This window comes from Streptomyces sp. bgisy130 (genome assembly GCF_057708345.1).
This window is the reverse complement of record NZ_JBYISA010000004.1, coordinates 1-54911: the sequence shown is the minus strand read 5'-3', so window position 1 is coordinate 54911 and position 54911 is coordinate 1. Positions and strand designations below refer to the sequence as shown.

Genomic DNA, 54911 nt, shown 5'->3' with positions numbered 1-54911 from the left:
TCACCATCGTCACCGCCGCCGCCCCGGCCGCGGCCCCGGCGGCCGCCCCGCTCTGGAGGGCCGCGGTGCCCGCCGAGCTGACACCGGCGAACAGCAGCACCAGCCCGGTGACCTTGCGGGCGGTGCCCGGCGCCGCCTCACGCAGCGCCTCCGCCGGCCGCAGCTTCGCCGCCCCGGCCCCGGCGAGCACCGCCGCGAGCCGCGCCATCAGGACCGTCACCGCCGCGCTGACCAGCGGCGCGGCCCACACCCAGGGCGGCAGCGGGAGTTCGAGCCCGGCGGGCAGCGCACCGCGGGCGTCCAGCACCCCGCGCAGCGCGAGATACGCCGGGACCGCGCCCACGGCCCCCACCAGCGCCCCACCGACCGCGACCCGCCCCACCTCCTTCCCCACCGCCCCGCGCACCTGCCGCGGCGTCGCCCCGACCGCCCGCAACAGCCCCAGCTCACCGGCGCGTTGCCGCAGCGCCTGCACCACCGTCGACGACACCACCAGCAGGGCGGTCAGCACGACGGTGGCGGCCACCGAGCCGAGGAGCTCCAGGAGTCCCGCGCGGGCCGGTCCGGCGTCGAGGAACTCGGCGGCGCCGCGCCCGTTCCCGGTCAGTACGCGCAGGCCGGCCGGGTCCCCGTCGGCCCGTGGCCCGACGCTCCGGGCCCCCGCCGCGTCCAGTGCCGCCCGCACCCGGGCGGCCAGCACCTCCGTCGCCACACCGGGCCGGGCGAGCACCCCGACCGCGTCCAGGGAGCCCGGATGCCCGGCCAGGCGGCGGGCCTCGCCGTCCGTGAAGTAGACGGCGTTCCGCGGCCCGTCGGTGACACCGACGACCGTGTACGCCGTGTCGGCACCGCCCACCCGCAGCACCGTGCGCGCCCCGGCCCGGGCCGCGCCGCCCACCACCACCTCGTGCGCACGCCACGGCGCACGGCCGTCCCGTAGGGCACGGGGCGCCAGCCGCGCGGCCGTCCAGGGCCGTCCGACGGCGGCGTGCCCGGCCCGCCCCACCGGGAACACCGCGTCGGCGACGGCCGCCCGCACCCCGGGCACCGCCCGCACCACATCGAGGGCGGCCGCCGGAACGCGCACCCGCTCGGTGAGCCCGGCCTCGGTGGTCCGGGGACTGCTGCCCCACGGCGTGGCGGTGAAGCGGGTGTACTGGTCCCCGGCCACGACGAGCGGCGCCGCCGCGTAGCGCGCCACCCGCGGATGCCCGAGCCCGGCCGAGGCGAGGGCGAGCGTGAGGGCGCCGAGCAGCAGGGACGTGACGGCGAGCGCGGCGAAGACGGCGGCCCAGGCCCTGCGGTGCGTACGGGCGGCGCGAGCGGCGAGGAACGTAGTCAACCTCATGCGGCCCGGCCTCCGTCCGGCGTCTCGTGCCGCCCGTAGCCGTCTCGCTCGTGTTCCTCGTCCCGCCCGTAGCCCTCTTGCTCGTGTTCCTCGAACCGCCCGCATCCGTCCCGCCTGTGTTCCTCGTACCGGCCGCATCCGTCCCGCGCGTGTCCCTCGTCCGGCTCCGCGCCCGACCCGCGCCCCAAGTCCCGCATGATGCGGCTGACTTGTGCCGCGCCGGGGCGTGTCGCGCTCCCGACGACCCGGCCCCCGGCGAGGAAGACGGCCTCATCCGTCCAGGCCGCGGCGGCCGGGTCGTGCGTGACCATGACGACGGTGTGGCCGTCCCGGTCGACGGCCCGGCGCAGCAGGGTGAGCACGTCCTGTGCGGCGGCCGGATCGAGGGACCCCGTGGGCTCGTCGGCGAAGATGATGTCGGGCCGGGTGACCAGCGCGCGGGCGACCGCGACCCGCTGGCACTGCCCGCCGGACAGCTCCGCCGGCGCGGCCTCCCCCCGCTCCCCCAGCCCGACGTCCGTGAGCCCCTGCCGCACCCGCTCCGTCCCGGGGGTACCGCCGAGCAGCAGCGGCAGCGCGACGTTCTCCGCGACGCTCAGCGACGGCACGAGCTGATGGGCCTGGAACACGAAGCCCACGCGCTCGCGCCGCAGCCGGGTCAGCGCGGCCTCGGAGAGCGAGGACACCTTCGTACCGCCGATGCGCACCGTCCCCGCCGTCGGCCGGTCGAGCCCGGCGGCGCACTGCAACAGGGTCGACTTCCCCGAGCCGGACGGCCCCATGACCGCGAGGAACCGCCCCCGGGGCACCGTGAGATCGACGGGGTGCAGGGCGACCGCCCCGCGCCGGTACTCCCGGCCGACCCCCTCCAGGGTGAGCGCGTCGGACACCCCCTCCGCCCGCTCTGCGGTAACTGTCACCGCACCGCGCCGCCGCCGGAACATACGCACGCCCTCTCAGTGGGTCGGATGGATCACCGGGCCACTGACGACGCTAGAAACGGCGGCGCGCGCGGAGGAGAGAGCACGGTCCCGTCTTCGGGGTGGAGCGCACTCCACCACGGGCACTCCTGTCCGCGGCGTCAGACGGCAGGCGGCAGACGGCAGGCGCCATGTGGCGTGTGGCGTGTGGCATGTGGCGTACGGCGGGCCGGAGTTCAGGTCTCACCCCCGACGGTCCCCTCGGGCTGGCAATCGGGGCACCACACCGTGCCGCGGCCCGCGAGTCGCTTCCGGCACAGGGCCGTGCCACAGCGCGGGCAGCGCGCCCCGGGGTCGTCGCGGTGTCCCGTGAGCCAGGAGCTGCGCGGCGGTACGCGGCCCGCGCGGCCCGCCGACCGCAGGGTGCGGCGCAGCTCCGTGTGCAGCCGGCCGTGTTCGCCGGCGGAGAGCGCACCGGCCCGTCGGGCGGGGTGCAGCCGGGCGCGCCACAGGATCTCGTCGACGAGCAGATTGCCCAGCCCGGCCAGTGCCGACTGGTCCATGAGGACCGACTTGAGGCTGCCGCGCCGCCCGGCGAGCACCGCCGCGAACCCCTTACGGGTCAGCGTCGCCGCATCCGGCCCCTGATCGCGCAGCATCCGGTCCAGCCCGGCCTCGTCGACCAGCCACAGCCCCTGGAGTTTGCGCTGGTCGCGGTAGCGCAGCTGGCGTCCGCCGGTCACGCTTCGACGTCGGGCAGTTCGGGCACGGCGTCACCCGCCGGTCCCCGGGGGCGCGGTGCCGGGCCCGAGGGCGCGCAGGCCCTGGAGGAGCAGCCCCAGCCCGAAGGCGAAGTGGGCCGTGAAATCCGTGCCGGCCACTACGGGCAACGCGGCGTCGAGATGGGGGTATTGCTCAGGGGTCACCGCCGCGCGCAGCCGTTCCGGGTCCGCCGGGCCGGCGTCCGTGCCCTGGCGGGCGGCCTGCTCCTCCAGGGTGTGGCCGAGGGTGAAGTGGACGACCGTGAGGGCGGCCCGGCCCGCGTCGTCGGCGGCGAAGCCCGCCTCCCGCAGGACGCCGATCAGGGCGTCGGCGAAGCCGAGGGTGTGCGCGCCGGTGGCGTGCGTACCGGCGTAGACGCGGGCGCCGTCGCGGTGGCCGAGGAGCGCCGTACGCATCCGGTGGGCCAGTTCGGCCACCCGCTCGCTCCAGTCCGGCGACCGGAGCGGCCGGTCGAGACAGTCGGCCAGCAGCACCTCGGCCATCGCGGTCAGCAGCTCGTGCTTGGTGGCGAAGTAGCGGTAGAGGGCCCCGGCCCGTACGTCCATGGCCTCGGCCAGCCGCCGCATGGTGAGCGCGTCCAGCCCCACCTCGTCCAGCAGCGCCAGGGCGACCTCGACGGTCCGTGCCTGGTCGAGCTTCGGGGGCCGGCCCCGCCCCGCGGTGGCGGGCCGGGTACCGGAGGGGCCGGGCGGGCCGGTGCGGCTGGTCGGGCTGGGGGTTGACTCGGCGCTCATGGCTCTCAGTATAGTGAACAGCGTTCACGTGAACACTGTTCACTAAATGCGCGGGCAGAGAGGCGGAGAGGCAGCCGATGGACGCCGATTACGACGACAAGGGGGCCGAGGTGGCGACCGAGCGGGAGGCCCAGCTGACGGACGCCGCTCCCGAGGTGGCCGACGAGGTCGATGTGCTCGTGGTGGGCGCGGGGCCGACCGGGCTGATGCTCGGTACCGAACTGGCGCTGGGCGGCGTACGCGTGCAGATCCTTGAGCGGCGAAGCACGGCCCAACGGGACTCACGGGCGCTGACCCTGCACCCGCGCAGTATCGAGCTGATGGACCAACGGGGCCTGGTGGAGCGCTTCCTGGCGCGCGGACGCCCCGTACCGGAGTGGCACTTCGCCGGACTGGACACCCGCCTGGACTTCAGCGCGCTGGACACCCGGCACGGCTACACCCTGTTCCTCGCCCAGGCCCGCACCGAGCAACTACTGGCGGAGCGCGCCCGCGAACTCGATGTGCCGATCCGGCGCGGATACGAGGTGGTCGGGCTGCGCCAGGACGCCGACGGGGACAGGGGTGGTGACGGGGACTGCGGCGGCGGGCGGGACGGGCGCACGCGGGTGGGCGGTGCCGAGGTGGACGTCCGCGGGCCCGGCGGCGGGCTGCGGACCGTCCGCGCACGGTATGTGGTCGGCTGCGACGGCGGCCGGAGCGCGGTGCGGCGGGCCGCCGGCATCGCGTTCCCCGGCACCGACGAGACCCTGACCGGCGCACTCGGGGATTTCGCGGTCGTCGACCCGGCGGCCCTCGACCGTGCGCGCGCCCATGGCGTCCTGGTCGCCCCGCTGGAGACGGACGGACCCGCGGACGGCCCGGCAGAGGGGCGGACCGGCGGCCTCACCCGGCTCGTCCTCATCGACCCGCGCCGGATGCGCACGCCGGCCGCCGAGCCGCTGTCGCCGGAGGAGTTCCGCAGCTCCCTGGTGGACCTCTGCGGCACCGACTGCGGGGTGGCGCAGCCCCGTTGGCTGTCGCGATTCGGCAACGCCACCCGCCTCGCCGCCCGTTACCGCGCCGGACGCGTCCTGCTGGCCGGCGACGCCGCCCATATCCACTTCCCGGCCGCCGGACAGGGCCTCAACACCGGGCTCCAGGACGCGATGAACCTGGGCTGGAAGCTCGCCGCCGAGATCAACGGCTGGGCACCGCCCGGACTCCTCGACAGCTACCACACCGAGCGGCACCCGGTCGGACGGGCGGTCACCGAGAACACCGAGGTCCAGACCCTGCTGCTGGAGCTGACCCTGCTCCCCCCGTACCGGCGCCCGGCCGCCGCACTGCGCACGCTGCTGACCGAACTCCTCGGCATCGAAGAGGTCAACCGCCGCCTGGCCGACCGGATTTCCGCGCTCGACACGGCCTATCCGCCCACCACCGCCGACGCCGACCCCTTGGTGGGACGACGGATGCCCGATATCGGCCTGACGGCGCCCGATTCCGCGGCCATCCGCGCCTACGAGCTCCTCCCGCCCGGCCGCTTCGTCCTCCTGGACCTCGCGGGCGACGATCAGCTACGGCACACCGTCACCCCCGGCTGGGGCCCCCGGGTGACCGCCCTGACCGTCACCCGCCACGACCACCACGCCGACCTCGACGGAGTACGGGAGATCCTCATCCGCCCCGACGGCCACATCGCCTGGGCCACCCGCACACCGGCCCTCCCGGCCCGCCGCATCGAGCGCCACCGCGCCCTGACCGCCTGGGCCGGCGCGGCCGCGCGGGGGTAGCGGGGGCGGCTCAGGGGGTGCGCGCCGCGCACGGGGGAGGCGCGGCGGGGTCAGGCGGTCGGCCCCGCGCCCGGGGTAGTCGCGGCGGGGTCAGGCGGTCCGCCCCTCCGCTCGCCGGCGGTACGCACCCTCACCCCGGTTGCAGCGCGGCCGCGAACTGCGGAAGGGCCACCAGCAGCAGTGCCGTTCCCGTTTCGATCCAGCGGTACTTGGAGCGGATGATCGCGCTGGTGCGCCGGACGGAGTCCAGGAGCGGGCCGGTGGGGTCGTGCGCGATACGGGCGAAGGCGTGGCTGAGGCCGTCGCCGTCCTCCCCCCGTCCGATGTGCTCGAAGTAGCCGGGGCCCGCCAGGCCGGGCTTCCTTCCCCTGCGCCGCCGGGGGGCGATGGCGGAGACGAAGCAGACGATGGCCAGCAGCGCGGTGGTGACCGCGCCCCACCACAGCACATCCGCCTTCCAGGAGGCGGCCGCCTGATGTGTGGCGGCGCCGCGGGTCACCGTGATGAAAGCGCCGAGCACCGCGCCCATGAAGCCCAGCAGTACCGCGGCCTTGGTGTCCGCCCGCGCGATCTCCACACCGTTGGCGGCCAGGAAGCGTTCCATCGCCGCCAGGGTCTCCGGGTGCGGCGTCCCTGGCGCAGCAGCGGGCTCGCGGCGGTCACGCAGGGTCCGGTGCGGCTGACGGTGCCTGCGCGGAGCGGGGCGTCGGCGCGCCACGGCGGCCCCGGCCCGCGCGCCCCGCTGCGGCACGAGGCGCACCGAAGGACGGGGGAGCGCCGCGCGCCTCACACCGACCACTCCTTCGCCGGCCCGCGCCGGTGGCCGTTGACCCCCGGGCCCCCGGGCCGCTTGTCCGCCGGCGCTTCCTGCGGTGCCGACGGTGCGGGCACCCGGCGCCCCAGCCCGGCGAGGCGGTCCCGCAGCAGACCGGAGAGTTCCTGTCGCTCCTGCTCCGTCAACTCGCCGAGCAGCCCGGCCATTTCGTCCTGCCAGGTGGTCTCCTCCTTGAGCAGACCGCGGTGGTTCACCGTCCAGTCCAGCACCTGGCCGACCTGGTCGGGGTGCCGGACCAGCCAGAGCGCCGCCAGCGACACCGGGCCGTTGCGCACGGCCTGCTCGCAGAACTGGAACTCCTCCCGCCGGTTGGCGGTCCAGGAGTACGGCAGCCCGCCCCCGCCGGGCTGCCCCAGCCGCAGCTCGCCCTCCGATTCCTGTCCGCTGATGTCCGTCACGCGGTAGGTGAGGCCGAGACCCTCCAGCTCCTGCGGCGCGGCCAGGTCCTGCATGATCTCGGGTGCGCCGAGGGTCTGCCCGTCGGCCGCGTGGGCGTCCTCCAGGTGACGCAGCCGCCGGTCGAGCTCCTTGCGGACCGCGTCCCAGCCGTCCGCGGTCCGCGAGCGCACCACCTCCACCGGGTCGTGCACCCACCACAGCACCCGGAGGTCCACCGCCTCCGTGCCGTAGGCGGTGGGCAGTGCCACGCTCCGGGTCCCCGACTGCTCATGGAGCTGCACATGGAAGGCGCTGTCGTAGCCGCCCAGCAGCCTGGGCGCGGAGGACGCCTGCGCGGCCACCTCGTCGGCCGTCCCGAGCGGTGACCGGGTCCGGGAGCCCAGTACCTGGTAGGCGCCGCTGTGCTCCCGCAGCACCAGGGCTCGGTCCAGGCGGCCGGACCAGCGGTGCCGCAGGATCTCCCGCCAAGGGGCCTGTGCGGCGGGGGCGTAGACGGGCTGGTTGCTGTCGGTCGTCATGACGTACTCCCGTTCGGGTGGGTGCTGCCGTTCACCGGCTGCCATGGCTGCTCGCCGTTCCGCCAGGTGTTCAGGGCGTCCCGGGCGATGGCGAGCCCGGCGAGATCGGGGATATCGGCCCGGTCGATCACGACGAAGAGGCGGAGCACCCCGTGCCGGAAGTCCGCCGCGAGCGCGCTGAGCAGGATCTCCACAGCCGTCCGCGGCAGGTCGCCCCACGTGGCCATCCGGCACCACCAGAGCACCGCATTGCAGGTCGCCGCGAAGCGCTGCTCGTCGTTGAGTGTCCGGTGGACGAGGTCGATGATCTGCGCCGCGTATTCGCCGTCGCTGGCCAGCTGCTCCTGACACCACGAGGTGTTCTGGAGCAGTTGCGGGAAGGTCCAGAGCGCGATGTCGGCCAAGGCCCCCTCGCCGTCGGCCCATTCGGCCAGATGCCGGAAGACCGTGGCCTGGCTGCCGGAGGCGAACAGACCGCCCAGCGCGTCGCGGACCGCCCGATCCACGGTGAACTCGTGCTCGTCGTCCAGACGGCGGGGCACATTCCGCAACAGCCGCATGGCCACCTCGGGACGGGAGGCGCCGAAGTCCGCACCGCAGGCGTAGGCGACGGTGGAGCGCACCTGCCAGCTCCGCTGCGCGCTCCACCGGCTGAGGCGGTATTTGACCTCGCGGGCCAGGACGGGATCTCCGGCCGCCATGCCCAGCGCGTACGCGGCGATGGTGCGGCTGCTCCGGCGCGAAGACCTGGCGAGGGTGCCGATGTGCTCAAGAGCCCGGCGGCCCCCTCCCCAGCCCGCGGCCCGGCCCATCACCCGGCCCACCGGTTCGGTCAGTTCCTGCTCGTTCCTGAGGTCCGCCATCCACTCGGTCAGCAGACCGGAGAGGTGTCCGTACTCCCGCCAGACATGCCGCAGTACGGCCTCCGCCTGCCGGTGGCGGGTGAAGCGCACGGCCTCCACGGCGTAGGTGTAGCCGGAGTTCGAGTGGATCTCCCTAGGGGAGCGCTCTGCCCGGACGCTCCGCAGGAGTTCGTCCAGCGACCGCCGGAAGACGAAGTGCGGGTTGGGCCGCGGCTTCCGCTCCCGGTCCCGCCGGCCGTCTTCGTGGGAGCCGTCGGCGCCCTCCGGCAGTGCGGAGCTGAGCCGCCCGTCCGCCAGGTGCAGGAGCCGTTCCGCCTCCTCCCGCACGATCCGGTGGTCCAGCCCCTCGAACACACAGGTCGCGAGGAGGAAGGCGAGCCCGTCGGCGTCGTCCCGCAGCCGCGCGAGCAGGTCCGGCACCTCGCCCTCCGCAAGGAAGCTCAGCCTCTTCTGGATGTCGGCGAGGTCCGGTCCACCGTCCTCCGCGGTGGCCACCGCGGCCACCAGCTCGGCCACCTGGGCCGGCACCAGCTCCGGGGCGAGCAGCTCGTCCAGCAGCCCGGGTTCCAGGAGGGTCAGCCGCCGGGCGCGCTCCGACGGGTCCGGTACCGCGGCCTCGAAGCGGGCATCGAACACCGCCCGCGCGGCCGGTGGCGTACACCGGACGGGAGTGACATGGAGCTCGCGCGACAGGCGCCGGACCAGTGCCGGGTCGTCCGGCAGCACCACCACCATGCGGGCGTCGGCCGTGCTCAGCAGGCTCTGGAGATGGCGGACCATCCCCGGCTTCAGGGGGTACTCGGGCAGCAGCCCGTCCACCAGATAGCCGCGGGTGTCGCGGTGCCTGGGGCGCCAGGAGGCGAGGTTCATATCGCCGTCGACCGCTCGCAGGCTCATGCTTCCGCCGCTGTGCCGGTGCAGCAGGTTGAGCGCCGCGGTGCGGCGGCCGGTACCCGGCTCGCCGGTGAGGAACAGCAGTCGGCTGTCGAGTTCGGCCAGGGCCGCGGGAAACCAGTCGGGCTCCGCGAACCCGGCCTTGGCGTCGAGGATCTCGACCGCGGAGAGGGGTCCCTCGTGCGCCTCGACCCGCCGCCCGCCGGTGCCACCGGGGCCCCCGTTCTCCACCCGCTGACCGCCGTGCACGGAGCCGGTGTTGATGTTGGCGCGGGGAGCGACGATCACCGGGTAGGGCTGACGGCCGAACGGCAGACCGGAGAACTCCCCGCCGTGGAGCGCGTACTCCACCGCCGCCTCGTCGAAGTCCCCCTCGTCCGGGTCCGCGAAGCCGATATCGCCCTCGGGCGGCTCCTCGCCCGCTGCCTGCGGTTCCGGTGCCTCGCGGGACGCCCCGTCATTCTGCTGCGGGATATCCGTACGCGCGTCCTCGGCGCTCATCGGCGGCCCTCGTGCTTGTCGCCGTGGACCGTGTCGCCCTGGTTGCCGTGCACCGTGCCGGCCTTATTGCCGCCGACGTAGTCCCCGCCGAAACGGTCGCCACCGACGTAGTCACCGCCGATGTAGTCGCCACCGGTCTCGACGTTCTGGACGCTCTGACCGCCGTACACGGTCCCGCTGTTGATGTTCCCGCGGTCGGCGCGGTTCCGCACCTGCGGGGCGGGTTCCCGGCGCCCGGCGCGCCGGGAACCCGCAGCGCGCTCCGTATTGCCGGACTCGTGGTCCTCGACCACCCGGTCACCGAGGATGCGGCGGTCGTACAGATTGCCCGACGGCGCCGGGACGTACAGCCAGGCCGCCTGGTCGAACTGCTTGCCCTCGACGGTGGCCGGCACCTGAAGGAAGTGATCGGGGTGCCGCCCGGTGTAGCCGCTCACCACCGCGTCCTGGTAGCAGCGGTCGGAGAGGATGGCGGCTACCTGGGTGATGTTGGCGCTGGAGGCCGCCAGCATCGCCTTGACCGGGCGGGAGTCGAGCAGACGGTGGGTGTCGTTGCGCGGTGTGCCGTTGCCGTCGTACTCCTCCCCCGTGTCGGGCAGCGGGCCGATGTGGAGGCTCACCCTGAGCCGGATGCGCACCGCGCCCGTGGAGTGCAGATGGAACTCGGTCAGGACGTCCTGCAGGGTGCTCAGCCAGGGGTGGATGACGAACGGCATCTTCGCCGGGTCGAAACCGAAGACATACCCATCACCGGTGGAGTCGGGGAACCTCCGCTCCGCCCAGACCTCCGCGATACCGGCGCGCTCGAACGAGGTCTGGAGGAGCTGGGGGATGGCGCGGCTGATCGAGCCGTGCTCGATCGCCGGATATCCGGTGAAGTCCTTGGCGTCGACCGCCACGATCCCCCGGTACGGAGGGAGCAGCCGGCTACGGCTATGGGGCAGAGCGCTGGCTTCGGGCAGGTCCGGGCGGGACGGTGACATCGGAACTCCTTGGCTTTCCCGTGCGGTCTTCACCGGGTTCACGGACCGGCGACAGGCAGTCCATGAAGCGGTGGCTGAATCCCTCGTTCAGCTCCACGACCCGAGTCTCGCGAGCGGCGGTCCCCCGGTGTGCACCCGCAGTGCACTGACGGCGTGACGCGCGCCACACCGGATGGGAAGTCAGCTCCCGGGAGCAGTGGCCACCCGGCGCAGGGCGGTCAGATCGCCGAGGACGATGCGTTTCCGTCCGGCCTGTACGTCGCAGGACTCCAGCTCGGCGAGCGTCGCCGAAATCGTGTTACGGGAAATGCCCAGGTACTGGGCCAGTTCATGACGAGTGAGGGCCAGTTCCAGCGGCTCGCCGGGGAGGCCGGCCGGATGCCCGGAGATATCGGCCAGACCCACGAGGGTGGCCGCCAGCCGGGTCAGGGTGTCGCCGCCGCCGCGGGCCTCGTCCGACTCTCGCATCCTGGTGAAGGCATACCGGACCAGCACCGGAAACAGGTCGTGGTCCACAACGAAGCGCAGGAACTCCGCCTTGCCGACGACCCCCACGGTGCACGACGAAATCGTCTCCACGCTGGCCGACCGCACATCATCGTCCAACACCGCGACTTCGCCGAGCAGTTCCCCGGGCCCACGGAACGCCAGCAGCGTGAGGTCCCCGTTCCGCTCGCGCCGGAGCACCTTGGCCGCCCCGCTCAATACAGCCAGCACATGCGTCCCGGGCTCCCCCTGCCGGAGCACCATGCTGCCGGCCGGGTGCCGGCGCTCGAAGACATGGCCCAGCAGGTCCCGCCAGACCGCATCTCCCACGAAGTGACGCAGTGTCCGACCCGCCGGGACCGGCGCTCCCCCTATGCGTTCGCCCATATGACGACCCTAGGAGATCTCCTCTCGACGCGTGGGACGAAGCGGCGGACGCGATCCGTCCGCCCCGCCTCTCATCCCCCCTCAGCCCGCAACCCCCGGGCGTCCCGGTCGTCCATGGCGTCCTGGGGTCCCCGCGTTGACCGGGTCCACCGGGCTTGCCGAACTTGCGGGCCGGTCACGCTTCTCCGGGCGGTCGGGGGCCTGCGAGTCCCCCGGGTGCTCGGAGTGGTCCAGGTCGTCCGAGGGGTCGGAGCTGCCGGAGGTGTCCGGGGTGTCGGAGCGGTCCGGACGGTCCGCGGGGTCCTGGCCGTCGGCGCGGTTCGGGCGGTCGGTGCCGGCGGGCTCCCGGTCGCCGGCGGCAGGGTCACGGTCCCCAGTGGCGGGGTCACGCTCGTCGGAGCGGTCCGGGTTACCCGACGAATCCGGGCTGTCCGAGCGATCGGGGCTGTCCGACCGGCCCGGGTCCTCCGGGCGGTCCTCGTCGTCCGCGGCAGGGACCTCTTCCCGGGGGCCGTCCGAGCTCAGTTGGAGGCTGCCGAATCTCGCGGTGAGCCAGCCGCGGGCGCGCACGACGGTCACCACGGAGCCGGTGCAGTCGCGGCCGTTGTACAGGACGAGGTCGGTGGGGGTGTCGTTGTCCACCTCGCCGTAGCCGTCGCCCACTCCGTAGCAGTGGTCGTCGCCGGGGTCGAGGATCTCGTGCGGCCGGTTGTCGGGCCGGGTGTGGTACGTGATGACGCCGGTGATGGCATGCGCGCCGGAGGGAGCGAACGCGACGAGCCCCCCGGTGAGAGCCAGCGCACCAAGGAAAGCGATCTTGCGTCGCACAGTCGGAACTCCTGTCAGCCATGGCGGCGGGCCGGTCCTGGGCCTGGCCCTTGCGGGATGTCGCCATGTGGGGTTCCCGACGGCCTCTTGGGATATTCCCACCGAAGGGGATATTCACCGTGCAGCAGGACATTACGGGCGGCATCGGTGGGGTGGGTGGCATCGGTGGGGTCGGTGGGGTCGGTGGCATCGGTGGGGTCGGCGAGGTCAGCGAGGTCGGCGGGACCGGGGCCGACCCCAGCCCCGGCCCCGTCGCTCAGTTCTCCCGCACCGGCCGGACGCTGCCCAGCCAGAGGACGTCGCGAGCGCGGGTCATGGCGACGTAGAGCTGACTACGGGCCAGTTCGGCGCGCTCGTGGGCGGTTTCGGCGGGGTTGCGGCCGTCCGGGGTGCCCGTGGGCGGTGGGGTGTCGTGCTGCGGCAGATAGACGCGCTTGAATTCCAGGCCCTTGGCACGGCGGTAGCTGCCGAGTTTGACGGCCTCCACCGGGTGGCCGTCGTAGCGGTCCAGTGAGCAGACCCGCAGGCCCGCCCGGGTGAGGAGGCGCTGGTAGTGCTCGATGGCGCGCTTCGCGGGGCACAGGACGGCGGAACCGGCCAGCTCCTGCGGGGTCAGGCCGCGCAGCGCGGTCAGCAGCGCCTCGTCGTGTGCGGCCGGGGTGGGCAGTACGGCGCGCTGCACCTCGCCGTCGTGGTAGGTCAGGTCGATGTCCCGGCGGCCCGGGGTGCGCAGCCCGTCGAGGTCCTCGAAGGCGTCCTCGGCGACGACGGAGAGCGCGGTGTCCACGATCTCCTTGCTGTTGCGGTAGTTGGCGCGCAGCACCTGGCCGCGATCGCCGCGGATGTCGATGCCCGCGTCCGAGAGGCGGAACCCGCCCGGGTAGACGGCCTGTTGGCCGTCGCCCACCAGGAGGAGGCCATTGGGGGTGTCGCCCACCAGGGCGTGCAGCAGGCGCACCCCGACGAGGGTGAGGTCCTGGACCTCGTCGACGACGACGGCCGCGTAGCCGCCGTGCCCGATCCGGCCGGCCGCCTCGGCGAGCGCGAGGGAGAGCACATCGTTGAAGTCGTGGACGGCGCGCTCGGTGCGCTGCGCCTCGTACGCCTCGTACAGGGACCAGACGGCCTGCCGGTGCGGGCGGCGCAGCCCGGCGCGGCGGCGACGGCGCGGCAGCGCGGCGTACTCGTCGAAGGAGGTGATGCCGCGGCCCTTGATGACGTAGTCGATCTCCTCCCGCCAATACGGGTGCAGCGGGTCGATCTCGGTCAGACAGCTGTTCCGGCCGACGTGTTTCCAGGCGAAGCTGAAGGCCGTCTCCGCCTTCTCCTTGTGCAGATGGACCGGCACGCCGCGGTCACGCAGATAGTCCTGGGCCCAGGAGTGCAGGCTGCGGAAGTCGACCCGGTCGGCCACCGCCGGGGCCATGGTCTTCAGGAAGGTGGCCTGGACGCGGGGCAGGTTGTTGGCGAACGTGACGTACAGGATGCGGCCGTTGGTGCGCTGGGCGAGGTAGGCGGCGCGGTGCAGGGCGATGACCGTCTTGCCGGTACCGGCCGGGCCGCTGATCCTGGCCGGACCGGCCCAGTTGCGCCGTACGAGGGCGAGCTGGTCCGGGTCGAGGAAGGTCATCCACTGCTCGATGGGCGCCCGGCGTGCCTCGTCGAGTGCGGCGTCCCGCAGCCCTTCGAGGTCGAAGAGGCCGTCGGATGCGGCGTCCGGTATTCGGGAGGCGGTGTCCGAAGTGGTGGTGCCTGGAGTGATGGTGCCTGGAGTGATGGTGTCCGAAGTGGCGGGGGCCGGGGTGGGGGCGGCGGGCGGGGCCTCGTACTCGGGGAAGACCCGTTCCAGATGCTCGGTGAGGGCGCGGACGGACTGGGCGGACAGCCGGGTGCGCTCCGACAGCAGCGCCGGCCCGATCTCGCGCTCGCCCAGCAGCCGCACCCGGCCCAGCTCCGCGTCGACCTGATGCCCCGCGAAGGCCAGCAGCGGGCGCACCGCCACCGGGGACATCCCCAGGGACGCCACCGCGCTCTCGGCGGCCTTGGTGACCGCGAGCAGCTTGCGGCGGTGCTCGTCGCGGGAGAACCCGCCGGCCCGCAGCCGGCCGGCGCAGGTCTCCGGGGCGGCCCGCCAGTTCTTGACGTCGATGACGAAGACTCCGCCGGGGCCGATCAGCAGCATGTCCACATTGGCCGCGCGGGTGCCCGGCCAGCGCCGGTCCACGAGCAGCCGCCAGCCCCGCTCGGCCAGCATCAGCAGCTGGGCGGCGACCCGCTGCTCCCCCTCGCTCGCCGCCTCCCAGCGCTCGGCCCGCGCTCTGGCGGCCTGCCACTGCTCCCGTAACAGCCGCTCCTGCCGGCGCGCCTGCTGCGCCCGCCGGGCCGCCGACGCACCCGCCGACCCGCCCGGTCCACTCCCTGCCGCCATCCTTCGCCCCCTCACCGCTCGCCCCCGAAGGCACGGGCCATGAACCGCCTCGGCCATGAACCACATGGGTCATGAACCATAGGTCGATGGCACATGACGCGGAAGTGCGCACGGGCGGGGCACGGGCGCATGGTGCGGAGGGTCCGCGGGGAGGCGGGTTACCCGCGGGACTTGGCGAACTCCACGAGCCCGGCGAACCCCTGACGGGTCAGCGCGAGCTGCGGGCCATTCGGGTCCTTGCTGTCACGGACCCGGACCAGGAACTCACCGGTGGCCGCCGCATGCTCCGGAGCCCACTCGATGCACTGTCCGCCGTTGCTGCTGTACGAGGACTTGGACCAGTGGAGGGAATCGGTCGTCACGGGGTGCCCTTTCGTGCCTGTTCGAACACGGCTACGGATGCCGCTTGGGACAGCGCTTCGGCTTGCAGCTGATGGTAGGCCGTCAACAAGGGCTGTACGTCGGCGAACGCAAGAGCCGATCCAGCTGGAGCGGCCATGATGCGAGGGCCGCCCACCACGCGCCGTATGCAGCTCTCGTCAAGAACCGCGTAGACCAGGGGCGCGGGAGTCCGGTCCAGAGATGCCTGTCGCTGAGCGAGGAGTGTCAGACGTTCTTCTGCCTGCTGTTCCGTGATCGATCCGCGTCGCAGAGCCCCCGTGGTGATGGCTGCGGCGTACTCCGGCGTCTGGAGCAACCCCGGAATGATGCCCAGCTCGAAGAGCCTGATCTCGGTCGCACGTACCTCATGAGCGACAAACTCAGGGAACCCCTCAAGGATCGCGGTGTTCCATACGGCCCGGCCCGGCCGCTCAAGCTGAGCACCCGTGCCGAACGCCTTGTCAGCACTCGCCGCGAAACGGGGAGTTGGACGGCGCCGACCGGATTCTACGGCGGAAATATGCGTCCCCGAGCACCCCATACGAACCGCCAACTCGTCCTGCGTCCAGCCTCGCTCATCCCGCAGCATGCGTAAACGCTGACCGAAGCGCGCACCGGGCGACCCTTCGGCATCCAGCTCTTTGCGGTTCACCATCGCGCAACTCAATACGGCGTGCGACACCCTGCGTGCCGAGCTGGCGGCGGCCGAGCGGGACGGTGACCGGTCGAAGGCCGTTGACTGCCGGGTGTTGCTGCGGCGGCACCCGGAGCACGACGACGTGCCGGTCGAGAAGAAAACTGAGCGGAAGGTCGGGAGCAAGGCCGAGCGGAAGGGGGAACCGTGAGGCCCCCGCACTCGGAGAAGGCCACAGCGGACCCCTTGGCGGGCACGCCGTACGAGGCAAGCCCCGAGGGCTGGTGGACGAAGCACGGCGGAGCGCTGGACGTGGAATCCGGCGTGATCTACATCCCGCCCGGTCCTGGCCTACCGCCGTGCCTCGTCCCGGAATGCCGGTGCTACCCGGCCTTCACGGCCGACCGGAAGAGCCCGGCCGCCGAGGTGCCCAGCCCCGTCGGCGCGCCCAGGCAGCCCGGCGAGCCCACCGGGTGGCGCAGCTCGGAGGACCGGTAGCGCCGGCAGTCCCGGTGCCAGAGGAGGAGGCCGGCCATCCAGTGCTCCAGCTCGCGGACGTAGCCGTCCACCGCCTCGCGTGCCTCCGGTGGGAGCTGGAAGTCGTCGTAGACGACGGGGAGTTCATGGGCTGCGACGTGCTGGAACTCCCGCATACGGGAGGTCATGAGGTCGTGGACGATGTGCAGCGCGGTCGGGTGGTCGCAGCCGAAGAAGGTCTGGACGACCAGGATGCCGTTGTGGATCTCCCCCTCGTATTCGATCTCCTTCCGGTACGAGAAGACATCGTTCATCAGGGCGGCGTAGTCGGCGGCGGCGTTCTCCAGTGCGCGCAGGGTGCGGTGCGGCGGATCTCCGGCGGGAGCCGCCGGCCGTGGCCGCGCCGGCTCAGGCTCATGGTGAGGTCGGAGCCGAAGGTCGCCCGGCGCATTTCGAGGTGGTCGACCGGGTCGGGGACGCGGTGCCGGAGCTGGTTGTCGAGCTCCCAGAGCCAGCCGGCGGTCATGGTGTCGACGGCCTCGCGGAACGCCCGGCGCGCCTCGGGGGCCAGGCCGGCCGTCGTACGGGGCCACAGGTCCGCCAGCCCGCGTTCCAGGGCGTTGACCGGCTCGGGCGGGGGCGCGGCGGCGTCGAGCGGCATGAGGGCCGACAGCCGCTCGGTGCACACCTTGGCCGAGGCGAGGTCGCGGGTGCGGCCGAAGACCGCCGGGTAGTAGTCGTCGGCGTAGAGGCCCCAGGCCAGCCAGGCGGCGTCCAGGTCCAGCTGCTCCGGGGTGGCGTCGGGGTGGATGCCGGCCGCCGCACCGCCGCCGTTCATGTAGCGGCTGGAGCGCAGATGCCATTCGTGGCCGCCGGACTGCCAGTCCTGGAGCCCCTTGGCGTACGCCAGCACCTGCGCGCAGGAGACCGGATTCTCCAGCACCAGGACGCCATTGCTCAGCTCGCCTTCCTCCTCCGTCTCGCGCTGATAGGAGAAGAGGTCGTTGCGCAGATGGACCGCGTCGGAAAAGGTGTCCCGCAGCACCCGCAGCGGCCGGGACGCGGCGACGGACGCGGGCACCTCGGCGCCGGTCGCGTACTCCACCAGCCCGGCCGACCAGGGCGCGCCCCCGACCTTGCGGCGCATCTCGATGTATTCAACGGGGTTGGGCACCCGGTGGATATGGATATTGGACAGTTCCCACAGCGACTCATTGAGCAGATGCTCGGTGCTTTCGGCGAACCGGCGCCGCCAGTGCCTTACGGAGGAGGAGCTTCCGCCTCCGCCCCCCTTGGGTCCGTAGTCACACCAACCGGGTTCATTTCTCGCTGACTTGTGGCACTTTTCTTTCGTCCGCGCCGGCGCCCCGGCCGCGCGCCGCCGCGGTCCGCAGGGCGAGCGCCGCCAGCGCCTCCGGCGCACCGGCCTGGCCGCGGATGCCGGGAAAGGCGTTGATGTCCACGATGAGGGGCGCACCGCCCCCGGCGTCGAGCAGATCCACCCCGTAGACGTCCAGGCCGAAGGTCTCGCCCACCCGGAGCGCGGCGGCGGTCCAGCTCGCGGGCAGCTCGCCGACCGGCAGCGGCAGGTTCGGCCCGCGGCCGTCCGGGGCAAGCTCCGAGCGGCGCAGCGCGGCGAAGAGCTGCCCGTCGACCACCCACAGCTTGTGGTCCCAGCCGCTGTTCGGGGTGAAGTCCTGGACCACCACCGGCTCCTCGGCCCAGTCGGCGGCCAGTTCCCGCAGCCGTACGGCGCTGTCGGCGCGGGCCACCAGGTCCCGGCGGCGGCTGAACCGGCTCTTGATCACCAGCGGGCCGTCCGGGGCGCCGGCCGCGGCCAGCTCCCCCAGGGTGGCCACGGAGCGGGTGGCCGCGAAGGGCAGCCCCGCCGCGCGCGCCATCGCGGCCATCGTCACCCGGTCCTGGCAGCGGGCGGTCGCCGCGGCCGAGTTGAGCACCGGTGCGCCGTGCTCCTCCAGGAGCGCGGCGAGCGCCAGCGCCCGGGGCGTCCGTGCCTTGAGGAGATAGACCTCGGCGAGCGAGGAAAAGTCGGGGCCCGGCCCCCCGGCGCCCGGGTCCAGGGTTTCGACCCGGTGATCCGGCGTCAGCAGCCCGGTGACCGCGGCCAGCAGCGGATGCCCGGGGTCCGCGGTGAGCAGACAGATCCTCACCGGCCGCCGCCGATCGACGCCGCGGGCCGGGTGGGACGGGGAACGGACGGCGCGGTGAACGTGGGCGGCGGGGTGGGCTTCGCGCCCGTCTGCCCGGTGGCGAACGCCTCCCGCCCCCCACGGCGGGCCAGGTCCAGGACCGCGGCGGACACCCGGGCGACCGCGTCCGGCACCTGACGGAAGCTGGGGAAGTCATTGATGTCGACGACCACCGGGCCGTCCGGCCCGAGGAGGATGTCGACCCCGTAGAGGTCGAGGCCGAAGACGGTGCCTATCTCGGCGGTGATCCGGGCGACTTCGGGGGTCAGCGGCACCTGCCGTTCGCGGACGGCGTGCGCGGGGTGCAGCGGGGAGCACCGTTCGGTCGCGTAGAGCTCACCGGCGACGCTGTAGACCTTCAGATCCGTACCGGAGTTGGGGACATAGGGCTGGGCGATGAGCAGCCCGCCGGCCGCTCCGTCGGGGCCCGGCTCCAGCAGCCGGTCCGGCGTCGCCACCAGCCGCACCGCGCGCCCGGAACTGCCGTCCGCGGGCTTCACCACGAGCGGGAACTCCGCCTCGGCTATCTCCGCGAACTCCTCGGGACGGGCCGCCGCATACGTCACGGGGACCGGCAGCCCCCTGCCGCGGGCGATCACCGCGGCCAGCGCCTTGTCCCGTACGCCACGGATGGCCCGGACGTCGTTCACCGTGGTCAGCCCGACCGAAGCGGCCGCCTCCAGGAGCGTCAGGCCCGGGCCGCCGGAGACGGTCTTGAGGACCCAGGCATCGTGGCTGCCGGCCCGGACCGCCTCGGATATCCGGATCAGCGAGCGGCCGGGCCAGACCACGTCCACGTGGTGGCCCCAGGCGCGGAGTTGGTGGATCACCTCCAGCGGCATGCCGTCATGGCGGTACTGCTCCTCCACCAGGAAGCAGAGTCTCATCGGGCACCCTCGTCATCGCCGCACGTCCACCGACCGTCCGGCAGATCCATGACACACCAGGATCCCATGCGGAGCCCGCCGGGGACGGTGCACCCACGCACCGGGCCCCGCCCCGTCCAGGGGCGCCTCCGGCGGCCCGCGCCTCCCCCGGCGCCTACGCCAGGAACGCCGAGGTGGCCTCCCGGAACCGCTCGGGATCGTCGAGCCACGGGAAGTGCCCGGCGCCGGGCTGAACGACGAGCCGGGCGTGCGGAAACAGGCCGGTGAACTCCGCCATCGCAGGCGGCGGGGCGCCCAGGTCCACCTCCCCGGCGAGCAGCAGCACCGGCCGCCCGAATCCGGCGAGCGCCGCCCGGGTGGCCTCCGGTGCGAAGGCGCCTTCGGCACCGAAGACGGCCGCGGCCGCCGCGTTCCGCTGACCGTCCTCCGCGGCCCGGTGCGCCTGCGCCGCCGCGTCCCAACGCCCGTAGAAGAACGGCGCGATGACCTCCCGGCAGTCGTCCGCCGGCCTGCCCGCGACGAGCGCCTCCAGGGCCGCGAACGCGGGGGCGAACCACGGCTCCTCGTGGCGCAGCCGCGCGGTCTCGCGCCGGAGGTCTCCGCTGATGACCAGCCCGACGGCCAGGACGCTGGGCGTGATCAGTGCCAGCTTGCCGACGCGGTCCGGGTGGCGGCCCGCGTACAGCGCCGCGAGATTCGCGCCGGCACTGTGCGCGAGCAGGTCGGCGCTTTCCAGGCCGAGGTGCTCGCGCAGCGCCTCCACATCGTCGACGAGCCGGTCGCAGCGGTAGGAGGCCGCGTCCGCCGGTATCGCGGAGCGGCCGGTGCCGCGCAGATCCAGCCGGATCAGCCGGTGGTGCGCGGCGAGGCCGCCGAGGTCGCCGAGGTAGGCGGAATCCTGCATCGGTCCCCCCGGCAGGCAGATCACCGGGGGTCCGTCTCCGGACACGTGGTAGGCGAGCGTGGTTCCGTCGTGCGCGGAGAAGGTGGGCATGCCGGCGACCTTGGCAGCGGCGTCCGCACGGAGCAACCGGTTTCCCGCGCCTCCGCACGCCGGACGCCGAGACCTCCACCCGGCCGCCCCGCCCCCCACACCGGAGCGGCCCCCTCCGCCTCCGCTCCCGGGGTCGCTACCGTGAGGCGACGCAATGGAGCAGGACCGGCATGGACCGGGAGCAATCGGGAGGCCCAGTGACCCACAAGGCCGTGCCCTTCGACGAACTCGACCGCAAGATCGTTGCGGCGCTGATCGACAACGGCCGGGCGAGCTTCGCGGAGATCGGGGCGGCGATCGGGCTGTCGTCCACCGCGGTGAAGCGGCGGGTGGACCGGATGCGGGAGAACAACGTGATCACGGGGTTCACCGCCACCGTCCGCCCGGCCGCGCTGGGCTGGCTCACCGAGGCGTATGTCGAGGTGTACTGCGACAGCGCGGCGCCGCCCCGCCGGCTCGCGGAGGTGGTGCGCAACCACCCGGAGATCGCGGCGGCGATGACGGTCACCGGGGGCGCGGATGCGCTGCTGCACGTCCGGGCGACCGATGTGGAGCACTTCGAGGAGGTGCTCGAACGCATCCGGACCGAGCCGTTCATCCGCAAGACGATCAGTTACATGGTGCTGTCCCATCTGCTGCCGGACAGCCCGGAGGCGGGCGCCCGGCAGACCTCCGAGGGGACCGTCCGCTGAGGCGCCCGGTGCGCGCGGCCCGTCACAGCCGCCGCGGGCCCGGCCCACCGCCCGCACAAGCGGAATCCGGGACGGGATCGCGCAGCAAAGCTGCGTGAGAGGCCAAATACACGCAGCATTACTGCGCCGCTTGGCAGCATTTGTTTCTTGTGGCCCGAATCCCTCGCTCCTTACCTTGGAAGCATTCGGGGTGACGTTCTGTGACCCCCGGTCGCCCCGCACTGTCCGAGGAAGCGAAGGGATCGTCCCGTGCCGATGAGTCGTGTGTCGCGCCCCCGGCGCTATCTGGTCTGCGAGCCCAGACACTTCGCCGTGCATTACGCGATCAACCCATGGATGCGGGCCGACGTGCCCGTGGACACCGCGCTCGCGGGGCGCCAGTGGGAGACCCTGATGGGCACCTACCGCGCCCATGGGCACACCGTGGAGACGGTGCCCCCGGTGCCCGGCCTGCCGGACATGGTGTTCGCGGCGAACTCCGCGCTGGTCGTGGGCGGCCGGGTCTTCGGCTCGCACTTCCACGCGCCGCAGCGGCGGCCGGAGTCCATGGAGTACGAGACCTGGTTCAAGGCGGCCGGCTACGACGTCTACCGGCCGGAGTCGCCGTGCGAGGGCGAGGGCGATCTCATCCCGGCCGGCCGCTTCATCCTGGCGGGCACCGGCTTTCGCACCACCCCGGCGGCCCATCGCGAGGTGCAGGAGTTCTTCGGCCTGCCGACGATCGGCCTCCAGTTGGTGGACCCGTACTTCTACCACCTGGACACCGCGCTCTTCGTCCTCGGCGAGTCCCCGGAGACGGGCGAGGCGCATATCGCCTACTACCCCGAGGCGTTCTCGTCCGGCAGCCGTGAGGTGCTGCGGCGGCTGTTCCCCGACGCGGTGCTCGCCACCCGGGAGGACGCCATGACCTTCGGCCTCAACTCCGTCTCCGACGGCCGCCATGTCTTCATCGCCCCGCAGGCGGCCGGCCTGATCGCTCAGCTCATCGCGCACGGCTATGTCCCCGTCCCCGTCGACCTGTCGGAGTTCCACAAGGCCGGCGGCGGCATCAAGTGCTGCACCCAGGAGATCCGCTCATGACCGCTCCCACCCGTACCGCCCCGATCGGCGCTCCCCGTTCGTCCGCGGAGCTCATCCAGGCCGAGAGCCCGGTGCTCGCGCACAACTACCACCCGCTGCCCGTGGTGGTCGCGCGCGCCGAAGGGGTCTGGGTCGAGGACGTCGAGGGGCGCCGCTACCTCGACATGCTGGCCGGGTATTCGGCCCTCAACTTCGGCCATCGCCACCCGGCCCTGATCGAGGCCGCACACCGCCAGCTGGATCAACTCACCCTCACCTCCCGCGCGTTCCACAACGACCGGCTCGCCGGTTTCGCCGAGGGCCTCGCCGAGCTGACCGGCCTGGACATGGTCCTGCCGATGAACACCGGTGCCGAGGCGGTGGAGAGCGGCATCAAGGTCGCCCGCAAGTGGGCGTACGACGTCAAGGGCGTCCCTGCGGACCGGGCGACGATCGTGGTGGCGGGCGGCAACTTCCACGGCCGGACGACCACCATCGTCGGCTTCTCCGACGACGACACCGCCCGGGTCGGCTTCGGCCCGTTCGCCCCCGGCTTCCGCACCGTCCCCTACAACGACCTCGCCGCGCTGGAGGCGGCCCTGGACGAGACGACGGCCGCCGTGCTGATCGAGCCCATCCAGGGCGAGGCGGGCGTCCTGATCCCGGACGACGGCTACCTCACCGGCGTACGCGAGCTGACCCGGCGCAACGGCTGCCTGTTCATCGCCGACGAGATCCAGTCCGGGCTGGGCCGCACCGGCACCACCCTCGCGGTCGAGCACGAGTCCGTGGTGCCGGACATGCTGCTGCTCGGCAAGGCGCTCGGCGGCGGGATCGTCCCGGTCTCCGCGGTCGTCGCCCGCCGCGAGGTGCTCGGCGTGCTCGGCCCCGGCCAGCACGGCTCGACCTTCGGCGGCAACCCGCTGGCCGCGGCGGTGGGTTCGGCCGTGACCGAGCTGCTCGCCACCGGGGAGTTCCAGCGCCGCGCCGCCGAACTCGGCGCCGTACTGCGCAGCGGTCTGGCCGCGCTGGTCGGAAAGGGCGTGACCGGCTTCCGCGCCCGTGGCCTGTGGGCCGGTGTCGACATCGACCCCGCGCTGGGCACCGGCCGGGAGATCAGCGAACGTCTGCTGAAGGAAGGCGTCCTGGTCAAGGACACCCATGGCTCGACGATCCGGCTGGCCCCGCCGCTGACCATCACCGCCGAGGAACTGGCGTCGGCCCTGGGCAGCCTGGAGCGGGCGCTGGGCTGACCCGGCTACCCCGCCGAACAGCCGACCGCGGCCGCAGCTCGGGTGAGCTGCGGCCGCGTCATGTCCGCGCGGCGCCTTAGAAGGAGCCGTTGCGGTTGATCATCTCCAGGCAGGCCTTGTGCGAGCTGCCCTTGAAACGGACACAGAGCGTGCTGCCGCTCGGCTGCAACCCCGGGGCGGTGTGGCCGACGATCTGGCCGCCGGACCGCTTCGCCTTGAAGGAGTAGCTGTTCCCGCCGTCCGTAGTGGTGAGGTAGACGGTCGCGGACTGCCGGCTCTTGGGCGGGTTGGTCCAGGTCGCGGTGACGGTACCAGGCTGGGGCGTCCCGTCCGGGCCATCGGTCTTGATGCAGATCTGCGGCCCCGACCAGTCGTGGGTGCAGGAGGACGCGGCGGCGTGCGCGGCCGGGGTGGTGGCGACGGCGCTCAGCGCGATCGTGCCGGCGACGGTCAGTGCGCGGAGCAGCTTGGGACGGGTCATGTGTGGGGGGATTCCTCTCCTCGGAATACGGGCGGAAGACGCGAAAAATCCCGCCACGGATGGGGCGTGGCGGGCACCGCGTGCACGAAGTTGATCTTAGTCGGCACTCGAACTCATGTGCCATCGGGTTCTGTTGGGCGCCCACTCGCCCCCGCCGCACTCCCCGCCGCCTCCATGAGCGCGGCAGCGGCGGCACGGGCCTGCCGGGCGGCGGCGGGCTCACCCATGAGCGCGGCGCCGGCGATCGCCCCGTCGATCAGCAGCACCAACTGCCGGGCCGTCGCCTCCGGTTCGGCCACCGGCACCGCCCGCACCAGACCGGTCACATACCCCAGCAGCGCCTCCTTGTGCTCCCGCGCGACCCGGCCGACCCGGTCGGAGGTCGCCCCCAGCTCCCCGTACGCGTTGAGGAAGGCGCAGCCGCGGAAGCTCTCCTCCGCGAACCACTCGCCCAGCCAGTCGAAGACCGCCGGCGGCCGGTCCGCGGGGCCTTCGGCGTGCGCGTCGACGTACTCGGCGAGCGCGGTGCGCCAGCGGGTGTCGCGTCGGCGCAGATACGCCTCGACGAGGTCGTGCTTGGCGGGGAAGCACTGGTAGAGGCGCTTGAGCGACACCCCCGCGGCGGCGCGGAGTTCATCCATCCCCACGGACTGGATGCCGCGGTCGTAGAACAGCTTCTCCGCGGCGTCGAGTATCCGCGTACGGGCTTCGTCGAGGTCCATGGCACTTCCGGGGCTTTCCAGGAGAACGGTCGTTCTCTACACTAGCCGACCAAGGGAGAACGATCGTTCTCCACGCTTGAGAAAGGGAGTCCCGCATGGCGCCACGCGCACCCTTCCCCCCGTTCGACGAGCCGGGCGCACGGCAGAAGGTGCAGGCGGCCGAGGATGCCTGGAACACCCGCGACCCGGAGCGGGTCGCCCTCGCCTACACCGAGGACTCGGTCTGGCGGAACCGCGACACCTTCCTCACCGGCCGCGACGAGATCACCGCCTTCCTGCGCCGCAAGTGGGCCCGGGAGCTGGACTACGCCCTGCGCAAGGAGCTCTGGTCGTACAGCGGCAACCGGATCGCGGTGCGCTTCCAGTACGAGTGCCATGACGCGGCCGGGCAGTGCTGGCGCAGCTACGGCAACGAACTGTGGGAGTTCGACGCGGACGGGCTGATGCGGCGCCGGGAGGCCGGTATCCACGACGTCGCGATCACGGAGGCGGACCGGCGGATCTTCGGCTCCCGCCCAGAAGCGGAATGGGACCACCCGCTTCCGTTCCGCTGACCGCCCGGTGCCGGACAACTCCCCCCGGGTAAAGGCTTGGAGAAGCCACGAAACGTAGGCAAGGCGGAGGTTTCACCGCCCCTCGGGGCGGGAAGCAAGAAATCGACCGACCAATGGGCTGCCCATCCCTCCTCGGGGATGCGCGGCCCTCCGCGTTTTGCGACGCGGGATTTCTGTGGGTGTGGTGCCCGGAGCGGGATCTCTGGACGGCCCCCCACAGAAGGGGTCCACATGAGCACGAATCTCTTGACGCCGGCGCAGACTCTGCTGGAGCCGGCCGCCTCGCCCGTCCCGGTGCGGGCAACGGCCGTGCCCACGACGTTCCTGGCCGTCACGACGATCCCGGTCGGGACCAACCCGGTCGGGCTGGCGTTCATCCCCAACGGCGACCTCTACGTCGCCAACTCCGGGTCGAACAATGTGCAGACCATCGACACCGCCACGGACACCGTCATCGGCGCCGCGATCCCGACCGGCACCACGCCGGCCTGGCTGACCGTCGCCCCCAACGGCAACGCCTACGTCCCCAACAACATCTCCAACAACGTGACGGTGATCAACACCGCCACCAGCACCGTCCTCACCACGATCGCCCTCAGCGGCGGCCCCGCCGCGGCGGCTGTCATCCCCAGCGGCAACGTCTACGTCAGCCGCTTCGGGGCGAACAGCGTTCAGGAGATCGCCACCGCCACCAACACCGTCATCGGCGCCGCGATCCCCACCGGCAGCGGCCCGGTCGGGATCGCGGTCGCCCCCAACGGCAAGGCCTACGTCGCCAACCGGAACGGGAACAGCGTGACGGTGATCGACACCGCCACCGCCACCGTCGTCACCACGATCCCCGGTTTCAACCAGCCGAACTTCGTGGCGATCGGCCCCAGCGGGGATGCCTACGTCGCCAACATCGGGTCGAACAACGTGTCGGTGGTCAACACCACCACGGACACCATCGCCACCACCATCCCCGTCGGCACCAACCCCTGGGGCGTCACGGTCGGCCCCGACGGCAACGCCTACACGGCCAACCGCGGATCGAACAACGTGTCGGTGATCGATACCACCACCAACACCACCATCGGCGCCCCGATCCCCGTCGGCAGCCAGCCGATCGCTCTGGTGGTCGCGCCCAACAACAAGGTCTACGTCACCAACATCGCCGGGGCCAGTGTCAGCGTCATCCAGTTCGACCCGACGATCACCAGCATCACCCCCAACTCGGGGCCCGTCACGGGCGGCACGGTGGTGACGATCACCGGCACCAACCTGACCGGGGCCTCCGTCGACATCGGCGGCAATCCCGCCACCGGCGTGACCGTCAACTCCACCGGTACGCAGCTGACCGCGACCACTCCGCCCGGGGCGCCCGGCCCCGCGGACGTCACCGTCACCACCCCTGGTGGCAGCTTCACTCTGGTCGGCGGCTTCACCTACTTCCTCCCCGTCCACGCCACCTCGCTGACCGCGACCCCGGCGCTGACGAAGCTGTTCCCGCCGCACGTGTACTTCCCGTTCCTGACGGCCACGCTGATCGACCAGGTCACCGGCCTTCCGGTGCCCAACCAGCCGATCCTGTTCAAGGCCGGCAGCAACGTCCTGGGCATCGCCAACACCGACGCCCAGGGCGTCGCCCGGGTGAACGAGACGCTCACCCTGACGCTCATCCTCATCAACCACGGCTATGAGGTCAGCTTCGCCGGCGCGGTCACCCCGACGGCCATCCTGTCCCCGTCCAGCGACACGGCACCGGTCGTCGAGCCCTGATCCCGGCCGGTCACCGGCCTGATCGCACAGCGGCACGTACGGGAGCGCCCCCCGTATGTGTCCGCGCCGGTCCGGGCGCTGCTGCCGGTCAGGCGGGCTGCCGGGTCGGGAGGGTGGCCGGGTCGGGAGGGCCGTTCCGGGACGGCAGGGCCCCGGGGTCGGCAGGGCCACACCCCGGTTTTCCGTGTGCTCCGCGGGCAGGGGCACACGGAATCGTCGCGCCACCGGGACGTTCAGGCGCGTGGCCCCGTTACCCGCTTCTCACTACCTCGCCCACGACGGCCAGCCCCCGCGTGATCTCGTCCCGGGTGCGGGCGGCGTAGCCGAGCACCAGGCCCGGCGGGGACGGGCGCTGGCAGTGCCAGGAGAGGGGGTGGACCTTGACGCCGTGGGCGAGCGCGGCCGCGGCCAGCTCCGTATCGGAGCCCCGGTAGTCGTCCGGTCCGAAGGTGAGCGTCAGATGCAGACCCGCCGCGGCGCCGTGCACGGTCGCGCCCGGCAGATGTGCGCGGATCGCCGCGATCATGGCGTCCCGTCGGCGGCGATGGCGGCGGCGCAACAACCGCAGACGGCGCTCCAGTTCGCCGGACTCCATCAGCCGGGCCAGGACCAGCTGGGGCAGCGTGGCGTTGCCGAGATCGGCAAACCGCCTGGCGTCGATCAGCGCCTGCCGATACTTGGGCGGCGGCAGCAGCCAACCCACCCGTAGGGCGGGGGCCAGCAGCTTGGAGACGCTGCCGGCGTAACAGACCTGCTCGGGGAGGAGCGAGCGCAGGGCGGGGACCGGCGCTCGGTCGTAGCGGTGCTCGGCGTCGTAGTCGTCCTCGATGATCAGGCCGCCGTCGGCCGCCCAGCGCATCAGCTCCCGGCGGCGTGCGCCACCGAGCACCACCCCGGTCGGGAACTGGTGCGCCGGAGTCAGCAGCACGGCCCGTGCGCCGCTCGCCCGCAGTGCGTCGACGCGTATCCCGTCGCCGTCCACCGGGACCGGCGGCGTCGCCATCCGCCAGTACTGGAGATGCTGCCGTGCGCCCAGCGCCCCGGGGTCCTCCACCGCGATCTCCGGAACGCCGTCCCGGTGCAGCACCTCGGCGATCAGACCGAGCGCCTGCGCGGTACCGGCGACGATCAGCACCTCGTCCGGGTCCGCCCTGATCCCGCGGTTGCGGGCCAGCCAGTCGACGACCGCCCGGCGCAGCGCGGCGGTGCCACGGGGGTCGCCGTATCCGAAGTCGGCGGACGGGAGGTCCGCCAGCACCGCGCGTTCGGCGCGCAGCCAGGCCGCGCGGGGGAAGGCGGCCAGATCCGGCACGCCGGGTGCGAGGTCGATCCGTGCGGGTGCGGTGCGCAGCTCGTCGAAGATCTCCGGGCCCGGCGGCGCGGCGAACGGAGCGGGCGGCCGGTGCGCGCGGGGCGTCCCTTCCGTGGACCTCGCGTCGGCCGCCACGGGCGCGGCGACGACGACCGTGCCGCCCCTCCCCCGCCCGGCGAGCTGCCCGTCCTCGATCAGCCGCTGATACGCCTCGGTGACCACACCCCGCGATACCCGCAGCTCGGCGGCGAGCGTCCGGGTCGCGGGCAGTCTGCTCCCGACCGGCAGCCGGCCGTCCGCGACGGCCCGCCGCAACTCCCGTGCCAGCCAGTCCGACCGGCCACCCACGGGCGCGTCGTCGAGATTCAGCTGAAGGAAGTCGGACGAACCGGAGGCGGCGGGCACGCGACGGGACGGCGAGGCCGGCGGCGAGGGGGATGGCGGAGCCGGGGATGCGGGGGACGGACGGGGGGCCGGGGCCGGGGCCGGCGAGGCGGTTATGGACCGGTTGGCAGGGTGCTCTTTGGACCTGTGCACCGGGCCATTGTCGCGGCACGGTGAAGGCATGAAGACGAACACGGCCTATGTGCACGGCTATTCACCGCAGGAAGCACGCCGTCTCGGCGACCAGGCGGACACACTGGCCGCGTTGCTGCACGCGGGTACGGCGTACGCCGCCGGCAGCCGGGTACTGGAGGTCGGCTGCGGGGTGGGCGCGCAGACCGTGCATCTGGCCAGGAACAGTCCGGGGGCACGGATCGTCGCGATCGACCGGTCCGCGGAGTCCCTGGCGCAGGCCCGCGCCCATGTGACGGCGCAGGAGCCCGGCGCCGACGTGGAGTGGCGGACCGCCGACCTCCTCCATCTCCCCTTCGGCCCGGCCGAGTTCGACCATGTCTTCGCCTGCTTCGTGCTGGAGCACCTGCCTGACCCGGACCAGGCACTGGCCGCGCTGCGACGCGTCCTGCGCCCCGGCGGCACCCTGACCGTGATCGAAGGTGACCACGGCTCGGTGGTCCTCCACCCGGACAGCGTCCACGCCCATGAAGTGATCGGCCACCAGGTACGGCTACAGGCCGCGGCCGGCGGAAACGCGCTGCTCGGACGGGCGTTGCAGCCACTGCTCAGCGGCGCCGGATTCGACCAGGTGGTGGTCCGGCCGCGGACGGCCTACGCCGACGCCACCCGCCCCGCGCTGGTGGACGGCCTCACCCGGAAGACCTTCATCGCCATGGTGGAGGCGGTCCGCCACAAAGCGGTGAGCACCGGCCTGACCACCGCCGCCGACTGGGACCGAGGCATCGCCGACCTACGACTGACCGCAAACGAGGGCGGAACCTTCCACTACACCTTCTTCAAGGGGGTGGGGGTCAACCCGTAAGGGTGGGGTGGCGCCGGGGCGCAGGGGGGTGGGACGTGGCGGGGGCGCCGGGGCGGCGCCTGCTGGGGCCGCCGACGGGCAGGAGCTGGGCCCACCAGGGCCGGAGCCCGCCGAGACCAGCACCCACCAAGGCCGACGCCGACCACACCCGACGGCCGGGCAGCGCTTCCCCTGCCCCCTCCCCCTCTCCCCCTTCGGGGGAGGGGGCGGGGAAGTTTCCTCAGCCGATTTCCCCAACTCCTTGGCAGGAAAGGACAGTCGGCGTATCTTGGAATAACCGTTCCAAGATACGTGAGCGGGACCGACCGACCCTGCCTTCCATCCTCCGGTGACGGCGAAACGAGCAGCACAGCCATGCCCGACATCAAGCACTTCAACCCCGAGCTCGTGCTCGACGAAGCGATCCAGGTCTTCTGGCGCCACGGCCTGCCGACGACCGGCATCCAGGCCCTGGTGAGCGCGACCGGACTGAGCCGCTCCAGCCTCTATGCCACCTTCGGCAACAAGGACGGTCTCTATGCCGCGGCGCTGGACCGCTATATAGCGCAGTACTCGACACCGGCCTTCGCCCAGCTGTCGCAGGCCGCCGCGGGGCTGACCTCTATAGAGGAGTTCTTCGCCGGGCTGATCGAGGTGCGCTGTTCCGGCCCGGTCGCCGGCTGGGGCTGCATGGTCACCAACGCCTACGCCGGCCCGGAGTGCACCGACACCGGCATCCGCACGCTGCTCGAAGACCACCACCACATGCTCCAGTCAGCCATGCGCGCGGCCCTGGCCAACGCCGCTGACCTGGGGCAACTCCAGCCGTACTGCGATCTCGACGCCTCCGCCGCGGTGCTGGCGACCCTGGCGTACGGCGTCAATCTGCGCTCCCGTGCCGGTGCCGACGCCCAGTCGCTGACCGACACGGTGGCCGCTGCCCTCGCGCCCCTGCGCGCCTCTCTCTCACCTCAGGAGCAACCCCCGCAATGAACTACGCCGACGGACTCACCGCCTTTCTGCGCGAGCACTACCCCCACATCGAGATCCCTGACGCCGAGCGCGCGGTGATGGACCGGGCCGGCCGTGAGCTCGCCGCCTCCGGACTGGCCGAGCGCGCCCTGCGGACCGGAGACACCGCCCCGGGCTTCAGCCTCCCCACCTCGACCGGTCGCACCGTCACGCTGGACGGTCTGCTGTCGGCGGGCCCGGTCGTGCTCACCTTCTACCGGGGCGCCTGGTGCCCCTTCTGCAACTTCGCCCTGCGTGTCCTCCAGCAGCACCACGCCGACATCACCGCCCGCGGCGCCCAGTTGGTGGCCATCTCGCCGCAGATCCCCGACGAGTCCCTGACCCTCACCGAAAAGCACTCGCTCGCCTTCGACGTCCTCAGCGACCTCGGCTCGGACACCGCCAAGCAGTTCGGCATCAGCTTCGACCTGCCCGATGACCTGGCCGTCGTCTACGAGTCCTTCGGCTTCGACCTCCAGCGGGTCAACGGCGGACATCCACGCACCCTGCCCGTTCCCGCCACCTACGTCATAGACCGGGACGGCACCATCCGCTGGTCCTTCCTCGACACCGACTACACCGCCCGCGCCGAGCCGTCCGACATCCTGTCCGCCCTCGACACCCTGCCCACGGCGCACTGAATCCTCCGCACCGACCCGTACCGATCCGAACCGAATCGAATCGATGGCAGCTCGGTCGGGCGAGAATTCCGCACCGCATTCGGCATTCGGTTCCCTTCTTTGCGAGAAATTGACGGGCCCGAACCGATAACCCAACTCGCCGCCCTCCCCCCATAGGACGCCGCGCACCGGAGCGCTAAGGTCGGATTTCCAGGAACGTTTACGGGGGAGGGCAGCCGCCGATGGCGCAGGACGATGCCGTGATCGGCTGTACGGGAGTGCTTCTGATCGGCACTCGTGGGGCTGCCGGTCCCGGTGAGGTTCTGGTGCGGATCAGGGGCGGCTCCGAGACCTTTCTCGCCTGGTCCGCCGAGCCCCTTCCGGTAGGGGCGACCGTGCTCGTCATCGAGTCCCGTGGCAGTCGCCAGGTCGACGTCATGGAGTGGGCCGATCCGTTGGACGCGTTGACCGGCGGTGCCGGCGACGCAGGCTGAGGAGACAAAGGATGTTCGGTTACCGCGTTCCTGCCCCCGATCAAGCCATGCTGATTTCGGGCGGCAGGCGTGGACAAGGGGGCGCACCATTCCGAGTGGTCACCGGGCACGGCAAGTTCGTGCTGCCGGTCTTTCGCAAGGTCCGCTTTCTGACCCTGGCGATGTGTGAGGCGGAGGTCGCCGAGACCTGTGTGACCCGGCAGGGCATCGCTCTGACGGTCCGCGCCGTGATCGCGTTCAAGGTCGGCAACGACACCGAGAGCGTGGTCAATGCCGGTCAGCGCTTCCTGTCCGACCAGGACCAGATGTCGGTACTGACCGGCCGGATCTTCGCCGGTCATCTGCGCTCCATCATCGGTTCGATGACGGTCGAGGAGATCGTCACCGAGCGGCAGAAGCTGGCCACCGAGGTCCTGGAGACGTCCAAGACCGAGATGGCGAAGATCGGGCTGATCGTCGACTCGTTGCAGATCCAGTCGATCGACGACGGCGAGACCGGCTACATCGAGGCGATGTCCGCCCCGCACAAGGCCGCCATCCAGCGGCAGGCACAGATCGCCCAGGCCCAGGCCACCCAGGCTTCGGTCGAGGCGCAGCAGGAGGCCGCGCGTAATCAGGCCGAGTACTCCCGGCAGACCGCCGTGGTCCAGGCCGAGTACAACGCCGAGGTGGACCGCGCCCAGGCCCACGCCGCCCAGGCCGGCCCGCTCGCCCAGGCCCACGCCCAGCAGGAAGTCCTCGCCGCGCAGACCGAACTCGCCGAGCGCGCCGCCCGGTTGCGGCAGCAGGAGCTGGTGGCCGAGGTGGTCAAGCCCGCCGAGGCGGAGGCCGAGCGCATCCGCCTGCTGGCGCTGGCCGAGGCCGAGCGGATGAAGATCCAGGCCGAGGCCGCCGCCTCGCACGACCGGGTGGCCCTCGACCGGATGCTCATCGACCAGCTCCCGCAGATCGTCAAGGAAGCCTCCGCGGGCCTGGCCAACGCCAACGTCAATGTCCTCAACGGCACCGACGGCCTCGGCGAGATCGCCGCCGGCCTGGTCGGCCAGGGCCTGACAATCCTCGACTCGGTCCGCCGCAACCTCGGCACCCCCGACGGGCAGGACTCCGACGCCGACAAGAACGGCGGCTCCGGAGCGCCCAACGGCCACAGCGGCCGGGTCGAGATCGAGTAGCAGCGAGGGGAAGAAAGAGGGGGAAGAAAAAGGGGGCGGGGTCGGAAACCGAGTCAGGAGCAAGAGACGGACGGGCGGAGTCGGAGGCCGGCAGAGGCCCCTCACACCCCCTGCCCCCTCACCTCACATCCCCCGCCCCCGCTGTCGTTCCTCGTCCGTGTGTTTCCGGCGGGCGTAGGCCACCAGGTGGTTGAGCACGGCGACGGTGGTGGCGATGTCGGTGTCGTCGAATCCGGCGAGGGCCTCGTGGAGGCCGGCTTGGCTGGTTTGTTGCAGACGGTTGAGGACGGCCTTGCCATGGGGGGTGATGGCCACCTTGCGGGCGCGGCGGTCGAGGGAGTCCGGGGTCCGTTCTACCAGGTCCTGGGACTCCAACTGGCTGATCTGGCGGGTGACATGCGGCGGCTCGACCATCAGCAGGGCGGCCAGATCACCGACCCTGCTGATGCCTCCGCTGTCCTCCAGGGCCATCAGCAGCCACAGATCGGAGCGTGCCGCGGTGACGCCCGCCTCGGCCGCCTGGCGTTCGTGCGCCCGGGAGCGGGTGAGCAGGTAGGACAGCGTGGCCAGCACTCTTTGCAGTGCGACGGTGGGGTCCTGGTCTCTTCCGGGGTCCGGCATGCAGGCACTTTAGCGGCCCGCACGGCGCGGCGATCCGCCCCGTGACCTGCCCGTTTCGTTTGGGCGTCCGCTGGGTTTGAGCCAACCTCGTGCGCGCCACGTTCTCCCCTTCCCGCCCCCTCCGAGAGTGGGTTAGCGTGGAACAACTTAGTTGCTTAAGTTAGGTAACTAGCTGTCGCCGACAGTGATCGCCGCCGGTCACCGCGGCCGCCGAGCCGGCCGCCGAGTTCGTATGTCCCGTCAAGGAGTGGCGCCACCCGCACCGTTCGCCACGGCACTGCCGTGTCCCGATCGTGGAAGGACCAGCCGAATGACGACTACAGAACGCATCGAGAGGGAGCAGGACGCCGGACGAGGCACCGGACCAGGCACTGGACCGGACGCCGGACCGGCCACCCGAGCGGACACCGATCGCTCCCCCATCGCCGTCCCCGCCGCACGGGCCACCGGCTGCCCCTTCGACCCGGCGCCCGAGATCGCACGGGCCCACCGGGAGGAGCCCGTCACCCGGGCCACCCTCTGGGACGGCACCTCCTGTTGGCTGGTGACCCGGCATCAGGACGTACGGGAGGTGCTCAGCGATCCGCGGTTCAGTGCCGATGCGACCCGCCCGGGATTCCCGTTCCTCACCGCCGGCGGACGTGAATTCGCCACCGGCAACCCGTCGTTCATCCGCCAGGACGACCCCGAGCACGCCCGGCTGCGCCGGATGCTCACCGCCGACTTCATGGTGAAGAAGATGGAGGCGATGCGCCCCGAGGTGCAGCGCCTCGCCGACGGGCTGCTGGACCGGATGACCGAGGGGCGGCATGCCGCCGACCTGGTCGCGGAGTTCGCGCTGCCGCTGCCGTCCCTGGTGATCTGTCTGCTGCTCGGCGTCCCCTACGACGATCACGAGTTCTTCCAGAAGCACAGCAGCGTGCTGCTCAACCTGCGGTCGACGGCCGAGCAGGTGCGCGGCGCGCAGGAGGAGTTGCAGGACTTCCTCATCCGACTCGCCGATTCCAAACGGCGTGCGCCCGATGACGGCATCATCAGCCGGCTGGTCGCCCGCGGCGAACTCGACAATGCGGCCATCGCCGCCATGGGACGGCTGTTACTGGTCGCGGGCCACGAGACCACCGCCAACATGACCGCACTGTCCACCCTCACCCTGCTGCGCAACCCCGGCCAGCTGGCGCGGCTGCGCGCGGATCCGTCGCTCATCAAGGGGGCCGTCGAGGAGCTGCTGCGCTATCTGACGATCGTCCACAACGGTCTCCCGCGGATCGCCGACGAGGACGTCATCATCGGCGGCCGCACCATCCGCGCGGGCGAGGGCGTGCTGTGTGTGCTCAACACCGCCAACCGCGACGAGGAGATCTTCCCCGGAGGCGCCGCACTCGACGTCGGCCGCGATGCCCGCCGTCATGTCGCCTTCGGCTTCGGCGTCCATCAGTGCCTGGGCCAGCCGCTCGCCCGGGTGGAACTCCAGATCGCCCTCGAAACCCTGCTGCGCCGGCTGCCCGGTCTGCGGCTCGACCTTCCCTTCGAGGACATCCCGTTCCGTCATGACATGGGGATTTACGGGGTGCACGCGCTGCCCGTCGCGTGGTGAGCACCCGCGCCCGGCAGCGCCGCCCCCGCCCTTCCCGTCTTCCCGGCCCTTCCCGCCATTCCGGGCCTTCCCGTCAACCCGCTCCAGCCCTCATGCCGTTCCAGCCCCCATCCCATTTCCAGCCCCCATCCCGCTTCCAGCCCGTCCGTCCACGGCCGTCACGGGCCGGGCGGCCCCACTTGGAGAGAGCCATGCGCGTACACATTGACCAGGACAAGTGCTGCGGTGCCGGAAGCTGTGTGCTGGCCGCGCCGGAGGTGTTCGACCAGCGCGAGGAGGACGGCATCGTGCTGCTGCTCGACGCCGAACCGCCGGCCGCACTGCACGACGCGGTCCACGAGGCGGCGGCCATCTGCCCGGCTGCGGCGATCACGGTGGAACAGGCGTAGCGGCCCCACTCCCCGGGCCCGCCCCGGCATCGGCCTCTTTCGGATCGGCGGCCACCCGTCCGAAAGGGGCCACCCGTCCGGCAGAGGTCACCCGGCCGAAAGAGGTCACCCGGCCGAACCGTCCTACGCCTGGGGCGCCAGCCCGGCCTCGACCAGCCCGGCCAGCACCGCCTCGCCCAGCGCATGCACCGCGGACTGCGGGCGCACCATCACCGTGAACTCCTTGATCCGGCCCGCCCCGTCGAACTGGATCAGGTCCATGCCATGGATCTCCTTGCCGTTCACGGTGGCCCGGAAGATCAGGACGGTGGAGTCGGCAGAGCCGCCGTCCGGGCCCGCCGCCGTCTGTGCGCTGCCCGTCAGCTCGCCGACGTAGCGGAAGTCCTCGAAGGTGCGCAGCAGCACCCCGAACAGCCCGAGCACCATCGGCCGCCCCTCGAAGGGCGTGAACTTCACCGGGCTGTAGAGGCGGACGTCCTCGGTGAACAGCTCCTCCACCGCGTCGAGTTCCTTTGCCTCCACCGCCGCCTTGAAGCGGTCCGTGGTCGTCCCCATGACTCTTCCTCCTCGCCTCGGCCGGGCAGTGGTCGAGCGGCCTCGGCCCATACCCCGGCCGCGGCGGTGGAACCGACCCCGCCCTCATAGTCGCGACTATGATTAGTCATATTCTTGAGTATGGGAAGGGTGGCCCGTGCCCGGGCATGACTCTCAGGCTCCCGCCCCGCCCCGCCCCACCCCGCCCCGAACAACCACCGACGGATCGTTTCGCCGCAACTCCTTCGTGTGACGACGCACATCACCGGGCGGAAGGCCGGGAAGCACACATTCCGCACAGAACCGGAACGGAAGGAATGTCTGTATGCGACTTCGTCACACCGCCGCCCTCGCCGTCAGCGCGCTCGCGCTCACCCTGTCCCTGCCCGCCTCCCCGGCGGGCGCGGCCACCGGCCCCTTCACCTACGTCTACACCGACCAGACCGGCACTCCGCATGTGGGGCTGCTGCCCGACCCGGTGAGCCGGGTGTGCATCACGCTGCCCGAGGTGGCCGACCCGGCCGCACTGCCCGCGCACACCCCGAAGAACTACACCGCGTCCGTCGCCACGCTGTTCACGGGCGTCGACTGCACCGGCGACTACTTCACCCTCCGGCCGAACGGCGGTCATGGCTCGGAGCGGCTGAAGGTCCGTTCGGTGGTCTTCGCCTGATCCGACGCCGGCCGCCGGAGCGCTTCGGCCACGACCGGCGGCCGCCCCCGGCCGCCCCCGGAGGGTGGTTCCGTCAGTACTAGGCACGCCCTGCATATGTTGAAGGGGGCACTGGTCCGGGCAAGCGGAGCGACGCATTCTCGATGGCATGACGCACACCTCTGTCTTCGCGTACGCCGCACCCGCCCCGAAAGCACCGCTGGAGCGGACCACGATTCCGCGCCGCGAGCTGGGTGCCCACGACATTCTGATCGACATCAAGTACGCCGGTATCTGCCACTCCGACATCCACACCGTGCGCGCCGAGTGGGGCGACGGCGGGGCGTTCCCGATCGTCCCCGGCCATGAGATCGCCGGTGTGGTCACCGAGGTCGGCCCCGAGGTCACCCGCTACCGGGCGGGCGACCGGGTCGGCGTCGGCTGCTTCGTCGACTCCTGCCGGGAGTGCCCGAACTGCCGTGCCGGGCTTCAGCAGTACTGCACCGGCGAGCTCGGCAACGTCGGCACGTACAACGCCACGGACCGGGACGGCGCGACCACCTACGGCGGCTACTCGACCCATATCGTCGTCGACGAGAACTACGCCCTGCGGATCCCCGAGGGCATCCCGCTGGACGCCGCGGCCCCGCTGCTGTGCGCCGGCATCACCCTCTACTCTCCGCTCGCCCACTGGCAGGCCGGCCCCGGCAAGAAGGTCGCGATCGTCGGCCTGGGCGGTCTCGGCCACATGGGCGTGAAGATCGCGCATGCGATGGGCGCGGAGGTCACCGTGCTGAGCCAGTCGCTGCGCAAGAAGGACGACGGGCTGCGGCTGGGCGCGGACCACTACTACGCGACGTCCGACCCGGCGACCTTCGAGGCGCTGGCCGGCACCTTCGACCTGATCGTCAACACCGTATCGGCGAACCTGGATCTGAACGCCTACCTCGGGCTGCTGCGCACCGGGGGCACGCTGGTGCAGGTCGGCGCGCCGGAGAGCCCGCTGCCGGTCGCGCCGTTCGCGCTGATACCGCAGCGCAAGTCGATCGCCGGCTCGATGATCGGTGGCATCCCGGAGACCCAGGAGATGCTCGACTTCTGCGGGGAGCACGGGCTGGCCGCGGACATCGAGGTGATCGCCGCGGACCGGATCAACGAGGCGTACGAGCGGGTCATGGCGAGCGATGTGCGCTACCGCTTCGTGATCGACACCGCCACAATCTGATCCCGTCGGGGACCGTCCCGTAATCCCGTCGGGGACCGTCCCACCCAGGCGCCGATCCGCCCGGGGCGGCCTGCCGCAGGCCACCCCGGGCGGTCACGTGCGGGGCCGTCGGTGGCGTGCCGTCCCGCACACTCCGGTAACCCTAATTGAAAATGGCACCCATTTCCATATAGCCTCCCGACGACGTCCGCCGGCGCCCCCTGCCGGTACCCGCCCGTCCCGTAGGAGGCTCACCCCATGGCCGTGCCCAAGCGCAAGCTCTCCCGCAGCAACACCCGCCACCGCCGGGCCCAGTGGAAGGCCAGCACACCGCAGTTGGTGCCGGTCACCGTCGACGGCTCCGTGTACCAGGTGCCGCGCCGCCTGGCGAAGGCCTACCGGCTCGGCCTGATCGACCCGAAGGGCTGACGGCCGTGGCGCACCCCCGGCTGCCCGTCACCGTCCTCTCCGGTTTCCTCGGCGCCGGCAAGACGACCCTGCTCAACCACGTCCTGGGCAACCGGGAGGGCCTGCGCGTCGCCGTCATCGTCAATGACATGAGCGAAATCAACATCGACGCCGCCCTGGTGCGCGGGGGCGACGCGGCGCTGTCCCGTACGGAGGAGCGGCTCGTCGAGATGACCAACGGGTGCATCTGCTGCACCCTGCGCGACGATCTGCTGGAGGAGGTCGACCGGCTGGCCCGCGAGGGGCGCTTCGACTATCTGCTGATCGAGTCCAGCGGCATCTCCGAACCGATGCCGGTCGCCGCGACCTTCGCCTTTGCGCGCGACGACGGCGCCACGCTCGGCGAGCTCGCGCGCCTGGACACCATGGTCACCGTCGTCGACGCCGCCCATTTCCTCCCCGAACTCACCGGCGGCGACGGCCTCGCCGAACGCGGCCTGGACCAGTACGAGGACGACGAGCGCACGGTCAGCGATCTCCTCATGGACCAGATCGAGTTCGCCGACGTCCTCGTGCTCAACAAGATCGACCTGGTCGACGCCGGAACCGCGGAACGCCTGCGGGCGACGCTGGCCCGGCTCAACCCGGCCGCCCGTATCGTCCCGGCCCGGCACGGCGCGGTGCCGCCCGCCGAGGTGCTGGGCACCGGCCGCTTCGACCTGGAGCGTGCCCAGCAGGCGCCGGGCTGGGTCCGGGAACTCAACGGCGACCATGTCCCGGAGACCGAGGAGTACGGCATCTCCAGCACCGTGTTCCGTGCCGAGCGCCCCTTCCACCCGGCCCGCCTCTGGCACTTCGTCACCGAGCAGCTCGACAGCGGCGCCTTCGGCGGCGTCCTGCGCTCCAAGGGCTTCTTCCGGCTCGCCACCCGTCCCGGCCTCACCGGGCTGTGGTCCCAGGCCGGTTCGGTCGCCCGCTTCGAGCCGTCGGGGGTGGACGAGGGGCGTACGGAGCCGGGTCCGGGGCGTGCTGCGGAGCCGGGCCCGGCCGGCCAGGAGCTGGTCTTCATCGGCACCGGTCTGCGCGCCGGGCCGCTGCACGCCACCCTGGCCGCCTGCCTCCTCGGCCCCCACGAGCCCGCGCCCACGGGGGCCGACGACCCGTTCCCGGCCTGGGGCGTGCACGGCATCGAGGATCGCTGCGACCACGAGGGCCCGGCGGACCACCCGGTCGTGCCGCTCGCCCCCTAACGCGGCCACGGCCCGGCTACGCCCCCCGCGTACGGGCACCGCCCGCCTACGGCACCGCGCCCACGGACACCTCCCGCTGCGCCCGCCGCATCGTCCGGGACGGCCACCAACTGGCCCGGCCCAGGAGGGTCAGCGCCGACGGCAGGATCACGACGCGGATCACGAAGGCGTCCAGCAGGACGGCGACCGCGAGGCTGAAGCCGATCTGCTTCATCTCCGCGAGGTGCAGGAACATGAAGGCCGCGAAGACCGTCACCATGACCGCCGCCGCGCTGGTGACGACCTTTGCGGAGGCCCCGACGCCGTGCAGCACGGCCTCCCGGGTCGGCACCCCGCGCAGCGCCGCTTCCCGGATCCGGCTGACGACGAAGATCTGGTAGTCCATCGACAGGCCGAAGAGGATCACGAACAGGAACAGCGGTACGCGGGAGCCGATGGCGCTGGTCGCCGCGGTGTCGAAGCCGAACAGCGTGCTGGCCAGGCCGTGTTGAAAGAAGACCACGACCAGCCCGAACGCCGCGGCCGCGGAGAGCAGATTGAGCGCGACCCCGAGCAGGCCGATGACGGCGGAGCGGAAGACCAGCGTGGTCACGAGGAAGGTCAGCAGCAGCAGGGCGCCGACGACCAGCGGCAGCTTGCCGTCCTGGTGGGCGAGGTAGTCGGTGTCGTGGGCGACATCGCCGCTGACCGCGAACTCCGCCCCGGGCACCGCGCCCACGGTGTCCGGCAGATAGTCCCGGCGGAGGCGGTCGAGGGAGGCGATCGCCTCGGGGGAGCTGACCTTGTGCGGCGTCGACAGCTCCATGGTGGTGGTGCGGTGGTCCCGCGAGGTCTTCACGAGCGGGGTGACGCCCTTGGCGTAGAGCGGATCGGAATGCGCCCGTGCGCTCAACTTCCGTAGTGCTGACGTTACTTCGGAGGATTCCGCGGCGGGCGCCCGGACCACGATCTGATGCTGGACGCGCAGCTCGGGGAAGGCCGTGGTGAGCCGGTCGTAGGTCTGGAGGGCGGGGATCTCGCGGGAGTGGCTGTCCTTGTTGAGGACGCGCAGCTGCATGCCCAGCGCGGGTGCGGCCAGCGCCAGCATCAGCAGGACGGACACGCACAGGGTGCGGGCCGGGTGCTCGGTCGCCGGACGCAGCAGGGCGCGCCAGAGGCGGCCGGTGCCCTCCGCGCGCTCCCGCCGTGCCGGACGGCTGCGGCCGGTCCGCTGCGCACGGCGGTCCGCGCGGCGTTCGGCGCGTTGGGCGATCTTGACGAGCAGTGCGGGCAGCGCCGTCAGCGAGCTGAGTACCGCGGCCAGCACGACGATGACGGTGCTGGTCGCGAGCGAGGAGAAGACCACATCGGTGGCCAGGTACAGGGTGGCGGTGGAGACGATCACCGCGAGGCCGGAGACCACGATCGCCCGGCCGGAGGTGGCGGCGGCCAGTTCCACCAGCGCCTCGGCGCCGAGCCGGCCGCCCGCGCGGGCCCGTTCCTCCCGTTCGCGCTTGAGGTAGAAGAGCGTGTAGTCGACGCCGACGGCCATGCCGATCAGCAGGATGATGTTGGCGCCCACCCCGGCGTCCGGCTGGAGGTGCGAGACCACCATCGACAGGCCCATGGCGGCCGCGATCGAGGTCAGCGCGAGCAGCAGCGGCACCGCCGCCATCAGCACGGACCCGAAGACGACCAGCAGCGTCAGCAGCGTGACCGGCAGTGCGATCGCCTCGGAGAGCGCCAGGTCCTGGCCGCGCTGGGTGTTGACGCCGACGCTGACCGACGGGCTGCCGGTCTCCGCCACCCGCAGCTCCGGGTGGTCGCGCTGGACCGCCGCGGTCCGCGCGGCGAGCGGCGCCACATGGTCCTTGGCGTCCGCCTCCGCGCCCTTCATGACCACCGCGACCCGCAGTGAACCCCCGTCGGCCGAACGGACCGGGGGCTCGACCCGCGCCACCTCGGGCAGCTGCCGCATCCGGGCGGTGAGGTCGCGGACGGCCGCGTCGGCGGCGGTCCGCTCCAGCGGGCCGGACCGGGCGGAGATCAGCACCTGTTCGACCGGCTCCCTATCCAGCCGGGCCTCGGCGGCCAGGGTTTCGGCGCGGCCCGCCTCGCCGACGCGGTAGTCCTCGCCGGTGGCGTTGTGGGTGCCCATCGCCAGGCCCACCCCCAGGCACAGCACCACGAACGCCAGCCATCCGGCCAGCGCGCGCCAGGGATGCCGTGCGCTCCAGACCGCCAACCGCACCGTGACCGGCCGTTTTTCTCTCGACTGCGGCTCCAACGGCCGTATTCGTACCGCCACGTTCACTTGCCCCGCCCCTTCGGCATCGTGTCGCGCCCCCCACTGGTACGCATGTAAGTCGAGAATTACAGGTGTCGCATCAGAGCGTCAACCGTAAAATTGCGGTGGCCGGAGGGCACCGGGCTGTTTGACAGTCCGTCGTGGCATGCGAAAACCTCCGCTGACAGACGTCCGGAACAGCAAGAAGGTGGGCCATGAACAGCGAGCAGCTGCTGGCCCTGCTGTCCGCCGTGGGCCATGCGCAGCGGCTGCGGGTGATCGGCGAACTGGCCGGCGGGCGGCTGTACGTCAGCGAGCTGGCCCGTCGGCTGGAGATGTCCCGGCCGCTGCTCTACATGCATCTGGACCGGCTGGAAAAGGCCGGTCTGGTGGTGGGCCGGCTGGAGCTGTCCGAGGACGGCAAGGCGCTGAAGTACTTCGAACTGGCGCCGTTCGAGCTGAAGCTGAACGTGGCCACCGTCCTCGCCGCCCTCCAGGAGGACCGGTCCGGGACGCCGCCACGGGAAGCGACCGGGGACGCGGACGGCGCGGTCGAGCCGCCGGCCGCGAAGGGACCGAACGACCCTAGGGGGACACGTAGATGAACGGCAGCATCATCATCCCGATAGCCGTCCTGGTGATCATCTTTGCCTCGGTCACCACGATCGTGGCGTCGTACTTCAAGCTCCAGCGGCATCGCGCGGATGCCGCGGCGCTCGCCGAGTACCGCGGGCTCGCGGAGCGGGTCACCGCCCAGCAGGAGACGATGACCGCCCAGTTGGCCGAGCTGGGCGACCGGGTCAAGGCCGTGGAGAAGCTGCTCCAGAGCGTGGGCTGAGGCCCGTCGGCGGGTGGGGCGCGGCCCGGCGGAAGTTTTTTCGCACCGCCCGGCAACCCCCGCCCGCGCCGCACGTCGTCAGGGGTGAGGGCGCCATCCGGCGTCCCCCGTCGAAGAACGTGGAGCAGCCGACCGTGAAGTCGACCCGCACCTTCCGCACTCCCTCCGCACCCCGCCCGTCCGCCGCCCGCCGTCTGCGCGGTGCGGCCGGCGCCGGGCTGGCCGCGGCGTTCGCCCTGACCGCGCTGTCGGCCGGGACCGCGTACGCCGAGGGCGGCCGGCCGCAGCCGCGCCCGGCCGCCGGCCACACGTCCGCGCAGCCCACCCCGGCGCCGGGCGACGGCAGCACCCGGCCCGCACCCACCGCCCCGCCCACCGCTCCCGCCACCCCGCGGCCCTCCCCCACCCACCCGGGACCGGACGCGACCGAGCCGCCCTCCGCCACCCCGACCACCCCCGGCGAGCCCAAGCCCACCACCCCTGGCAAGCCCAAGGGCGGCAAGGAACTCGCGCACACCGGGGCGTCCACGGCCACCATGGCGTACGGCGGGGTCGCCACGGGGCTGATCGCCGCGGGCGGCGGCACCGTCTACGCGGTCCGCCGCCGGCGCGCCTGAGCCGGCCCGCACCGCCACCCGCCCGGAGAAAGCGATGGAGCTCTCCGCCGCCCCGCACCACGCCCCGGCACGGTTCGCCCTGCCGGGGCCCCGGCCTGCCTGGTGGCGGTGGCTGCTGCGCACCGCCCGCGCGAGCGCCGCCCACCGCGAGACACCGCGCCCCGGTCACCCGCCCGTGCCGTCCGCGTACGGCCGGCCCGCGGGCTCCCGGCCCCGGTTGCCGGACGGCGAGGGCGCCGCGCCACCCGAACCCGCGCCCACGATCAGCGAGCTGTACCACGCCCACCGGCTGACCATGGTCCGGCTGGCCGTCCTGCTCGTCGACGACCGGGCCACCGCGGAGGACGTCGTCCAGGACGCGTTCGCCGCGCTCTACAAGCGGCACGGCGAACGGCTCGACGAGGTCGACAACGCGCTCGCCTATCTGCGCACCGCGGTGGTCAACGCCGCCCGCTCGGTGCTGCGGCGCCGCCGTACCGCGCGCGACTACGTCCCTCCGTACGAGGCGGACGCCCCGTCGGCCGAGGAGCGGATCGTGCTGGACGAGGAGCACCGGGAGGTGCTCGCCGCGCTGAGCGGGCTGACCGCCCGCCGCCGTGAGGTGCTCGTGCTGCGCTACTGGGGCGATCTGACGGAGGCGCAGATCGCGACGACCCTCGGCATCAGCCGCGGTTCGGTGAAATCGATCGCCAGCCGCGCGCTGGACTCGCTGGAGAAGATCTTGGAGGCGCGGTCATGAACGGCCCAGACACGGGTTTCGGCCGCACCGGAGACGCCCCGGGAGACGGCGGTGCCGGCGCGGGCGGCTCCGGGCCCGGTCCCGGCTCCGGCCGCCCCGTGGAGGACCGCCTGCGGCGCGCCCTCGCGGCCCGCGCCGAGAGCATCGGCATCCGGGATCTGCGGCCCGCCGCGCCCCCGCGCCCCGCACCGCGCCGCGGCCCGCTGTCCGCCGTGCGGCGGCTGTGGCTGCGCCGTTTCGGGCTGCCGCTGGCGGCGGCCGCCGCGGCCGCCGCCGCCGTGTTCGGCTATCTGGCGACCGCCGCCGACGGCCCGCCGGACCGGCCGCAGCCCGCGCGCCCGCCGCACTCCGTCGACCCGTCACCGGACCCGGCACCCAGGACACCGACCTCCGAGCCCTCGCCCACTGCCCCGTCGCCGGGCGGCCCCCGTACCACCGCTCCCTCCGGTGCGCCGACCACGACCGAACCGCCCCGGCCGCCGCGGGACCGCCCCACGCCCTCCGCCACCACCCGGCCGTCGAGCAGCCCTTCCGGGGCCACCCCGCCGGTCTCCGCGCCCCCGACGGAAGCCCCCGCCCCGCAGGGCGAACAAGGGAGCAAAACCCCTACGGCGACGGCGAGTTGAGGGAACTACCGACGGCCGCCTCCAGCCGCGGGGACACCGGCGACGGACCGGCGCCCGCGCACCCCGAGCGCCACCACGAGCAGCGTCCCGCCCGCGCACAGCAGCGCGAACAGATCACCGGTCCGGCTGTAGAGGGTGCCGGTGCGCGGCTGCACCGGCACCTCGGCGACCAGCGTCTGCCGGTCCGCGGTGAAGTAGTCCGCGCTGCCGCGGACGCGGCCCTGGTGGTCCACCGCGGTGGCGACACCGTGCACGGACTGCCGGACCATGGCATAGCCGTACTCCACGGACCGGAAGACGGCCCGCTGGGCGTGCAGCGACTCGAAGCCCGCCCAGTCGTTGGCGGGCACCAGGATCAGGCCGGCGCCCCGGTCCGCCGCCCGCCGCATCAGCGCGGGGAAGTCGGCGTCGTAGCAGATCACCGTCGCCAGCCGCCCGTACGGCGAGCCGGTGACGGGCACCTCCCCTCTGCCGGGCATCATCGGCTCCATCGGGGTGGGGTGCGTCTTGTCGTAGGTCCAGGCGACCTTCCCCTCCGGCGTCACCAGGGCGGCGACATTGCGTACATGGGGCGGCCGCGGCGTGTAGAGGGCGAAGGCGGTGTCTACATAGACCTGACGCTTGCGGGCGATCCCGGCGACCCGGGCGAGCAGCCGCTCCCGGTCCGCCGCCAGGACCCGGGCCTGGGTCTCCGGCCACACCACGATCCGCGCCCCGGCCCGCGCCTCCCGGTCGGTGGCCGCCACCAGGTCATCGGCCACCGGTGCCAGCGCGGCGCGCACCCGCCGCGGATCGGCCCGCACCAGATTCCGCGGCCGCCACAGCTCCGTCCCGGCCGTGTGCAGCGCCCGTTCGCCGGCCCGTACCGCGGCGCGCCCCGCGCTGATGCCCGCGACCCGTACGGTCTTCGTCGTCGGCGCGAAGGCCACCAGCCGTACGCCACCGGCCCCCAGCACCACGGCGAGCACGCCCGCCCACACCACGACGCCGCGCCGGATCTCCCGCCACCGGAAGCCGCGCTGCCATGCCCAGTGCGCGACCGAGGCCGTCCACGCCACCACGAAGCTGACGCCGTACACACCGGTGACGGAGGCGAGTTGGACCAGCGGCAGAAAGCCGTGCTGGGTGAAGCCGAGCGCCCCGTAGTCGCCGAAGCCGGCCAGCCGCGTGAAGAGGTACTCCCCGCAGACCAGCACCGCCGGGAAGACCAGCGTCGACCACACCGCGCCGGACCGCGCCGCGACCAGCCGGTCGGCGACGAACGGCAGCGTCTGCACCACGGCGAGCCCCGCGAACACCGCCAGTACGGACGGCACGAACACCATCCCCGTCGAGACCAGCCACGCCAACTGGGCCAGGCCCAGCGCATACCCGACCCGCAGCAGCCCGTGCCGGGCCGGCCGCAGCCGGGCGTAGCGCAGCAGAAAGACCGGGAACAGCCAGGCGGCCGCCGCGAGATGCCAGTTGCTGTGCACGGCCGGGATCAGCAGCGCCGCGCCCGCTCCCCACAACCACCGCCCGGCCGGCCGCGCCCCCGCCGTCCGCTGCCTCTTCCCCCGCTCCCTCCCCGGGGCCTGCCCTCCCCCTTCGCCCGCTCCCGCTCCCCTGCGCTCCCGTATGCCGAGCACACCGTTCTCCTCTCCCCGTACGCCTCACTTGCCGCGTACCGGGACGCTAGGGGCGGCGGCTCCCTCGCCACCGCTGTCGTTCGGCAGGAACGACCCCCGACTTTCGTCAGGTCCCGGGAGCGGCGGCCCCGCCGGGAGCAGCCCGGCAGGCGTTAGCCATGCGTTAGTGGATCGCCAGCACCCGCGTCGAAGGTCGTGTACACGCCCACCGTCCGGGGAGCACCCATGCCCATCACCGCCATCGCCACCATCCGCCGGGCCGCCACCGCAGCTCTCCTGGTCACCGCCACCCTGGCCCTGACCGCCGGCTGCCACGACGGCACCGGCCCCAAGGCCGGGGACTCCGCCACGGCCGTCTCGCCGGCTCCCGTCCCACCCTCGGCACACGACGACGGCAAGCCGCCCACCGGCCCGGACGGCCAGGCCGCCTGCACCCCCGAGATGCTCAAGTTCCAGGCCGGCGCGATGCCGCGGCGGGCGCACCGCATGCTGCTGACGGTCACCAACTTCTCCGACCGGCCCTGCACTTTCGCCGCCCAGCCCTACCCCTTGCTGCACTTCGGCGACGACCGCCGCCCCCCGCTCCCGCCCATCGGCTCCAGCAAACCCCCCGCCAAGGTCCACCTCCCTCCCAACCGGACCGCTTACGCCCTGATCATCACCTCCACCGCCCAGGGGCCGGAGGGCACGCACCCCAGGGCCGGAAAGATCTCCCAGTTCGGCGTCGCCCTGTCGGCTCGGGCCACCCCCACCCAGGTCGGCCTGGACGGCCGCGCCCCGGTCCATGTCGACCCGCACACCGCCCGGGTCACCTACTGGCAGTCGACCCTGGCGGCCACCAGGAAGTGGTGACGCCCGGAAGTGGTGACGCGCTGAAGTCGTGACGCCCGGACGCCTCCCGCGCTCCGGCGCCCGCCGCGGTAGGCCGTTCGGGTCGCATCCGGCCATATCCGCGGGGCCTTGGTTCCCCAAAGATCCAACTTTGCCGTCAATGATCCTTTTGCACTGCTGCGGCATGGCTGCGCCCGGTGCCGCTCGCCCGGTAGGCTTTCCGTGTGATCTTCAAGCGCATCGGAAACGGCCGGCCGTACCCGGACCACGGCCGGGAGAGCACCCGCCAGTGGGCGGACGTCGCCCCGCGCCCGGTACGCCTCGACCAGTTGGTGACGACCAAGCAGCAGCTCGATCTCGAAACGCTGCTCGCCGAGGACTCGACGTTCTACGGCGACCTCTTCGCGCATGTCGTGAAGTGGGAGGGCGACCTCTATCTGGAGGACGGGCTGCACCGCGCGGTGCGCGCGGCCCTTCAGCAGCGCCAGGTGCTGCACGCCCGCGTGCTCGAACTGGACTGACGCCCCGGCCCGCGTCGCCCAACAGGCCGGAAATCACCTTCAACCGCCCGGCACCGCCCAACCCGCCCCGCCCGAATTGACCCTTTTGGGTTGGGTCTCGCACGACGCGTTGATCATCTAGTAGGCACGGACCTCCGCCCGCACTACGCTGCGCCCATGAGCATGCTGACGCCCCCAGGCATGGGCGGTAGGAAGTACCGCATCACGGGCGACAGGTATCCGCGGATGCGCCGTCCGCGCCACCGTCGCCGGATCGTTCTCACCCTCGTCGCCGTCGGCTGCGCCCTCGGCCTGGCCGGCTGGGGCACCTTGCAGCTCATCGACGTCTTCGGCGGCCGGTCCGGCACCGCCCACGCCGCCCAGGAAAAACAGCACTGCCGGGACGGCGCCAAGACGGCGGCCGCGCAGGCGAAGACCGCCGCCCGGAAGCTGCCCGCGCCCGGCACGCTGACCGTCAATGTCTTCAACGCCACCCCGCGCTCCGGGCTGGCCAAGCGCACCGCCGACGAACTCCAGAAGCGCGGCTTCAAGATCGGCAAGGTGGGCAACGCCCCCGCCGCCTACGACAAGAAGATCAAGGGCGCCGGAATACTGCTCGGCCCCAAGGCGGCCGACGGCCCGCTGAAGGTGCTCGCCACCCAGCTCACCGGCGCCCAGCAGAAGACCGACGGCCGCAAGGGCGCCGAGCTCGACCTGATCATCGGCGACACCTTCAAGGCGCTGACCACCCAGCAGGCCGCGGCCAAGTCTCTCTCCCTGCTGACCCATCCATCCCCGGCCCCCGCCGCCGACACCAAGTGCTGACCGTCTGAGCAACGGCGGACGACACACCCAGGGCCCCGCACCAACCCGTGGTGCGGGGCCCTGACAACGATCGGGTGGGAAAGGCGGGGCCGGTCAGCCGGCCGTGCCGTACATGCGGTCGCCCGCGTCGCCGAGGCCGGGCACGATGTAGCGGGCCTCGTTCAGCCGCTCGTCGACCGCCGCGGTGACCACCGTCACCGGCGTCCCGGCCAGCTCCTGCTCCATGACCGCGACGCCTTCCGGCGCGGCCAGCAGGCAGATCGCGGTGACATCGTCCGCACCGCGCTTGATCAGCTCACGGATGGCCGCGACCAGCGTGCCGCCGGTGGCGAGCATCGGGTCGACGACGTACACCTGACGGCCCGAGAGGTCGTCGGGCATCCGCGTGGCGTAGGTGTGCGCCTCGTAGGTCTCCTCGTTGCGGACCATGCCCATGAAGCCGACCTCGGCGGTGGGCAGCAGCCGGACCATGCCGTCCAGCATGCCCAGACCGGCCCGCAGGATCGGCACGACCAGGGGGCGCGGGTGCGAGAGCCGCACACCGGTGGTCGCCGTCACCGGCGTCTCGATGTCGACCTGCTCGGTGCGCACATCGCGGGTGGCCTCGTACGCAAGCAGGGTGACCAGCTCGTCGGCGAGCCGCCGGAACGTGGGGGAGTCGGTGCGCTTGTCGCGCAGAGTGGTGAGTTTGTGCGCCACCAGCGGGTGGTCGACGACGTGGATCCGCATGACCTCGACACTAACCGAGCCGGAAGGCCCCGGCGCCCGCCGTGCAGTGCCCGGCGGAAGCCCGCGGCCGTGCGAGGTGGCCGGCATCAAACCACTGAAAGGAGGGAAAGGGGGCACGTACGCCCGATTGGCCGTTCCGTCACCGGGCGAGGAGCTCGCCCGAGGTGGTGTGCGTGTGCCCGACCGTAGGCGGACCGATGACACGAACGACGCCGTCTCCGGCAACCAGGGGCCGTCCCCGGACGCCGGGAACGAAGCGGCGCGCCGACGACGCCGTGCACAATTTCTGCGGGAACTGCACGAGGCCAAGGAGCTGCGGGACCGTGTCCAGCCGCGCCGCGCGCGGGCCGAGCGGATGCGCCAGGCCGTGCGGATGCGCACATTCCGCTGGTAGCGGAGCCCTTTGCGCCGGTAGCGGAACGCCTTCACGCCCCCGCTCGCGCTGCGGCACGTGAGCGACATCTCGCACAACCTCCGCACGACGCAGCGCCGAAGACCCCGCGCGAACGCGTTGTTTCTGCCACGATTCCGAAGGGGCGGGACCAACGGCGTGCAGCGCCGCCCCGCCCGGCCCGGCACGCCTATGACCAGTGGGAGAGTCACGGTGTACTTCGCCGCACTGCTCGCGCGCACCGAAGACGGGTGGGAAGCGAGCGATACGGAGCTCGACGATGTGGAGACGCTGACCGATCTGGCCGATCTGGCCCGAGAGGCGGCGGTCGACGACGACACGGTGGTGGCCTTCATCGAGCAGGAGGACGCCTGGTTCGGCGTCGTCCGGGTGGACGGCGAGGACGACCCCCGGGTCTTCCTCTCCAACGCCGCCATCGCCGCCAGAAGCTCGTACGGCGCGATGCTGACCGACGAGCTGCTCGGCCGCGACGAGGACGACGCGACCGACGACCTCGACAGCCTCGACCTGGACGGCACGGAGGACGGCGAACCCGAATCGGACAACAACGTGGACGACGACCCCCTGGAGGCGGTGAACGGCTCGGACGGCCCGCCGCACGGCCCGCTCGGCGATGCCGCCCTGCTGGCCGACCTGGGGGTCAGCGAGAAGGAACTGCTGGCCCTCGACGGTGATGCGCTGAGCACCATCGCGGACTCGCTGGGCTGCACGGAAGTCCTTGAAGCCGTGCGCTGAGCCCGCCCGCCGGGTTCCTGCCGCGGGGCCTGCGGGCCCCGCCCCGGTCACGTCCCCGACACTGGGGACATGACCGTCCCCCCATCCGCCTCTCCGCCCTCCCCCGCACCCGACCCGCTGCGCGATCCCTGGACCGCGCCGATGCGGCAGGCGCTGGGCGAGGCCGCCCGCGCCCCCGGGACCGGTGACGTCCCGGTGGGCGCCGTCGTGCTGTCCGCGGACGGCACGGTCCTCGGCACCGGCCACAACGAACGCGAGGCCACCGGCGACCCGACCGCGCACGCCGAGATCCTCGCGCTGCGGGCGGCGGCCAAAACGGTCGGAGAGTGGCGGCTGACCGACTGCACGCTGGTCGTCACGCTCGAACCGTGCACGATGTGCGCCGGGGCGATCGTGCTCTCCCGGATCGACCGGGTCGTCTACGGCGCCCGCGACGCCAAGGCCGGGGCGGCCGGCTCCCTCTGGGACGTCATCCGTGACCGGCGTCTCAATCACCGGCCCGAAGTCATCACCGGCGTCCTCGAAGCCGAGTGCGCGGCCCTGCTCACCGACTTCTTCCGCGAGCGCTGACCGGCGTCCGGAGCCCGCGTCGGCCACCGCCCGGAATCCGATTTCGGCGCACGGCCACCCTTGGGCTAAGCTCTCTCTCGGTAGCGTGTCCGAGCGGCCGAAGGAGCGCGCCTCGAAAGCGCGTGAGGGGGCAACTCCTCCGTGGGTTCAAATCCCACCGCTACCGCTCAGAGGGCGAAGGCCCCGATCCACACCAGGATCGGGGCCTTCGTCATGTCCGGGGGCCGGGGTGGCCGGCCGGCGCCTACTGGGCGTTGCGCCTGCTGCGCGAGCGGACGAAGCGCACGAGCAGCCAGATCGCCAGGACCACCAGTGCCAGGAAGACGACGAACAGCACGATCAGCACGATGCCGAGCTTCTTGAAGAAGCTGCCCTTCTTCTTCGCCTTCTTCTTCCACTTCGACACCTTGGACTTGGAGACCGTCGTGAAGTGCGGCGCGTGGTGTGCACGGTGGTGGCGGTACGACACGGGCTGCGCGGGGGCGGCGGCGAGCCGTGCGGAGGCGTCGGCGCCGCGGCCCGGAGCGCTCGCGGCGGCGACCGGCCGGGTGGTGTCCCCCGCGCTGCGGCCGGCCGCAGCTGCCGGTGCGACGGCCGCGGCCAGCAGACCGGCGAGCAGTGCCAGCACGACGGCCGGCCGCCGCCGCGTCAGGGGCGAGCGGGCGCCGCTCCGGGCGGGCCGGGCGGCCCGGTGCGACGAATCGGGCGCGGGTGAGGCGGAGTTCATGGGCATCTTCGGTTCCCCCTTGGGACGGGCGTCCCGCCATTATGTGCCGCGGCCCGGCGCCTGTCGCCGTACACGACGGGAGCCCCGCCGCCGGACCGTTTCCTGGGTTCCCCCGTGGTGACCAGGGGCGGCTCGGCGGCAGGGCTCCCGTCCTGGAGAAGCGGCGTCCGCGGACGGCCGCCTCCTCCGAGGAGGACCACACCTCGAGTCCACGCCACTGTCCGGGGGGCGGTGGCGGCGTGAACCCCGCAGCGAGGCTCCGGTCCAGGGGCCGGAAATTCCTGCCAGATTCACCGGCCCACGTCTCTCAGGGTGCCTCTCGGGACCCGCCTCAACAGGCAGGCGAAGGGCCCCCTTTGGCGGGCCTTTGGTCCATAAAGTCCGTATCAGTGCCGGGCTACCGAGGATGCACTCGGTCCGCAACCTCGGCTCCCGAGATCGAACACGTGTGGTTACACTCGCCCGACTGCAACCGGGAAGTGCAGGCACTGCCGTAGGGGACTGCGTAGGGGAGACGGGACTGATGGCGCAGGCGAAGAAGATCGCGTTGTACATGATCATTGTCTTCGTGCTGTACACGATCATCACCTCCCCGCAGCGTGCGGCCGAAATGGTGCAGATAGGCTTCGAGGGCATCTCGTCCGCCGCTCAGGGCGTCGGCGAGTTCATGACCCAGCTGATCAAGTAGGGACCGCCCGCCCCGGCGGCGCACCCTGGGGGCCGCCCGCGAACGGGCCGGCCCACGGTCGGCCGGTGCCCCAGCCCCGGCCCAGCCCGTCCGGCGACCGGACCGGCTGCGCCCCGTCCGCCGCACGGAGGCTCCCGTGATCCGCCACCTGGTCCTGTTCAAGCTCAATGACGGTGTCTCCCGCGACGAGGAGCGGGTGCAGGCCGGCGCCCGCGCGTTCGCGGCACTGGAGGGCGAGATTCCGGAGCTGACGTTCTGGGAGTGCGCCTGGAACATCACCGACCGGCCGATCGCCTACGACTTCGCGATCAACTCGGCGGTGGCCGACAAGGACGCCCTCAAGCGCTATATCGAGCACCCGGCCCACCAGGCGGCCGCTGCCCAGTGGCGTGAATTCGCCACCTGGGTGATCGCCGACTACGAATTCTGAGCCGCGGCACTCCCCCGGCCCGTCCCGCCGAGCCCCTCGCCCCCCGTGGGCGGGGGGCTTTGTCGTACCCCGGCCCCGACCGCCACCCACCCGCCACACGCCACCCCGCAGCCACTCAACTCTCTGTTCAACACGGCGTTATGAGGTGCTTGCACACAGTGCACATGTCTTGTGATGCTATGACCGCTTTTGCCGGATACATGCACTGTGAAGGGTGGCGTGACCGTGACGGCCCGTACTGCGCCCAAGGCTCCATCCCGCGAGAGCCGAAGCGCGGACACGCGGGCGCTCACGCAGGTGCTGTTCGCGGAGCTGACGGACCTGGAGCCCGGCACCCCGGAGCACACCCGGGTCCGCGCCGCACTGATCGAGGCCAACCTGCCGCTGGTCCGCTATGCCGCGGCGCGTTTCCGCAGCCGCAATGAGCCGATGGAGGACGTCATCCAGGTCGGCACCATCGGCCTGATCAATGCGATCGACCGGTTCGATCCGGACCGCGGCGTCCAGTTCCCCACCTTCGCGATGCCCACCGTCGTCGGCGAGATCAAACGCTACTTTCGAGACAATGTCCGCACGGTCCATGTGCCACGCCGCCTCCACGAGCTGTGGGTCCAGGTCAACGGCGCGACCGAGGATCTGACGGTGCTGCACGGCCGCTCCCCCACCACCGCCGAGATCGCCGAGCGGTTGAAGATCGGCGAGGACGAGGTACTGGCCTGCCTGGAGGCGGGCCGCTCGTATCACGCCACCTCACTGGAGGCCGCACAGGAGGGCGACGGCCTGCCCGGTCTGCTCGACCGCCTCGGATACGAGGACCCGGAGCTGGCCGGCGTCGAGCACCGGGACCTCGTACGGCACCTCCTGGTCCAGCTGCCGGAGCGCGAGCAGCGGATCCTTCTGCTGCGTTACTACAGCAATCTGACGCAGTCACAGATCAGTGCGGAACTAGGGGTGTCGCAGATGCATGTCTCGCGGCTACTGTCGCGGAGCTTCGCTCGGCTGCGATCCGCAAACAGGATCGACGCATAGCCGGGACGGGCGACCCGATCCTGCACAGATATGTCGACATGGCGCTACAGCGTGTTGCCGACATGTGACATTCTGCTGGAACCGCGTTTGCCGCGGCGCTGCCTCCGGTATTCAGGTGGAGGTATCACTCCTCGGTCCGCCCGGCCCGAGGACGCCGCAGCGACCCGACCGCGACCTCAAGGGGGTGGCATGTCCGTAGAACTGGGCAGCTCGAAGGTGCTTCCCGCGATTCCCGCGCCCGCACCGCACGTGCACGACGACGACGCCATCAACACCCGCACGCTCTCCCGCTCCCTGTTCCTGCGGCTGGCCTCGCTCGACAAGGACTGCGCGGAGCGTACGTACGTACGCGACACGCTCATCGAGCTGAACCTCCCGCTGGTCCGCTATGCGGCGGCCCGCTTCCGCAGCCGCAACGAGCCGATGGAGGACATCGTCCAGGTCGGCACGATCGGTCTGATCAAGGCGATCGACCGTTTCGATTGCGAACGCGGCGTGGAATTCCCGACGTTCGCGATGCCCACCGTGGTCGGCGAGATCAAGCGGTTCTTCCGCGACACCTCGTGGTCGGTGCGGGTCCCGCGCCGCCTCCAGGAGCTCCGGCTCGCCCTCACCAAGGCCAGCGACGAGCTCTCCCAGAAGCTGGACCGCTCCCCGACCGTTCCCGAACTGGCCCTGTGCCTGGGGGTGTCGGAGGAGGACGTGGTCGACGGTCTCGCCGTCGGCAACGCCTACACCGCCTCCTCGCTCGACTCCCCCTCCCCCGAGGACGACGGCGGCGAGGGCTCCCTCGCGGACCGCCTCGGCTACGAGGACAGCGCCCTGGAGGGCGTGGAGTACCGCGAGTCCCTCAAGCCGCTGCTGGCCAAACTCCCGGCCCGTGAGCGCCAGATCATCATGCTGCGCTTCTTCGCCAACATGACGCAGTCCCAGATCGGCGAGGAGGTCGGCATCTCCCAGATGCATGTCTCCCGGCTGCTCACCCGCACCCTGGCGCAGCTGCGCGAGGGCCTCATCTCCGACTGAGGAACGGTCCGCCGGGGGGCTGTACAGCGCTTCGTGCCGCTCGGCGGACAGTCACACGAGAGCCCTATGCGGACCGTACGCGGCCGTACGCAGCTCGTGGCCCTCTGCGATCCCCTCACGGACTCTGCCTCCTTGGTCCCCGCACGGACTGTGAACGCTCCCCGTCGGCCAGGGACTTGATACCGGCCGTGGCCACCCGCCCGTCCGTCAGCCGTGCGCGTCGGCCGGCCGACGCCGCCGCCGATGATCCGGCCCCCTGTTGTGGAGGGTGTCGACCCGCCCTC

57 protein-coding genes, 1 tRNA gene and 2 pseudogenes (1 of these 60 running past the window's edge) are annotated in these 54911 nt (G+C 72.2%); 34 read left to right on the top strand and 26 right to left on the bottom strand.

The window, feature by feature from the left end; genetic code table 11:
* The 4 genes and pseudogenes from AC3EUV_RS07645 to AC3EUV_RS07630 form a co-directional block, all read right to left on the bottom strand.
* On the bottom strand, nucleotides 1-1348 hold the 5' portion of the coding sequence (locus AC3EUV_RS07645) for an ABC transporter permease (protein ID WP_432140393.1). 1187 nt of this gene lie to the left of the window's left edge; 1348 of the gene's 2535 nt are visible here — the first part of the coding sequence; it begins with the start codon at nucleotides 1346-1348; its stop codon lies beyond the left edge, outside the window.
* A gap of 182 nt (nucleotides 1349-1530) precedes the next feature.
* A pseudogene (locus AC3EUV_RS07640) lies at nucleotides 1531-2292 on the bottom strand (ABC transporter ATP-binding protein); the annotation flags it as partial.
* A gap of 212 nt (nucleotides 2293-2504) precedes the next feature.
* Nucleotides 2505-3011 (bottom strand): zinc finger domain-containing protein, encoded by a 507-nt coding sequence (locus AC3EUV_RS07635; protein ID WP_432140394.1) that lies wholly within the window; start codon nucleotides 3009-3011, stop codon nucleotides 2505-2507.
* 30 nt (nucleotides 3012-3041) lie between these two features.
* On the bottom strand, nucleotides 3042-3785 hold the full coding sequence (locus AC3EUV_RS07630) for a TetR/AcrR family transcriptional regulator (protein ID WP_435602490.1): 744 nt from the start codon (nucleotides 3783-3785) through the stop codon (nucleotides 3042-3044).
* Between the two features lie 206 nt (nucleotides 3786-3991).
* Between AC3EUV_RS07630 and AC3EUV_RS07625 the strand changes: the two genes are divergently transcribed.
* On the top strand, nucleotides 3992-5560 hold the full coding sequence (locus AC3EUV_RS07625) for an FAD-dependent monooxygenase (protein WP_432140469.1): 1569 nt from the start codon (nucleotides 3992-3994) through the stop codon (nucleotides 5558-5560).
* A gap of 130 nt (nucleotides 5561-5690) precedes the next feature.
* Here the strand turns inward: AC3EUV_RS07625 and AC3EUV_RS07620 are convergent, their stop codons facing one another.
* The 9 genes from AC3EUV_RS07620 to AC3EUV_RS07580 all read right to left on the bottom strand — a co-directional run bounded on the left by AC3EUV_RS07620 (nucleotide 5691) and on the right by AC3EUV_RS07580 (nucleotide 15718).
* Entirely contained in the window at nucleotides 5691-6164 is a 474-nt protein-coding gene (locus AC3EUV_RS07620) for a Pycsar system effector family protein (protein ID WP_435602489.1), read from the bottom strand.
* A 182-nt stretch (nucleotides 6165-6346) separates the two neighbouring features.
* The gene (locus tag AC3EUV_RS07615; protein ID WP_435602488.1) at nucleotides 6347-7312 is read right to left on the bottom strand and encodes a hypothetical protein; all 966 of its coding nucleotides are present in this window, start codon (nucleotides 7310-7312) and stop codon (nucleotides 6347-6349) included.
* A complete protein-coding gene (locus tag AC3EUV_RS07610; RefSeq protein WP_435602487.1) occupies nucleotides 7309-9570 on the bottom strand; it encodes a hypothetical protein in 2262 nt (753 codons plus the stop codon). Before AC3EUV_RS07610 ends, AC3EUV_RS07615 begins: the two co-directional genes overlap by 4 nt.
* Complete coding sequence (locus AC3EUV_RS07605; protein ID WP_435602486.1) at nucleotides 9567-10553, bottom strand: hypothetical protein; 987 nt, start codon at nucleotides 10551-10553, stop codon at nucleotides 9567-9569. The genes AC3EUV_RS07610 and AC3EUV_RS07605 overlap by 4 nt, the downstream gene beginning before the upstream one ends.
* Before the next feature lie 180 nt (nucleotides 10554-10733).
* Entirely contained in the window at nucleotides 10734-11369 is a 636-nt protein-coding gene (locus AC3EUV_RS07600) for a Crp/Fnr family transcriptional regulator (RefSeq protein ID WP_435602485.1), read from the bottom strand.
* 138 nt (nucleotides 11370-11507) lie between these two features.
* Nucleotides 11508-12254 (bottom strand): chitin-binding protein, encoded by a 747-nt coding sequence (locus AC3EUV_RS07595; protein WP_435602484.1) that lies wholly within the window; start codon nucleotides 12252-12254, stop codon nucleotides 11508-11510.
* A 256-nt stretch (nucleotides 12255-12510) separates the two neighbouring features.
* Nucleotides 12511-14682 carry a nuclease-related domain-containing DEAD/DEAH box helicase gene (locus AC3EUV_RS07590; protein WP_435602483.1) on the bottom strand — a complete coding sequence of 724 codons (2172 nt, stop codon included), beginning with the start codon at nucleotides 14680-14682 and terminating at the stop codon, nucleotides 12511-12513.
* A 158-nt stretch (nucleotides 14683-14840) separates the two neighbouring features.
* Nucleotides 14841-15044: a DUF397 domain-containing protein gene (locus AC3EUV_RS07585; protein WP_432140398.1), complete on the bottom strand. Its 204-nt coding sequence runs from the start codon at nucleotides 15042-15044 to the stop codon at nucleotides 14841-14843.
* Nucleotides 15041-15718: a Scr1 family TA system antitoxin-like transcriptional regulator gene (locus AC3EUV_RS07580; RefSeq protein ID WP_435602482.1), complete on the bottom strand. Its 678-nt coding sequence runs from the start codon at nucleotides 15716-15718 to the stop codon at nucleotides 15041-15043. Before AC3EUV_RS07580 ends, AC3EUV_RS07585 begins: the two co-directional genes overlap by 4 nt.
* Between AC3EUV_RS07580 and AC3EUV_RS07575 the strand changes: the two genes are divergently transcribed.
* A complete protein-coding gene (locus tag AC3EUV_RS07575; RefSeq protein ID WP_432140400.1) occupies nucleotides 15705-15908 on the top strand; it encodes a hypothetical protein in 204 nt (67 codons plus the stop codon). The two genes, AC3EUV_RS07580 and AC3EUV_RS07575, sit on opposite strands and share 14 nt — an antisense overlap.
* Before the next feature lie 172 nt (nucleotides 15909-16080).
* Here the strand turns inward: AC3EUV_RS07575 and AC3EUV_RS07570 are convergent.
* From AC3EUV_RS07570 to AC3EUV_RS07555, 4 genes and pseudogenes are all read right to left on the bottom strand, one after another.
* Nucleotides 16081-17429: pseudogene (locus tag AC3EUV_RS07570) on the bottom strand (terpene synthase family protein); the annotation flags it as partial.
* 64 nt (nucleotides 17430-17493) lie between these two features.
* Entirely contained in the window at nucleotides 17494-18345 is an 852-nt protein-coding gene (locus tag AC3EUV_RS07565; protein WP_435602481.1) for an ATP-grasp domain-containing protein, read from the bottom strand.
* The gene (locus AC3EUV_RS07560) at nucleotides 18342-19271 is read right to left on the bottom strand and encodes an ATP-grasp domain-containing protein (protein ID WP_435602480.1); all 930 of its coding nucleotides are present in this window, start codon (nucleotides 19269-19271) and stop codon (nucleotides 18342-18344) included. Before AC3EUV_RS07560 ends, AC3EUV_RS07565 begins: the two co-directional genes overlap by 4 nt.
* A gap of 154 nt (nucleotides 19272-19425) precedes the next feature.
* On the bottom strand, nucleotides 19426-20265 hold the full coding sequence (locus AC3EUV_RS07555) for an alpha/beta fold hydrolase (RefSeq protein ID WP_435602478.1): 840 nt from the start codon (nucleotides 20263-20265) through the stop codon (nucleotides 19426-19428).
* 197 nt (nucleotides 20266-20462) lie between these two features.
* Here AC3EUV_RS07555 and AC3EUV_RS07550 point away from each other — a divergent pair, with 197 nt between their 5' ends.
* The 3 genes from AC3EUV_RS07550 to rocD all read left to right on the top strand — a co-directional run bounded on the left by AC3EUV_RS07550 (nucleotide 20463) and on the right by rocD (nucleotide 23269).
* Complete coding sequence (locus AC3EUV_RS07550) at nucleotides 20463-20957, top strand: Lrp/AsnC family transcriptional regulator (protein WP_435602476.1); 495 nt, start codon at nucleotides 20463-20465, stop codon at nucleotides 20955-20957.
* A gap of 255 nt (nucleotides 20958-21212) precedes the next feature.
* A complete protein-coding gene (gene ddaH / locus AC3EUV_RS07545; RefSeq protein WP_435602475.1) occupies nucleotides 21213-22037 on the top strand; it encodes a dimethylargininase in 825 nt (274 codons plus the stop codon).
* Nucleotides 22034-23269 carry an ornithine--oxo-acid transaminase gene (gene rocD, locus AC3EUV_RS07540; protein WP_432140406.1) on the top strand — a complete coding sequence of 412 codons (1236 nt, stop codon included), beginning with the start codon at nucleotides 22034-22036 and terminating at the stop codon, nucleotides 23267-23269. Before ddaH ends, rocD begins: the two co-directional genes overlap by 4 nt.
* A 76-nt stretch (nucleotides 23270-23345) precedes the next feature.
* Here the strand turns inward: rocD and AC3EUV_RS07535 are convergent, their stop codons facing one another.
* Nucleotides 23346-23750: a hypothetical protein gene (locus tag AC3EUV_RS07535; RefSeq protein ID WP_432140407.1), complete on the bottom strand. Its 405-nt coding sequence runs from the start codon at nucleotides 23748-23750 to the stop codon at nucleotides 23346-23348.
* 113 nt (nucleotides 23751-23863) lie between these two features.
* Entirely contained in the window at nucleotides 23864-24472 is a 609-nt protein-coding gene (locus AC3EUV_RS07530; RefSeq protein ID WP_432140408.1) for a TetR/AcrR family transcriptional regulator, read from the bottom strand.
* Nucleotides 24473-24567: 95 nt separating this feature from the next.
* Here AC3EUV_RS07530 and AC3EUV_RS07525 point away from each other — a divergent pair, with 95 nt between their 5' ends.
* Nucleotides 24568-25026: a nuclear transport factor 2 family protein gene (locus AC3EUV_RS07525; RefSeq protein WP_435602474.1), complete on the top strand. Its 459-nt coding sequence runs from the start codon at nucleotides 24568-24570 to the stop codon at nucleotides 25024-25026.
* Between the two features lie 231 nt (nucleotides 25027-25257).
* Nucleotides 25258-26787, top strand: coding sequence for an IPT/TIG domain-containing protein (locus AC3EUV_RS07520; protein ID WP_435602473.1), 1530 nt, complete (start codon nucleotides 25258-25260; stop codon nucleotides 26785-26787).
* A gap of 250 nt (nucleotides 26788-27037) precedes the next feature.
* Here AC3EUV_RS07520 and pdxR read toward each other — a convergent pair whose 3' ends face one another.
* Nucleotides 27038-28504 (bottom strand): MocR-like pyridoxine biosynthesis transcription factor PdxR, encoded by a 1467-nt coding sequence (gene pdxR / locus AC3EUV_RS07515; RefSeq protein ID WP_432140411.1) that lies wholly within the window; start codon nucleotides 28502-28504, stop codon nucleotides 27038-27040.
* Between the two features lie 160 nt (nucleotides 28505-28664).
* Here pdxR and AC3EUV_RS07510 point away from each other — a divergent pair, with 160 nt between their 5' ends.
* From AC3EUV_RS07510 to AC3EUV_RS07490, 5 genes are all read left to right on the top strand, one after another.
* Nucleotides 28665-29480, top strand: a complete 816-nt coding sequence (locus AC3EUV_RS07510) for a methyltransferase domain-containing protein (RefSeq protein ID WP_435602472.1) — start codon at nucleotides 28665-28667, stop codon at nucleotides 29478-29480.
* Nucleotides 29481-29834: 354 nt separating this feature from the next.
* Nucleotides 29835-30452, top strand: a complete 618-nt coding sequence (locus AC3EUV_RS07505) for a TetR/AcrR family transcriptional regulator (RefSeq protein ID WP_432140413.1) — start codon at nucleotides 29835-29837, stop codon at nucleotides 30450-30452.
* A complete protein-coding gene (locus AC3EUV_RS07500) occupies nucleotides 30449-31111 on the top strand; it encodes a peroxiredoxin-like family protein (protein ID WP_432140414.1) in 663 nt (220 codons plus the stop codon). The genes AC3EUV_RS07505 and AC3EUV_RS07500 overlap by 4 nt, the downstream gene beginning before the upstream one ends.
* A 221-nt stretch (nucleotides 31112-31332) precedes the next feature.
* Nucleotides 31333-31584 (top strand): hypothetical protein, encoded by a 252-nt coding sequence (locus AC3EUV_RS07495; protein ID WP_387245961.1) that lies wholly within the window; start codon nucleotides 31333-31335, stop codon nucleotides 31582-31584.
* A gap of 11 nt (nucleotides 31585-31595) precedes the next feature.
* The gene (locus AC3EUV_RS07490; RefSeq protein ID WP_432140415.1) at nucleotides 31596-32756 is read left to right on the top strand and encodes a flotillin family protein; all 1161 of its coding nucleotides are present in this window, start codon (nucleotides 31596-31598) and stop codon (nucleotides 32754-32756) included.
* Between the two features lie 123 nt (nucleotides 32757-32879).
* Here the strand turns inward: AC3EUV_RS07490 and AC3EUV_RS07485 are convergent, their stop codons facing one another.
* Nucleotides 32880-33377 carry a MarR family winged helix-turn-helix transcriptional regulator gene (locus AC3EUV_RS07485; protein ID WP_388189629.1) on the bottom strand — a complete coding sequence of 166 codons (498 nt, stop codon included), beginning with the start codon at nucleotides 33375-33377 and terminating at the stop codon, nucleotides 32880-32882.
* Nucleotides 33378-33687: 310 nt separating this feature from the next.
* Between AC3EUV_RS07485 and AC3EUV_RS07480 the strand changes: the two genes are divergently transcribed.
* Both AC3EUV_RS07480 and AC3EUV_RS07475 read left to right on the top strand, forming a co-directional pair.
* Nucleotides 33688-34974, top strand: a complete 1287-nt coding sequence (locus AC3EUV_RS07480; protein WP_435602470.1) for a cytochrome P450 — start codon at nucleotides 33688-33690, stop codon at nucleotides 34972-34974.
* 191 nt (nucleotides 34975-35165) lie between these two features.
* On the top strand, nucleotides 35166-35363 hold the full coding sequence (locus AC3EUV_RS07475; protein WP_435602469.1) for a ferredoxin: 198 nt from the start codon (nucleotides 35166-35168) through the stop codon (nucleotides 35361-35363).
* A 123-nt stretch (nucleotides 35364-35486) separates the two neighbouring features.
* On the opposite strand, the gene AC3EUV_RS07470 is transcribed toward AC3EUV_RS07475, so the two are convergent.
* Complete coding sequence (locus tag AC3EUV_RS07470) at nucleotides 35487-35918, bottom strand: nuclear transport factor 2 family protein (protein WP_435602468.1); 432 nt, start codon at nucleotides 35916-35918, stop codon at nucleotides 35487-35489.
* Between the two features lie 304 nt (nucleotides 35919-36222).
* Here AC3EUV_RS07470 and AC3EUV_RS07465 point away from each other — a divergent pair, with 304 nt between their 5' ends.
* The 4 genes from AC3EUV_RS07465 (at nucleotide 36223) to AC3EUV_RS07450 (ending at nucleotide 39411) form a co-directional block, all read left to right on the top strand.
* Nucleotides 36223-36570: a hypothetical protein gene (locus tag AC3EUV_RS07465; protein ID WP_432140419.1), complete on the top strand. Its 348-nt coding sequence runs from the start codon at nucleotides 36223-36225 to the stop codon at nucleotides 36568-36570.
* 148 nt (nucleotides 36571-36718) lie between these two features.
* Nucleotides 36719-37774, top strand: a complete 1056-nt coding sequence (locus tag AC3EUV_RS07460) for an NAD(P)-dependent alcohol dehydrogenase (protein WP_435602467.1) — start codon at nucleotides 36719-36721, stop codon at nucleotides 37772-37774.
* Between the two features lie 237 nt (nucleotides 37775-38011).
* Nucleotides 38012-38182 carry a 50S ribosomal protein L32 gene (rpmF, locus tag AC3EUV_RS07455; protein ID WP_432140421.1) on the top strand — a complete coding sequence of 57 codons (171 nt, stop codon included), beginning with the start codon at nucleotides 38012-38014 and terminating at the stop codon, nucleotides 38180-38182.
* 5 nt (nucleotides 38183-38187) lie between these two features.
* Nucleotides 38188-39411, top strand: a complete 1224-nt coding sequence (locus AC3EUV_RS07450) for a GTP-binding protein (RefSeq protein ID WP_435602466.1) — start codon at nucleotides 38188-38190, stop codon at nucleotides 39409-39411.
* Nucleotides 39412-39457: 46 nt separating this feature from the next.
* On the opposite strand, the gene AC3EUV_RS07445 is transcribed toward AC3EUV_RS07450, so the two are convergent.
* Complete coding sequence (locus AC3EUV_RS07445; RefSeq protein WP_435602586.1) at nucleotides 39458-41641, bottom strand: MMPL family transporter; 2184 nt, start codon at nucleotides 41639-41641, stop codon at nucleotides 39458-39460.
* Nucleotides 41642-41892: 251 nt separating this feature from the next.
* On the opposite strand from AC3EUV_RS07445, the gene AC3EUV_RS07440 reads away from it, so the two are divergent.
* The 5 genes from AC3EUV_RS07440 (at nucleotide 41893) to AC3EUV_RS07420 (ending at nucleotide 44497) form a co-directional block, all read left to right on the top strand.
* Nucleotides 41893-42282, top strand: coding sequence for an ArsR/SmtB family transcription factor (locus AC3EUV_RS07440; RefSeq protein ID WP_432140423.1), 390 nt, complete (start codon nucleotides 41893-41895; stop codon nucleotides 42280-42282).
* Nucleotides 42279-42515 (top strand): hypothetical protein, encoded by a 237-nt coding sequence (locus tag AC3EUV_RS07435; RefSeq protein WP_435602465.1) that lies wholly within the window; start codon nucleotides 42279-42281, stop codon nucleotides 42513-42515. Before AC3EUV_RS07440 ends, AC3EUV_RS07435 begins: the two co-directional genes overlap by 4 nt.
* Before the next feature lie 134 nt (nucleotides 42516-42649).
* Nucleotides 42650-43132, top strand: a complete 483-nt coding sequence (locus AC3EUV_RS07430) for an LPXTG cell wall anchor domain-containing protein (protein WP_435602464.1) — start codon at nucleotides 42650-42652, stop codon at nucleotides 43130-43132.
* Nucleotides 43133-43166: 34 nt separating this feature from the next.
* Nucleotides 43167-43871, top strand: a complete 705-nt coding sequence (locus AC3EUV_RS07425; protein ID WP_432140426.1) for an RNA polymerase sigma factor — start codon at nucleotides 43167-43169, stop codon at nucleotides 43869-43871.
* On the top strand, nucleotides 43868-44497 hold the full coding sequence (locus tag AC3EUV_RS07420) for a hypothetical protein (RefSeq protein ID WP_432140427.1): 630 nt from the start codon (nucleotides 43868-43870) through the stop codon (nucleotides 44495-44497). Before AC3EUV_RS07425 ends, AC3EUV_RS07420 begins: the two co-directional genes overlap by 4 nt.
* A gap of 5 nt (nucleotides 44498-44502) precedes the next feature.
* On the opposite strand, the gene AC3EUV_RS07415 is transcribed toward AC3EUV_RS07420, so the two are convergent.
* Entirely contained in the window at nucleotides 44503-46125 is a 1623-nt protein-coding gene (locus AC3EUV_RS07415) for an apolipoprotein N-acyltransferase (RefSeq protein WP_435602463.1), read from the bottom strand.
* A 225-nt stretch (nucleotides 46126-46350) separates the two neighbouring features.
* On the opposite strand from AC3EUV_RS07415, the gene AC3EUV_RS07410 reads away from it, so the two are divergent.
* From AC3EUV_RS07410 to AC3EUV_RS07400, 3 genes are all read left to right on the top strand, one after another.
* Nucleotides 46351-46977 (top strand): DUF4232 domain-containing protein, encoded by a 627-nt coding sequence (locus AC3EUV_RS07410; RefSeq protein ID WP_435602462.1) that lies wholly within the window; start codon nucleotides 46351-46353, stop codon nucleotides 46975-46977.
* Between the two features lie 203 nt (nucleotides 46978-47180).
* A complete protein-coding gene (locus AC3EUV_RS07405) occupies nucleotides 47181-47477 on the top strand; it encodes a type II toxin-antitoxin system VapB family antitoxin (RefSeq protein WP_006604254.1) in 297 nt (98 codons plus the stop codon).
* A gap of 156 nt (nucleotides 47478-47633) precedes the next feature.
* Nucleotides 47634-48281, top strand: coding sequence for a LytR C-terminal domain-containing protein (locus AC3EUV_RS07400; RefSeq protein WP_432140430.1), 648 nt, complete (start codon nucleotides 47634-47636; stop codon nucleotides 48279-48281).
* Between the two features lie 93 nt (nucleotides 48282-48374).
* On the opposite strand, the gene upp is transcribed toward AC3EUV_RS07400, so the two are convergent.
* Nucleotides 48375-49010 carry a uracil phosphoribosyltransferase gene (gene upp, locus AC3EUV_RS07395; protein ID WP_432140431.1) on the bottom strand — a complete coding sequence of 212 codons (636 nt, stop codon included), beginning with the start codon at nucleotides 49008-49010 and terminating at the stop codon, nucleotides 48375-48377.
* Nucleotides 49011-49185: 175 nt separating this feature from the next.
* On the opposite strand from upp, the gene AC3EUV_RS07390 reads away from it, so the two are divergent.
* From AC3EUV_RS07390 to AC3EUV_RS07375, 4 genes are all read left to right on the top strand, one after another.
* The gene (locus tag AC3EUV_RS07390) at nucleotides 49186-49404 is read left to right on the top strand and encodes a hypothetical protein (protein WP_432140432.1); all 219 of its coding nucleotides are present in this window, start codon (nucleotides 49186-49188) and stop codon (nucleotides 49402-49404) included.
* 210 nt (nucleotides 49405-49614) lie between these two features.
* Nucleotides 49615-50157, top strand: a complete 543-nt coding sequence (locus AC3EUV_RS07385) for a tRNA adenosine deaminase-associated protein (RefSeq protein WP_042150701.1) — start codon at nucleotides 49615-49617, stop codon at nucleotides 50155-50157.
* A 141-nt stretch (nucleotides 50158-50298) separates the two neighbouring features.
* Nucleotides 50299-50727 carry a tRNA adenosine(34) deaminase TadA gene (gene tadA, locus AC3EUV_RS07380; protein ID WP_432140471.1) on the top strand — a complete coding sequence of 143 codons (429 nt, stop codon included), beginning with the start codon at nucleotides 50299-50301 and terminating at the stop codon, nucleotides 50725-50727.
* Nucleotides 50728-50806: 79 nt separating this feature from the next.
* Nucleotides 50807-50893 (top strand) — tRNA-Ser (locus AC3EUV_RS07375).
* 78 nt (nucleotides 50894-50971) lie between these two features.
* Here the strand turns inward: AC3EUV_RS07375 and AC3EUV_RS07370 are convergent.
* Nucleotides 50972-51460 carry a hypothetical protein gene (locus AC3EUV_RS07370; RefSeq protein WP_432140433.1) on the bottom strand — a complete coding sequence of 163 codons (489 nt, stop codon included), beginning with the start codon at nucleotides 51458-51460 and terminating at the stop codon, nucleotides 50972-50974.
* Between the two features lie 517 nt (nucleotides 51461-51977).
* Here AC3EUV_RS07370 and AC3EUV_RS07365 point away from each other — a divergent pair.
* From AC3EUV_RS07365 to AC3EUV_RS07350, 4 genes are all read left to right on the top strand, one after another.
* Nucleotides 51978-52142, top strand: coding sequence for a hypothetical protein (locus AC3EUV_RS07365; protein WP_167392858.1), 165 nt, complete (start codon nucleotides 51978-51980; stop codon nucleotides 52140-52142).
* Nucleotides 52143-52278: 136 nt separating this feature from the next.
* Complete coding sequence (locus AC3EUV_RS07360) at nucleotides 52279-52572, top strand: Dabb family protein (RefSeq protein ID WP_432140434.1); 294 nt, start codon at nucleotides 52279-52281, stop codon at nucleotides 52570-52572.
* Between the two features lie 219 nt (nucleotides 52573-52791).
* Nucleotides 52792-53601 (top strand): RNA polymerase sigma factor SigF, encoded by an 810-nt coding sequence (locus tag AC3EUV_RS07355; RefSeq protein WP_026169670.1) that lies wholly within the window; start codon nucleotides 52792-52794, stop codon nucleotides 53599-53601.
* Nucleotides 53602-53790: 189 nt separating this feature from the next.
* Nucleotides 53791-54627 carry an RNA polymerase sigma factor SigF gene (locus AC3EUV_RS07350; RefSeq protein ID WP_026169669.1) on the top strand — a complete coding sequence of 279 codons (837 nt, stop codon included), beginning with the start codon at nucleotides 53791-53793 and terminating at the stop codon, nucleotides 54625-54627.
* Nucleotides 54628-54911 lie beyond the last annotated feature (284 nt).

Bases quoted from the DNA above. Each gene is read 5' to 3' on its own strand.
- AC3EUV_RS07495 (WP_387245961.1), top strand. From the start codon at position 31,333: ATGGCGCAGGACGATGCCGTGATCGGCTGTACGGGAGTGCTTCTGATC.
- AC3EUV_RS07605 (WP_435602486.1), bottom strand. From the start codon at position 10,553: ATGTCACCGTCCCGCCCGGACCTGCCCGAAGCCAGCGCTCTGCCCCAT.
- AC3EUV_RS07500 (WP_432140414.1), top strand. From the start codon at position 30,449: ATGAACTACGCCGACGGACTCACCGCCTTTCTGCGCGAGCACTACCCC.
- tadA (WP_432140471.1), top strand. From the start codon at position 50,299: ATGCGGCAGGCGCTGGGCGAGGCCGCCCGCGCCCCCGGGACCGGTGAC.
- AC3EUV_RS07440 (WP_432140423.1), top strand. From the start codon at position 41,893: ATGAACAGCGAGCAGCTGCTGGCCCTGCTGTCCGCCGTGGGCCATGCG.
- AC3EUV_RS07435 (WP_435602465.1), top strand. From the start codon at position 42,279: ATGAACGGCAGCATCATCATCCCGATAGCCGTCCTGGTGATCATCTTT.
- AC3EUV_RS07510 (WP_435602472.1), top strand. From the start codon at position 28,665: ATGAAGACGAACACGGCCTATGTGCACGGCTATTCACCGCAGGAAGCA.
- AC3EUV_RS07460 (WP_435602467.1), top strand. From the start codon at position 36,719: ATGACGCACACCTCTGTCTTCGCGTACGCCGCACCCGCCCCGAAAGCA.
- AC3EUV_RS07580 (WP_435602482.1), bottom strand. From the start codon at position 15,718: ATGGTGAACCGCAAAGAGCTGGATGCCGAAGGGTCGCCCGGTGCGCGC.
- AC3EUV_RS07560 (WP_435602480.1), bottom strand. From the start codon at position 19,271: ATGAGACTCTGCTTCCTGGTGGAGGAGCAGTACCGCCATGACGGCATG.
- AC3EUV_RS07400 (WP_432140430.1), top strand. From the start codon at position 47,634: ATGAGCATGCTGACGCCCCCAGGCATGGGCGGTAGGAAGTACCGCATC.
- AC3EUV_RS07535 (WP_432140407.1), bottom strand. From the start codon at position 23,750: ATGACCCGTCCCAAGCTGCTCCGCGCACTGACCGTCGCCGGCACGATC.
- AC3EUV_RS07475 (WP_435602469.1), top strand. From the start codon at position 35,166: ATGCGCGTACACATTGACCAGGACAAGTGCTGCGGTGCCGGAAGCTGT.
- AC3EUV_RS07365 (WP_167392858.1), top strand. From the start codon at position 51,978: ATGGCGCAGGCGAAGAAGATCGCGTTGTACATGATCATTGTCTTCGTG.
- AC3EUV_RS07410 (WP_435602462.1), top strand. From the start codon at position 46,351: ATGCCCATCACCGCCATCGCCACCATCCGCCGGGCCGCCACCGCAGCT.
- upp (WP_432140431.1), bottom strand. From the start codon at position 49,010: ATGCGGATCCACGTCGTCGACCACCCGCTGGTGGCGCACAAACTCACC.
- AC3EUV_RS07470 (WP_435602468.1), bottom strand. From the start codon at position 35,918: ATGGGGACGACCACGGACCGCTTCAAGGCGGCGGTGGAGGCAAAGGAA.
- AC3EUV_RS07350 (WP_026169669.1), top strand. From the start codon at position 53,791: ATGTCCGTAGAACTGGGCAGCTCGAAGGTGCTTCCCGCGATTCCCGCG.
- rpmF (WP_432140421.1), top strand. From the start codon at position 38,012: ATGGCCGTGCCCAAGCGCAAGCTCTCCCGCAGCAACACCCGCCACCGC.
- AC3EUV_RS07615 (WP_435602488.1), bottom strand. From the start codon at position 7,312: ATGACGACCGACAGCAACCAGCCCGTCTACGCCCCCGCCGCACAGGCC.
- AC3EUV_RS07370 (WP_432140433.1), bottom strand. From the start codon at position 51,460: ATGCCCATGAACTCCGCCTCACCCGCGCCCGATTCGTCGCACCGGGCC.
- AC3EUV_RS07530 (WP_432140408.1), bottom strand. From the start codon at position 24,472: ATGGACCTCGACGAAGCCCGTACGCGGATACTCGACGCCGCGGAGAAG.
- AC3EUV_RS07420 (WP_432140427.1), top strand. From the start codon at position 43,868: ATGAACGGCCCAGACACGGGTTTCGGCCGCACCGGAGACGCCCCGGGA.
- AC3EUV_RS07465 (WP_432140419.1), top strand. From the start codon at position 36,223: ATGCGACTTCGTCACACCGCCGCCCTCGCCGTCAGCGCGCTCGCGCTC.
- AC3EUV_RS07525 (WP_435602474.1), top strand. From the start codon at position 24,568: ATGGCGCCACGCGCACCCTTCCCCCCGTTCGACGAGCCGGGCGCACGG.
- rocD (WP_432140406.1), top strand. From the start codon at position 22,034: ATGACCGCTCCCACCCGTACCGCCCCGATCGGCGCTCCCCGTTCGTCC.
- AC3EUV_RS07590 (WP_435602483.1), bottom strand. From the start codon at position 14,682: ATGGCGGCAGGGAGTGGACCGGGCGGGTCGGCGGGTGCGTCGGCGGCC.
- AC3EUV_RS07610 (WP_435602487.1), bottom strand. From the start codon at position 9,570: ATGAGCGCCGAGGACGCGCGTACGGATATCCCGCAGCAGAATGACGGG.
- AC3EUV_RS07555 (WP_435602478.1), bottom strand. From the start codon at position 20,265: ATGCCCACCTTCTCCGCGCACGACGGAACCACGCTCGCCTACCACGTG.
- AC3EUV_RS07630 (WP_435602490.1), bottom strand. From the start codon at position 3,785: ATGAGCGCCGAGTCAACCCCCAGCCCGACCAGCCGCACCGGCCCGCCC.
- AC3EUV_RS07620 (WP_435602489.1), bottom strand. From the start codon at position 6,164: ATGGAACGCTTCCTGGCCGCCAACGGTGTGGAGATCGCGCGGGCGGAC.
- AC3EUV_RS07425 (WP_432140426.1), top strand. From the start codon at position 43,167: ATGGAGCTCTCCGCCGCCCCGCACCACGCCCCGGCACGGTTCGCCCTG.
- AC3EUV_RS07625 (WP_432140469.1), top strand. From the start codon at position 3,992: ATGCTCGGTACCGAACTGGCGCTGGGCGGCGTACGCGTGCAGATCCTT.
- AC3EUV_RS07520 (WP_435602473.1), top strand. From the start codon at position 25,258: ATGAGCACGAATCTCTTGACGCCGGCGCAGACTCTGCTGGAGCCGGCC.
- AC3EUV_RS07485 (WP_388189629.1), bottom strand. From the start codon at position 33,377: ATGCCGGACCCCGGAAGAGACCAGGACCCCACCGTCGCACTGCAAAGA.
- AC3EUV_RS07505 (WP_432140413.1), top strand. From the start codon at position 29,835: ATGCCCGACATCAAGCACTTCAACCCCGAGCTCGTGCTCGACGAAGCG.
- AC3EUV_RS07480 (WP_435602470.1), top strand. From the start codon at position 33,688: ATGACGACTACAGAACGCATCGAGAGGGAGCAGGACGCCGGACGAGGC.
- ddaH (WP_435602475.1), top strand. From the start codon at position 21,213: ATGAGTCGTGTGTCGCGCCCCCGGCGCTATCTGGTCTGCGAGCCCAGA.
- AC3EUV_RS07490 (WP_432140415.1), top strand. From the start codon at position 31,596: ATGTTCGGTTACCGCGTTCCTGCCCCCGATCAAGCCATGCTGATTTCG.